This window comes from Bradyrhizobium sp. i1.15.2 (genome assembly GCF_040548425.1).
Taxonomy (GTDB): Bacteria; Pseudomonadota; Alphaproteobacteria; order Rhizobiales; family Xanthobacteraceae; genus Bradyrhizobium; species Bradyrhizobium canariense.
In genome coordinates this window covers 1-48,937 of record NZ_JBEPRQ010000037.1, presented here as the reverse complement: position 1 = coordinate 48,937, position 48,937 = coordinate 1, and the positions used below count along the sequence as shown (strand labels likewise).

Sequence of the window (48,937 nt, the reverse complement as noted above, 5' to 3'; positions counted from 1 at the left end):
CCGCGGTCAGTGCAGGAAGCTACCGGAAACAAGGTTATGATTGCGCATGGAAATACCCTCGATTGCACCGCAGAAGAGAGCAGCAACCGCTGCGTTGCGCCGTTTGACCGGTCAGCACCTAAATTGATATTCAAGACCAGCGCATTATTCCTGCTGTTGTTGGGGATAAGCATTTTTGCGTCGGGTTTACGGCTCGCTCCGCCGTCTCGCGGCGGAGATAAAGAAACCGCGCATGAGAACCGTAGGAGTGCTCAGCGCTTCCGCGTTGCAGCTCTAACAGACCCGGTCTCCTAGCATTTACCCGCCGATTCCGATAGCAGATGGAAGAAAGGTCAACTTTCAGGCGTGGAGAGCTTACGACGTTGACACGCCGATTCAAGCCGCTTGAACACTGCCCAGGTAGCTGTCTAGTTCGTGCTTCAGCCGAGAGCTTTCCTCCGATAGCAGTTCGGCAGACATCAGCACCTGCATCGAAGCCCCTCCGGTTTCCTTTGCGCGGTTGGTGACTTCACCGGCGCTCGCTGCCACCTGGGTTGCCCTGGCCGCCGCTTCCTGCAAATTGAACGCAATGTTCTTGCTGGTCGCCTCCTGTTCCCCGATTGAATCGACCACGGTGATGGCGATGTCCGAGATGCGGCCGATGATGACGCCAATTTCGGTAAGCGCGACGACCGACTCAGTCGTCGCGGCCTGAATGCCGCCAATGTGCTGGCTGATCTCAACGGTCGCGTGCGCGGTTTGCGTCGCGAGCGATTTTACTTCCTGGGCGACAACCGCGAAACCTCTGCCGCGATCGCCGGCGCGCGCGGCTTCAATCGTCGCATTCAGCGCGAGCAAATTGGTTTGCCGCGCGATCGCGGCGATCAGCTGGACCACGCTGCCGATTCGCTCCGCGGCGGCCGCTAAATTAACCATGCGCTGGTCGCTGAGTTCGGCCTTGCGAACCGCTACGCGCGCCATGTTGGCGACCTCTTCGACCTGCCGGCCCACACCGGCGATGGTTGCCGCCATTTCGCCCGTCGCGGCTGCGACACGTTGAACGTTTTCAGACGCATCCTCCGATGAGGAGGCGACCTCTATGGAGAGTTGCCGGCTGTGATCAGCGGAACTGGTAAGGCTGCGTGCGGAGACTTCAAGTTTTGTGGACGCGGACGAGACAGTGTCGATCACCTTGCCTACGGCGGCTTCGAATTCGCCGGCGAGCCGGGCGATATCGGCCTTACGCTGCTCGGCAGCGGTACGATCTTGTTCGACCTTTGCGTCGAGCTCGGCCTGCGCCCTCTCGCGAGCTCTCAGCTTGAACATTTCGACTGCCGCAGCCATCTCGCCAAGCTCATCCTTTCGGCCAAGGCCCGGGAGAACCACATCGAACCGGCCGTCGCCGAGTTGGCGCATGGCTGCCGTCATCGAAGCGACCGTTTTGGCGATGCGTTGGCCGAACAGTAAGGCGAGCAGGCCAACGACCATCGTTGCAAGCCCGATCACCCAGATCAGCTTCCGCCGATTTTCTTCAGCTCGCATTTCCGCAGCCCGCGAGCGCGCGTCAGCGGCAGCCATGATCTTCACGAGCGCCGGGCGGATACGGTCGAAGATCTGCGCGAGATCGTCGACCTGGTCGCTCAGCGCTTGCTGCGTCACCATGAACGACATAAAACTCGACTTGTATGCGCGAATCAGCCCGAGGATCTGGGATTTCATCTCAGCCGGTAGGCTTGACTGAGCGAGCGCGGTTTCGAATTCCGCCGCCCGGTCAACCAGTTGATCGCCATATTTGTCTTCGCCGCGCAAGATGAAGTCTTTCTCGTGCCGGCGCATCATCAGCATCAAGATGGTCAGCCGAGGCTGGTTCAGCTCTGCCAGACGTTGTTCGACGGTGTGCACGGCTTTGCGCAGCTTGTCCTGGAATCCGTCATCTTCATTGAAGCCGAGGTTGTGTTGCGCCGAGACTACGTTCTGAAAGCGCGTTGCATAGAGATTGATCGCCGGCCGCAGGAAGGTTGCTTGCTTCAGCGGGTCATCCTCGGGCAAAGCCGTCAAAAATGCTTCGAGGCGACTCAAGTCTGCGAGCTGCCGCTCATAATTGTCCGCATACTTCTTGATCGACACTTCACTGGGCTTGCGCAGGAAATCGCTCGCGATTTGTCGGGACTCGAGAAAGCTTTGCGACAATGATGCGACATTGGCGTTGAATTGGTTGCTGTGATTCGAATCGCGCTGGACCAGGCTCGCATAATTCAGGGCGGCGGCGCAGATTGCACCGGTGACGAGGACCCCGGAAATCCCGAGCAGGGCCATTTGGCCGCGCAATCCAATGCGTAAGCCACGGCAGCCCTTTGATTGCCCGAAACTTCTCGCAGCAATTTTACTCATTTTACCCCTTCAATAAGTTCATGCCCGCGCAGTGCTTGTTATTGCGAGTGCGACGGGCGCTTTTCTATATGAGCTAAACGGGAGAGGACTTCATTCGGTCGATGACAACCTGCCAGTTAAATTACATTGATTTCAAAATCCTGAACTCGCAGTGTAGGTGAAGCACTATTGCTCAGCGTCGTGGCGAGCGAAGATTTCGACGAGCTTTGCGCCGATGATACGGAGCCAAGCTCGCTGGGAAAAAGCGGTCCGAGGCGCGCTATATCGCCTTGAGGACACGTTGCAGATCTATCAACGTGAAATCAATTTACAGGCCGATGAGATGCGAACTGCCAGAACAGCCCGGTAGTAGCTCACAGCCTGCGACACGTTGATCATTTTCGCATAAAAGATGCGAAGCATGCGCGAAAAACGCCGCCAAGCGGCGCTGAATTCGGTTGTCCGATCACTCAAGCGCGGGATCAAAGATGATTGACGCGCTCGCAATGGTGATTCTCTGCCAAGCTTGGAGCTCTCGATGAGTGATCGATCTGCTCATCTCGATACCCCTTCAAGCGTTTTCCTCCCCGACTTGGCCGCACGTAATGTTCGCGCGGCCTTTTTCCGCATCCAACAAGGTGTCGGTCGATATGCAGGTTTCAGCCGGTTTTTAACGGAAAAAACGCGTGGAACGCTGTTAGGACGGCAAGGCCAGGCCGCGGTCGCCTCATCGAGGCTCCCTTTTTAAGTTCAGGCGACGAAGTCAAGTAAGCGTGAATCTCTACTCGTCCATCGCGCTCCCATTCTGTCGACGCTATGGCCCAGTTCGACTGTCTGGGAACATCACGGCGCCTCGCCCTGGACGCGCGGTCGCCCCCTCCCATAAGCCAAACCGATCGTTTCGATTGTCGCCCGCCACTGCCGACGCTCAGTGCTGACGTCTCATCCATGACGGGACCGGATCGAGTGGCGTGCGATAGATCTCAGCGTTCTCGGGGCTGGTGACCCGAACCGCACAGCCTTTGGCCTTCAGGTCCGGATGTACAATAGACAGTTCGGTCGCGAGCTGGTCCGCTCGGTCGGAGGCAACCTCGATATTTTCGAGAATGAGGCCGCCTTGATTTTTGTACTCCTCGTCAATCACGAGATCAAAAGAGTAGTACGGCATCCGAAGGTCTCCCATTTCATCGGTTTCGGTCCTTGGGGCGCATCCTCACCTCCACTCAGGCTTCGTCAGATGGTTCCAGTCGTTCGTATGGAGAGAGATAACTAGGAGCCGCATCGGCTCTACCGACAAGACAGTCAGTTCTCAGGATTCGACTTATCAGGATCCCTTGCAGTAACATTTATCGGCTTCCTAAAAGCGAAATTCGCTGATCTCGGCCCTCGCATCGACGAAAATCTGCGCCAGCTCGGCAGAATGCAAGTTTTCCGTGCGGTCATGGCGTCAACTTTTTGGGCCAACGCGGACAAGGCAGGAGACAGTCAAAATGGCCATGTCACGCTTAAGCTCAGCATCGGTGCGGCCTCGACTAGATAGCTCACCAGTATCTTCAGAAATGTGATCTGGAAATTCAACTGAGTGGCAACATCGTGTCTGTTGTCTACGCCTCCACCCACATGGTCGGTCTTTCGGAAAGGGCTTCGCGGCCGATCTGTTTGAGGCGGTCGGACGTCGTCTCACCTCTGATGGCGGCTTCCAGAAGCTTCGAGGCGACGTAAGTGCGGGCACCGGTATTATGCGGGGAACGGCTCTCGCAGACCTCGTCCAGGATCGCGCGCAGAAGCGCGGTGGTAGCGGCATCCAACGTTTGGAGATCTCCCCCGTCCCTAGTGAGAAAGATAATGCACATTTCGCGTTTCGCGGTTCAAGTCTGTTTGATCGGGTAAGAAATCTGCGACTGCCGCGCCCCCACCAAGCGGTCTCCACCTTCTCTTTCTGCTTCTCACATGACACGTTTTCTCGGCTTGTGCCGGTGTTCGGTTGCGGCGTGTCCAGCCGCGATCGCGCTTACGTTTCGATGGACTTCACCGCATCGATGGCGCGATTGTGCTGATCGGCGAAATCGCCGTGGCCGCCATCTTCATCGCCTGAGATGGGCGGCTAATACGTCTGTCATACCGTTCCGCGAGGTCCAGCACTCTCTTCTGATGAAAGGGTCTGCTTTGTCCGCTAGATCGCGAATAATCCGAGCCCGGTCCCTGTTCGTGGACGAAAACACCCATTGCAAGCATCAGTATCTCTGAGCTCATTCCGTCGTTTTGTTGTGAGTAACGCTAAGGAGTTGGCAACGGTAGTATTACGTTGTCGATTAGACGCGTCGAGCCGACGTAGGCTGCGGCGCATAGTGCAGCGGTACGCCGAAGAGGACTCTCGGCGGGCTTGAGCGTATCAGGGTCGACAAGCTCAAGGTACTGCAGTCGATCGACCGTATTCAACTGCTCCTTTGCGATCGCAATCAGCTGTCCCACGTCGCGCTCTCCTGAGCGAAACTTATCCGCTGCGGCGAACAGCCCACGGCTGATGGCAAGAGCGCGCCAACGTTCTTCCTCGCTTAGGTAGCGGTTGCGACTGCTCATCGCGAGTCCGTCCGGTTCCCGGACGGTTTGCACGGTGACGATCTCAATTGGAAAGTTGAGGTCAATTGCCATGCGGCGCACCACCGCGCATTGCTGAAAATCCTTTTGTCCAAAAAACGCGACATTCGGCTGCACCATGTTGAATAGCTTGCCAACGACAGTCGCGACCCCACGAAAATGCCCAGGCCTGAAAGCTCCGCACATTGGTTTTGCGAGCTCGCCCGGTTCGACGAAGGTCTCAAATTGAGCCGGATAAATCTCCTGTATATCCGGCGCAAAGACGATCGCAACGCCGGCATCGCGACACAGCTCTTGATCGCGCAGGAAGTCGCGCGGATAGGTGCTGAGATCCTCATTGGGCCCGAATTGAGTAGGATTGACGAAAATGCTAACTACGGCGACGTCGCATTGCGTCCGGCTGGCCTCGACCAGCGCCAGATGGCCGTCGTGTAGATAGCCCATCGTCGGCACAAGTCCTACGCGTTTATCGGCGCTGCGAACCTCTGCGAGCGCGCGACGAAGCTCTGCGACCGTCGTGAACGTTTGCATGTTGTACTTTACATCACGTTGGATTGGAGGGTGTCCAGTTCGCGACCGTGTCGCGAAGGCCTTCAGGAAGCCGACAGGACTCTTGCGGTGTCGGGAATGCACCGTTGCGGACATCGGCTGCCCAACGCGACAGGGCCTCTTGCAACAACTGGAAACCATTGGCATAAGCGCGAACAAATTTGGGGCGATGACCTTCAGTCAATCCCAGCACATCGTGAAAGACGAGCACCTGGCCTGAGCAGCCAGGACCCGCACCGATTCCAATGGTCGGTATCCTCAGGGATTCGGTCGCTCGCGCCGCGAGCTCAGCCGGAATACCCTCCAGGACGAGAGCGAAACAGCCGGCCTCCTGTAGATGGTGGGCGTCATCGAGCAGGCGCAAGGCGTCATCGGAGTTCCGGCCTTGCACCTTGACCCCCCAGGGGTGAGGCCGAGGTGGCCCATCACAGGAATCTCGCAATCGATCAGGGCGCGCACTATTTCGATACGCTTGGCCCCCCTCGAGCTTGACAGCGTCGGCCCCGCGCTGCAGGAAGCCTCCGGCATTACGAATCGTCTCCGCTGGACTGAGATGGAAGCTAAGAAAGGGCATATCGGCCACGAGCAAGACACGAGGCTTTGTGCGTACAACGGCTTCGAGGTGATGGTTCATCATCGCCATGCTGACCGGCAATGTATCATCGAATCCAAGACAGACGTTGCCGACGCTATCCCCGATAAAGATGACATCTACGATCGGATCGGAGATGCGTGCTGTAACCGCGTCGTACGCGGTGGTCATCGCGATACGACGGCCCTCCTCCTTCCATCGCTGCAGGAGTGGAATCGTGACGCGTTCAACAGGCAGCTCTGAAATGTGGCTCATCTTAGATCGCGATCCACCCCGCATCCTTGGTAGTCGGCGCTTCCTTGGGAAGGCGAGAGGAAGCTGTCAATGGGGAGACGGAAAAAGGAAACTACCTGTCAACGGTCACGGACAGACGCATCAAACCCTCCAATGATCGCGCGGTCATCAAATAAGAACTTCTCAGCCGTTCCTCCTCATGCGGAGCGGCTTTGGGTCGCGCTGGCGCACACCGCGCGACTCAGCCCAGCTCAAACCGAGGGAGGCCGCTCAGCCGCGGACGGCTCGTCGGCATGCGCGGCAGTGTTGATCCATGACATCGAGGCCGCCCCGAGCTGAAGCCAGAACGAAGCCGCACCAAGCAAGGCTGCGAGCCCAAGAGGAACGAGGTCTTTCGTGTCGGAATTAGAATCGGCACGCGCGGTAAGGTACGAGAAGGCGATATCCATTAAGTGGCAGCGTCAGTAGCAATCGTAGTTGCAATATTCTCTCCGCGTTACCACCTCTCGCAGCGTAACCCGGACCAAAGGACCGGGAACATTCGGTGCAGGTTCTGTCGCCGCGCAGGGTCCTTTGATTCACGAGTATAAATTTCATAGCGTGGCCCCGTTAAGCCATGTATTAAGCCGCTCGCAGCCAGCGAAACCATTGATGGTCGGCCTCCCGGCGCGCCTTGAAGCGGTCGACGCATTTCTTGGAGCAAAGGGCCGTACGCCAGCAGTAGTAGCGGATCAACCCGAATCTTCCACCGCATACCGCGCAGCACTTTACTGAACCGTGGTGCGAACCATGAGAACTGTTGCGCATTTCTCGCCTCTCTGGATTACGTGGATAGCCCCCTTTCCTTCGCTGCAACACCACGCCCGCACGGGAAGTGCGGCGCGGGCGATGCCTAGTCTCGCGGCTTGTACGGACACCGGGCGCAAGAGTTTGAGCTCTGACTTGCGCCTCCCTGGCGAGGCGACACGCTCCATCGGCGTGCTTCGTTAGCCAAGTATTGATTACCAGATCTAACGATATTTCGATCTTGATTTATGCAATGAGTTACGCGTTGACGGTTGAATCCCGCGTGCGGGCGGCTTTCCTCGACGGAATTCAGCTGGTGATGGTGGCGTGCCTACAGCAACTCGTCTGGAGTTATCAGAACCACCCTCTTTGCCTTTACGCGGTCAAAGCGTGGTAATCCGAAACCCGATGGCCGAACCTTGGATTCCCCCTCGCTGAACGCGCCAAGACCACCTTAAGCTAGCGCATCGGCGGCATCTGTGATGCCGAGATAGATTTCATCAAGATCTGCCCCTGTGACGCAATATGGTGGCATTACATAGATCGTATTGCCGAGCGGGCGCAGCAGCAAATTTCGGTCTTTGAAGAAAGCCTGAAGCTTCGGACCGACCCCCGCGAGATAGCCTGCATCCTTCGTTTTCACATCGAGCGCTGTGATCGTGCCGCTCCGACGGACGTTTGCAAAGCGCGGGTCGGCGCGGAATGACTCAATTGCCTGCTCTTGCATCGCCGCGACCGACGCCAGGCGGTGGCGAGATTCCGGATCTTGCCAGAGATCCAGGTTGGCCTTTGCGGCGGCGCAGGCAACTGGATTTGCCGTATATGAACTCGAATGAAAGAACGTACGTGTCCGATCTTTCGAATAGTGCGCGTCGAAAATATCCGCTCGACATAGTGTCACCGCGAGTGGAAGCGCCCCTCCCGTGAGGCCCTTCGAGTAGCAGGCGATATCGGGACTGACATTAGCTTGCTCGCAGGCGAATAGTGTTCCGGTGCGGCCCCAGCCCGTCATGACCTCGTCGGCAATGAACAGGACATCAGAGGCCTCGCAGATCCGCTTCATCTCTCTTAGCACCCACGCTGGGTATATCAGCATCCCACCTGCCCCCACAATCAGCGGCTCCACAATAAAAGCGGCGGGCATTTCGTTTCGACAAGTCGACTCCAGCGCGTCCAGCGTCGCCTGTTCACGACCGCTCGCAGGAAACGGGATTGAGGTCACGTCGAACAGGAGGGGAGCGTACGGCGCGTTGAACACCCCTCGGGCACCGACCGACATCGCACCAATTGTGTCCCCGTGGTAGGAATGTTGCATCACGACAATGCTTCTTCGCGGTTTTCCGATGCGGTGCCAGTAGCCGACTGCCATTTTTAGCGCCACTTCCACGCTGGTCGAGCCACTGTCCGAGAAGAAGACATGCTCGAGGCAATCGGGTGCGAGCTTCAAGAGTTGCGCAGCAATCTCCTCCGCCGGTTCGTGGGTGTAGCCTGCGAAGATGATCTGGTTGAGCTTGCCTGCCTGTTCCTGGATGGCGCTCACGATATGTGGATGGCAATGGCCGTGGGTCACCACCCACCAAGATGATATAGCATCGATGATTCGACGACCATCAGCGGTGTGGAGATAGGCGCCATCTCCACGTATAACTTTTGTCATCTCCGCTTGGAGAGCGTGTTGTGTGAACGGATGCCAGATCGGCGACTTCGGCTTCGTCCTCATTGCTTGAATTGATCGGCACGGAACGAGCTTCTAAAGGCGGCCTGCAGCGTGTCTGCTGCGAGGGGAGCCACCCAGGGCAATCGCCCTAACCAACGCGCCCGCCCAATCTCCCGAATTGCGATCTGGGTCTCAGCATTTGGTTCCCCAATGAAGGCAATGCCAAGAATAGGGATCTGGCGCTTTCGCAGAGCCTCTATCGACAGCAGCGAATGATTGATGGTGCCCAGTGCCGTGCTCGCGCAAAGCACGACCGGAAGCCGCCATCGCTCGAAGACATCAATGTAGAGTGTATCGCCCCTCAGCGGGACCATCAAGCCGCCAGCGCCCTCAATCACTAACGGTCGCTCCCCGGTGTCCGGCACATCGAGCAAATCTGGCTCAATGCAAATTCCATCAATTTCAGCGGAATGATGAGGCGAAACGGGCGTTTGAAGGCGATAACGCTCCGGCACGATGCGATCGGACGAGAGATTGCCCAGTCGCGCGACGAGCTCGGCATCAGTCTCTCCTTCGAGGCCGGCCTGAATCGGTTTCCAATAGTTCGCGCCGAGGAGATCGGCGAGCCCCGCGGAAAACACCGTCTTCCCGATTCCCGTATCTGTGCCTGTGACCACGATCTGCTGCCTCATCGCGCTTCACCTCTGGTCTCCTCGAACAGAGCATCGAGCATTGCACGCACGTCATCCTCCCCAACGTTGAGCGTCAGTGAAATTCGCAAACGCGCCGTGTCCGCCGGCACGGTTGGCGGCCGGATTCCTCGGATATCGAACCCGCGAGCCTGCAGTCTTGACGCGAGCCGCATCGCTCGTGCGTTGTCGCCAACGATATACGGCACGATTTGCGAGGCCGACGGATTTCGCCAACCGCGCAAACCCATCTCCCGATGCGTGAACGCGACCAGCTTGGCCAGACGCTGCTGCCGCTCAGGTTCATGTTGCAGGATGAAGAGTGCCTCCCGCACGGCGACAGCCATCAGCGGTGAGGGGGCGGTAGCGAAGATAAATGGACGGCAGCGATTGACCATAAAGTCGCGTAGCACGCCGGAGGCAGTGACAAGTGCACCTGCCGCACCGAGCGCTTTGCCGCAGGTATGAACGACCAGGAGATTGTCGCGTCCCTCATAAGGCGCGGTGAGCCCTCGTCCCTGCTCTCCGTAAACGCCTGTGGCATGAGCCTCATCCACCATCAGGAACGCGTCGTACCGGTCCGCGATCGCAACCAGGCCTTCGAGCGGGGCGAAATCGCCATCCATGCTGTAGAGACTTTCGGCCACGATCCAGACGCGACCCGTTCCGCCCTCGGCACGCCAGTCACGAATTGTGTCCTCGACCGACTGGGCGTCGTTATGGTCGCTTATCCGAAACTCGGCCCGGCCAGCTCGCGCGCCTTCATGAATACTTGCGTGCACCAGAGAATCGAGAACAAGCAAATCGCTCCGCTGTGGCAGCGTTGTTAGGACAGAAAAATTTGCGATATACCCGCCACCAAAGAAAAGCGCCGTCTCCGCCCCGAAGAACTGAGCCGATTCTGCTTCGAGAGTTTCGTGTTCGTCGCAATTGCCGCGCAGAAGCCGCGACCCGCCGGCTCCGATCGGTGTGCCGGCTTCTAGCGCGGCGTAAACAGCCTTTTTCATCCGCGGCGCGCTCGCGAGCGCCAAATAATCGTTCGACGCAAAATCGATGCCCGCGCGCGGCTTGAGGCCACGCAGCCGGTTGTCTACCTTCAGGGCATGCAAGGCCGCGACATAATCGCCAACTTTGGCTTTGTGGATTGAATTCATTCTGCACTCGCAAACTAGCGGTCGATCTCGCGAAAGTTCTGATGGCCGCTAATAATTTTGTCTGCGGGCATCGCGAGTCACGCAGCCGCTCCGTTCAAATCTATGGTGCCAGATCCGCGGGGGCTTCCTCCACATAGGCGGCGAAGCGCGCTCCGGTTTCGATGTTGTCGATTTCGACGCGTTCGTTGATCAGGAATCCTGCCGCATCCAGCAGTGCACGATCAATCGAAATCGAGCCATCACTGTGCAGATCGGCTTCAGTCACCGAAGCGCGAAGGATTTTGCCTTTCATCAACACAATCTGCATTTCTCACCTGAACCGGAGTCTGCGCACAGCGTGCTCCTTGAGCTGCTTCAATCAGGCAAGCCCGGACGTGACGCCGAGCCGGTCCAGTAAATTCGCGTCGCGGTCGCGCCGCGGGTTCTTGGTGGTCAACAGCACATCGCCGATGAAGATCGAATTCGCGCCGGCCAAAATGCACAGCGCCTGCTGTTCATCGGTCATATACTGCCGTCCAGCGGACAACCGCACGACACTCTTAGGCATCATTATCCGGGCGGTCGCGACCAGGCGCACCAGCGCGATCGGATCGGGACGCTCCGCGATGTCATTGACCGGCACGCCCTTGACCTCGTTCCACAGGTTAATCGGCACGCTTTCCGGATGGCTGGGAAGATTGGCGAGTAGCACGAGCATGCCGAGCCGGTCCTCGACGCGCTCACCCATGCCGACGATACCGCCACAACAGACCTTCATGCCGGCGTCGCGCACGTGTGCCAGTGTGTCGATGCGATCTTGCAGGGCGCGGGTGGTGATGATCTTGTCGTAGAACTCGGGCGAGGTATCGACGTTGTGATTGTAGAAATCGAGCCCGGCCTCGGAGAGCCGGGTGGCCTGCTTCGACGTCAGCATGCCGAGCGTGACGCAGGTTTCCATGCCAAGGTCTTGAACAGCGCTGATCATGTCGCAGACCTGATCGAGATCTCGGTCTTTTGGACTGCGCCAGGCCGCGGCCATGCAGAAGCGCGTCGCGCCAGCGTCCTTGGCGCCCTGGGCGATGGCGACCACTTCGGCGCGATCCATCAGGCGGGCGGCTTTCAGGCCGGTGTCGTAATGCGCGCTCTGCGAGCAGTAGCCGCAGTCTTCCGGACAGCCGCCGGTCTTGATGCTGAGCAGGCTTGCTGTTTCGACGTGGCTTGGATCGAAGTTCTTCCGATGAACGCTCTGCGCCTGGAACATCAGGTCGGCAAACCGCAGGCCATAGAGCGCTTCGGCCTCGGCGCGCTGCCAGTCATGGCGGACCGGCGCGCTGTTGCGCCCGTCATTCCGTTCCACTCCGACGGCAGCAACCATAAGTCTCGCCTTTCCTTAAGTATAGATAATCCTGGCTATTATCTATAATGTGGCCGCCCGTTGCCTGCTTTGCCTCTTCGACATGAAACATAAGCGTATGCCGACGACCAAAGACTGCCAAAGTCTGCAGGGATTGCAGAAACTCTGCAAAACGAGCGGGCTTATGCCGATTATCGACGGAGGGGTAATGATAGATAATCTATGATGACTGACGAGAACACGACGGTTGCGGTGCGCATTGCGGAGTCAATCGGTGAGCGCATCATCAGGGGCGCGCTGCAGCCAGACGCCCCACTTCGGCAGGATCATGTCGCGCGGGAATTCAATTCCAGTCACGTCCCGGTCCGCGAGGCTTTTTGGCAACTGGAGGCCCGACATCTTGTCGTCACAGTGCCCCGTCGCGGTGTGCGGGTTGCCCCGCTCGACACCAATTCAGTGAAGGAGATCGCCGAGATGCGTGCTGCGCTCGAAGTGGTCGCGTTGCGCAATGCAGCCCCAAAACTCACATCGGCCCATTTGGCACGGATTGAGCTCGCCCTGATTGAAGCAGACAATGCCCTGACCATTCAGGAGTTTGAGACGGCCAACCGCGCCTTTCACTACGCGCTGGTGGCGCCCTGCGCGATGCCGCGCCTACTGGCGAGCCTTGACGGACTACAACTCGCAAATTCACGATTAGTGTTCGCTATGGCGCGAAGTGTCGGCTGGCGACCACGATCCAACCAGGATCACCGCCTAATTCTGCAGGCACTTCGAGCGCGCGGCGTTGATCAAGCCTGTAACCTGCTGGCACGCCACATTCAAACGATTGAGCGCCTTGCCCTTCCCGCTTCCTGAGCATGAGCTTCGTAGAAAACTGCGGACTATCGCAAGGGCGTCACACTACCGCTTTGGCGAGCGTTGCGGCGGCCTCGATCCTAAGCTAGGTATGCGACCTACTTCCGAAATTACTAACGGCTATCCATGATTCGTCACATCGTCTTGTTCACCGCCAAGGATAAGGCCCATATTGACCAAATCGTCGAAGGCCTATCGGTACTCACCACAATCCCACATGCAAGCCGGCTCGAGGTTGCTCGCAATCGCAAGTCCGACCGGTTCGGCAACGATATTGACGTTGTGGTCTACGGTGAGTTCGACAACGAGACGGAACTCGCAGCTTACAAGGCGCATGATCTGTACCAGGAATCGATCAGGCGGGTACGACCGCTCCGGGAGCTACGGTTCGCGGCGGACTACAATGTATCAACAGATGCGCGTTTGGCGCCGACGGCAGCGAAGCGCCAAGTTACTCGGCGCACTGTGTCCACGGGCGGGGGTTAACCTGACAATCGATTTCAAGAGCCTGCGGGTCCCAGACGAGCGTCGCTCTCGTTGGGGTCGAGATCACAATCGGAGCACACCTCACAACACCGGTCGTTGGTGACTGACAGTCCCATGCACGTCCGCGAGCTGCAGTGGATTGAGCCGGTCACAGCGATGCGATGTCTCACGCATCGAGCACACCTCACGTTTTTCGATAGCGCAGCAAGGCATGAGTTGCTCGGGCGCTACTCATATCTGACTTGCGACCCGTTCAGCACCTACATCGTCGCGGACGGACAAGCGAGTTGCAACGGAGAGGCTCTCGAGGGCGATCCATGGGAAGTCCTTCGCACCCTGCTCGCCAAGTATCCGCAAGAGCATCGTCCTGATCTCCCGCCGTTCCAGGGAGGCGCGGCCGGCTTCCTTGCTTACGATCTGAACAGGACTCTGGAGCGATTGTCGGCGCCGACGATTCCCGGTCAGCGTTTGCCCCAATCCATCCTCCATTTCTATGACGTGGTCATCAGCTACGACCACCATGACAAGAGATGCTGGGTCGTTTCTACCGGATGGCCGGAGCAGGATCCCTCACGTCGCGCCGAGCGCGCACGGCGTCGAGCCGACGAGTTTGCCGCAGCATTGCTTGCGGGCCCAAAGACGTCGGGGAACGACTCACCCGGCCGAGCTGCTGCATGGCATTCGAACTTCAGCCCTGAGGGCTACATTGCGGCGATACAGCGCGTCGTCGAATTGATTCTGGCTGGAGAGGTCTTCCAGGCCAACATTGCGCAGCGCTTCAGCGCCCGCCTGTCGACCTCATTTGATCCTCTTGCCTTTTACTGCCAGCTGCGGTCATTGAACCCGGCACCCTTTGCAGCCCTCCTGCGCTACGGCAAGCTCACCATCGCATCGAGCTCGCCGGAACGTTTCCTGAGGCTCGAGGGACGACAGGTCGAAACGCGCCCCATCAAAGGCACGATCGCGCGTTCCGCGGATTCCAAGGAAGACCAGCGCCGCGCTGAAATTCTAGTCGCGTCCGAAAAGGACCGTGCCGAGAATACTATGATCGTCGACCTCATGCGCAACGATCTGTCGCGCGTTTGCACTCCACATTCGGTCGAGGTTCCAGCGCTGTGCGGCCTCGAATCCTATGCCTCAGTGCACCACCTCGTATCGATCGTTACGGGTGAACTTGCAGACGACCAAGACGCTATTACCCTACTTCGAGCCTGCTTTCCTGGCGGCTCCATTACCGGGGCGCCAAAGGTGCGGTCGATGGAAATTATCGCGCAAATAGAGCGGACGGCGCGAGACGTCTATTGCGGGGCGATTGGCTTTATCAGCTTCAGCGGGCACATGGACACGAATATCGCGATCCGCACTGTCACGATCGAGGACGACCTGGCTGTGTTTCATGCGGGTAGCGGGATCACGGCGATGTCAAACCCAGAGGCCGAATACGAGGAGACACTCGCGAAGGCACAGCGAATCTTTGACGCATTTCGTGTTGAAACATCCGGTGCATCTTGATTGTCATCATCGACAACTACGACTCCTTCGTCTTCAACATTGCCCGCTATTTCCGCAAGCTTGGTGAAGCAACGGAAGTGATCCGGAACGACGTGGTCGGCGTTAGCGATCTCGTTGGCCTCAAGCCGCGCGCAGTAGTTATCTCGCCCGGTCCCTGCGGTCCAGCTGAGGCCGGAATATCCACCGCCGTCGTCCGCGAACTTTCGGGTCAAGTCCCTATTTTAGGCATCTGTCTCGGTCACCAGTGCATTGGGAGCGTTTTCGGCGGTCAAGTGGCGCGTGCACGTCGCCCTATGCATGGTCGATCCTCCTACGTAACGCATGATCGCCGAGGGCTATTCAAGGAACTCCCGTCCCCACTTCGCGTCGGGCGCTACCATTCTCTCGTTGTCGAGGTCGATGAGTCATGCGCGCCGCATCTCAGGGTGACAGCGCGTTCGGAGGAAGGCGAGGTCATGGCCCTCGCACATCGATATCACCCAACTATTGGTGTGCAGTTCCATCCTGAATCGATACTTACCCAACAAGGGCACGTGCTTCTGCTCAACTTCTTGCGACTCATATAGTCTTCCAAGGGGTGAGGAGCTGAAGTTGCGTCACGCGCATGGGCTCTATCGGGCTGCTCAGAATCCCGCTCCGAACGGTTGATCTCTTCGATTGGAGTAGAGCGACGCCGCGGCGTTCGTTCGACGGCACAAAACGCGTTCAGCATGCCGAGTGTGCCGCCCATCAGGATGGCAAGGAAAGTTGCCGCCGCAGGATCCCGATTGAGAGTGCGCGCCGACAACGATGCGGCTGAGGACCGCGGCCGAAGCAATTACTGCCGAGCGGCAGCGCCGAGCACAGGCGCGCGAACGGGTCATCGTCGACCGGCGCGCCGAGGTCGTGAGGGGCGATGTACGGGACGTGTGAACGCCGTCAGTTGGCGACGATGCTAGGGCCGATCGTGCCTGCGAGCGGACAGCCGCAGGTGCGAGCGCGGCCGCGCTTCGACTGCAGCAATGGTCTGATCAGTGTTCAATGATGACCGCGCCCGGGTTAAATAGGATCCCGGCGATATCGACCAGGAACCCAAGGAACAGATAGACCGAGCGGAAGATCATGACGCAGACCTGGATGAGCGGCATGTCGCGTGCCGAGACCGCTATCGATCAGACGACGCGCAAGCCCTGGATACCCACAATCGACAGTTTGAGACCGCTCTTGCTCTAACACTTGGCCGCTGGTGGCCCAAGGTCTGGCTTCCTTCAGATGCGTGCGATACGGACCAGCGTTGGCCTCACGCGAAAGCGGCCAACGATTTGAAGGCGGATTGGCAGCCCACTGGTCGTTTGTGCCGAAGCCAGAGCGCTTCGTCCTCGACATGAGGGCTGCTGTACCTGGGGCGAACTCTCTGACGAAACTGCGAGCACTTCTTGAGCAGCAGCGCCACAACTGAAATTTTTTCTGCCACCGCGTGTCAAAAACCTGGTCCTCGTGGCCGCTTCCGCCCAAGGCCCGCTTTTTTTGCTCCTCGAACAGGTCATCGGACTATAAGCCGACGGCAGCGACCGGATGCAGATCTACTGGCGTCCGACGAAAACCTGCTGGCAAATAGTCGTCCGTTAGCAAGTGGGAATTAGGGCGACAGGGTTGCGAAGGCGCGCCAAAGGAGGATCAGGATGGAGCGCTAGAGCTTCCAGCACCAGGCGAGGATGCGGCGGAAGTTTATAGCCGACAGCCGAGAGGATGACGCTAGCCACAGCGGCCTTTGAAATAGCAGGGGCCGAGTAGCCACAGGCCTTTAGCTGTCCGATGATGGTTTTGATAGCGCTGCGGCGACGCAGCTCGCGCTTGATGACACCGAAGATGCCGCTTCTGGCCAGAGATGAAGGTTCGGTGGGATTTCGTGCGTCGACCGCTCGATCGCGCAGTCGTTGAGTGTCTCGGTTCGGACGATGAGCTCCCGCAAGGTGTGACCGTCGTACGGGTTATGGGGGCAGCGCCCTAACGTGCAGCACGAAACAGGACAGGACACGGTGGTTGTTGGTGATGATTGAGCCTTTGACTGCAAACTCACTCTTGGCGATGCGCCTCATCGACGGTGCAGACCTCGACCTCACTCTGGGGCGATGCCGACCGATGCCAGGTGCTCGTCATGGCGCGGATCGGGGCATCGACATGCATCGACCTCGGCATAGGTGATTGTCATCGGCGTCTCGCACCGTAGGTCTGCGCGAGCTTCGGCCCCAACACGGCGAGCGCCGCCTTGCAGTCGGCGACTTACATCGCCCGACCGCCGTGGAGGATGGTCTTCAGACCTGGCGCGGGGCAGCCGGCTCCCTCTGCCGCGACCGTCAGGCGCCACACAGCGCGGCGAAGAAAGAGATGCCGTTCGCGCTTTGCGGTCAGCTCAAGAATCTCGTCCGGCTCGAAGCAGCTGCTCACCCGAACAATCTGCGTGCCCATACCGAGCACATGGGCCCCCTTGTCGACGAGCGAGCCTTGCGAAATCGGCCGGAATGCAGCAGTGCCTCGCCACGGGCGATCGGGTTAATCTCGGCGAGGTAGTTCAGCGCGCGCTGGCAAGCAGTTTTCGATGGCTCAGCACCGCACTTGGGAGGCTCCGACGCGAGCACTTGTGAACAGGCGTCCAAGGTTTAACCCTTCGCCGTTTGCTGGATCAACATCTTAGTTCGCCGATCGGCGTCGGAATCCCACGCTGATTTACAGGCGCTCAAGCAACGTCCGAAGCGATATGGCCGATTTCTGCCATGTCAGGGTGCCAAGCGGGCGCTTGAAAGTTCCACGCGTTGGCTGAACCAGCCAGCCAGCCGAAACGTACTGGCTGCGCAGACCTGTCGAATAGCGATGCTTCGTCATCCACTCGGGATCGAGCAACCATGGGTGATACGCGGCAGGGTCAGCACGCTTGCCGAGCCGGTGAGCAAGCAACCCTCGCCAACCGTCTTCTGTATCGCCAGCAGCAGGTCCGGCGCACGCTGGATCTCGTCGATGATGGTGGCTCGGTCCAGGCCCGATCAAACCAGCCGGGTTGCACTCTGCGGCTCGAGGACCGTCTGATCGCCGAATGTAATATAGGTTCGGCTGGCCCGGCGCGGTGACGCAATCAGGATCACCGGGATATCCGAAAGGGCTTCTTCCGCCTAACGTTCTACGAACCGCTCAAACATGCGAACTCCGAATCCCGGTCGATCGGAACTATTGATATCGGTTGATTGGAAATCCATGAGAAGGGCGATCTAGACCCACTCCGGCACTTCCGACAGTTCACGCAGAGCGAACGCGGCCAATCGAGGCGCCGGAAGGGAAGCGCGGCCAAAAGAGCCGCATCGGAATCTTGGCTACATTTTCCAACCCAAATTTGCTCTGTTGAGAATTCTAGCACTTCCTGAAGACTGCGTCGTCTACATCGAGCGAAACGACGACGTTGGCTTCCTCAAGCGCAAAGCGCAGGGCGACCATCTCTCGGATCTTTCGACTGATTCTGGAAATCGGTGTGTATCTGTTTGGTTCATTACAAGTCCACGGGAAAAGCTGGATCCAACGCATACTTTCTGCTCGTTACTACCGCAGTTATTGCGACAGGCTCTTTCTTGGAGCAGTTCGCCGACACAGATGCCGATGGCGACGCGAGGGCTAAGGTGCGTCTCACGCACTGGCAGCCAGTCGGTCGAAAGAGATCGCCAAGGTGAAGGCTGACCTCGCGGACCTAAGCGCCGAGGAGGCTAGCGACTTCTATGCTCGCATCACCATCTTCCCGGATACACCGCGTATCGACGAGATTCGGCAACTCATCAAGCGGCGCCTGATCACGAGCTATCGCCAAAGTTTGGTGACGGCCGGGCCGGTCAGGCGGCGGCGGTTTTGGGCTGACGGTCGGTCGGCTTGGTGATGACCTCGATCCCGTTGTTGAATGTCACACCGAGAATGAGTTTTGGCAGCTGGTTGTGGCCATCGAGACGACGCCAATTTTTTTCTGGGCGGCCTCGACCAGTTTGAAGACCATCGCGAGCGCGGTCTTGTTGGATAGACAGCCCTTTGATCGGAGCGTGCGGTGGCGCACGGTGGCGAAGGTGCTTTCGATGGGTCGCAGGTGTTTCCAATGCTCGGCCGCGAAGTCGTAGAATGCGAGCAGCGTGTCTCGATCCTTGCTCAGGCAGTCGGCCGCCTTCTCGTATTTCAGCGCGTAGCTCTCGATGAAGGCGTCGAACGCCAGCTCGGCGGCGACCTTCGTTTCAGCCATCCAGATCTCCTGCAACGCGCGCTTGGCTTTCTGCTGCTGGCTCTTCGGCAGCTTGGCGAGCACGTTTGCAGTCTTGTGTACCCAGCAGCGCTGCTCGCGCGTTTTCGGCCAGATCTCGCCGGCGGCTTTCCAGAAGCCGAGTGCGCCATCGGCGATGACGAGCCGCGGAGGCACGTCGAGCCCGCGCCGCTTCAGATCGAGCAGCAGATCGCGCCAATCGCGCGCGCTCTCCCGGGCACCATCGGTGAAGCCGACCAGTTCCTTGCGGCCTTCCGGCGTCGCGTCGATCAGCACGAGGATGCATTGCTTTTCGTCGTCAAGGCGGGCTTCGAGATGGATGCTATCAGCCCAGATGTAGACGAAACGCTTGGCCGACAGATCGCACTTCTGCCACGCGGCATGCTCGGCGAGCCAGCCGTCCTTCAAGCGGCCGATCGCGGAGGCCGACAACCCGGCAGCATGCTTGCCAAGCAGCGCCGCCAGCGCCTCGGAAAAGTCGCCGGTCGAGATCCCCTTCAGATAGAGGACCGGCAGCAGCGTCTCGATCGACTTCGAGCGGCGCATGTAGGGCGGCAGGATCGACGGCGAGAACGGGATGCGGCCAGGATCGGCAGCGCCGGCCTTGCGATCGCGTACGCGCGGCTGGCGGACGGCGACCGGACCGATACCGGTCGTCACCTCGCGCTCCGGCAGGTGGCCGTGGCGGACGACGCGCTGGTGGCCGTCCGCGGTCTTCAAATCGGCATGCTGGCCGAGAAATTCTGGAACCTCGGCTTCGACCGCCTTGGCGAGAAGGGCACGTGCCCCGTTGCTCAAGATTTCCGTGAGTTGATCGTCGAAGATTCCTGGCTGAATCAGTTGGATGCGTTATCGTTGAACACGGCATATCGCTCCTTCGGTGGAGAAGTGGAGGCGTCTAGCACCCCCACGATATGCCGCCTTCCCGATTCTCGCCGTCACCAACTTTGGGCGATAGCTCCCTGATCACCGTGAGGCGCCAGTCACGACAGAGCCTCTTCGAGCGGCTTGAGGGATGGTGGCTGAATCAAATTGTAGAGTTTCTGACCGGCCACGTACCGAGCCGATCAGGGTTCAGAAGGTGACGGATAGTCGCGCACCGCATCGACAGGATAAAGTGGGCGGCAGCCGACGTAACGCCATTTCAGCGCGTGGTTCGGATCCCGCCGCCACTGCTCCAGCGCGCCGGGCGTGCGCCGGATAACCGCCGCGGCCTCTAATGCCGTCGAATTAGAGCTGCCCGGCAGCGTATTGATATCCAACGTCGCCGACGGCGGCATGCCACGGTTCTTGCGACGGCGCTTCGTGGTACGCGGAATTATCCGATTACTTGGACGGCCCTAATGCCTGGATCGGAGTCTTTTCGCCCTTGCCGCTCATGCCTCCGCCCCGAACGATAGTCGGTATGAGGCTATGAGATTGTAGGCTTCTCCGGCAAGAAACAAATATAGAGCGCAGGTATGACCGCTGGATAGCTGTGGCGTACAAATAGGACGGATCGCAACCCTTTCTGACGCCCTCCGACATCACGCGATGCAAGTGATCGGTGCGGATCACGAGTGGATCAAGCATCGCGCGGCGACATTCGAGTCAATAGTGTCGCCCCGCACCGTGCTCCGCATAGCGTGAATGACTTTGATTTTGTTCGATGTCCGTTATCAACTCATCCAGTGTCAATGAGCCGTCGGGCGATTTACGCGAACAGAAGCGGTCCTCCACGCCATTATCGGCCATGCCCACAACCTCTGGCTTGGAGCCGCGACGATGTCGTTGGGTCCGCTCCGCCTCTTCCATTGGGTCATGCAGAAAGCCGCGCTGGAGCAAGCGCGGGACATAATGCTGGCGCTTACCAGCCATGAGGAGACCTATCCCAGGCCTAGGTCAGGTCCCGGACGTCAAGTGTGCCGTTGTTGCAACCACTGCTGTCGCGTTTACGACGTATGTCGCAATCGCTTCGATAGCCGATGGTGCTGCAGTTGGATCGGCAGCTTGCCAGGCTGATCGGTGCTCCTCAAGGCTTGTCTTGGCAGGAGCGTTTGCGATCTCCGTCGCGTGGTACGGCATTTGCTAATCTCGTTCCAGTCGTCCCGGCTCCAGGAGAAACACATGGTCGATGTGCAAGACGTTGTGCTGTCCGCACGAGAAAAACAGTGCTTGCAGTGGGTAGAGGAGGGCAAGTCATCCTGGGAAATAGGGGTGATATTGAGAGTCAGCGAGAACACCGTCAATTTTCATCTCAAGAACGCGATGCGAAAGCTGGAAGTGACCACCCGAATCCAGTGTGCTATCAAGGCGCGCCGCCTCGGGCTTATTTGAACTATTGGAGTGCTGCTGTTGTCAACTTGCGCCGACGGCGACTATAAACATCCGGTGATAGGACTACTCCATGAGATGGGATCCCATCTGCCGAGAGTAGCGGGCCGTTGTGAGCGCAGCGGTATAGCTAGTCGGCCGTGAGAGATCCTGATTTTCAGGCTGATCGTCCCGTGGTTTTGGCGAGAGTGCCGATGATTTGCCACAACAAACGCCCGAGCCAGCAGATCAGGCGGCGGAAGTTACAGCCAACGTGGATCTTCCTTTCCGGGCCTGTTTCTTATGCGGTGCGGCCCAAGAGGTTGGCGTCGTAGTCACGGCCCTTTGCGAGCATGCTCCAGGCCATGCGCGCGAGTTTTGCGGCCAGGGCAACAACCAAGACATTGGAGTGGAGCCGCTTGGACGCTGCCTCCAACCAGGCTCCGAAGCCATGCCGAGGCCAACTCTGACGCTGCAGAAGTACGGCTCTGGCGCCTTGAATGAACAGCGTTCGCAGGTACCGATTACCGCGCCTCGATATGCGCCCGAGAATGGTTCGATCCCCGGTCGAGATTTGCTTCGGTACCAGACCAAGCCATGCTGCAAAGTCCCGGCCCTTATGGAAGGCATCACCGGTTCCGATGGCGGCGACCATCGCGCTTGAGATGATCGGCCCGACGCCGGGCGCACTCATTAGGCGGCGACAGTGTGGATCTTGATCAGCGAGTTCGTTGATTTCTTTCGTCATTAACGCGACCCGTCGGTCGAGATGGCGCCAGTCCTCGGCCAAGTCTTGAATGAGCTGGATCACTCGAGGCGATAAGTTGTCTTTTGGCGCTGAGAGAATTTGAGGAAGTGCCAGTCGGAGCGCTGCCGCTCCTTGCCGGACTGGCAGCCCTCGCTCGAGCAAAAAGCCTCGGATCTGATTGAAGACCGCGGTTCTTTGCGTCACCAATCGACTGCGAACTCTGTGCAGTGCCTGCAAGTCAAGTTGCTCGGCCGACTTCAATGGGACAAAGCGCATGGTCGGGCGCTGCGTCGCCTCTGCGATGGCTTCGGCATCACGGAAGTCATTCTTGTGGCCCCTTGAGGTATGGCTTCACATACTGTGCCGGCAAGAGCCGTACTTGATGGCCTAATTTCTCCAGCTTGCGCCCCAGGTGGTGTGCTCCTGAACAAGCCTCCATTCCGATCAGGCAGGCTGGAACATTAGCCAGCGACTGCTCAAGCTGATTTCTCGATCGCTTCTTGCGTAGGATGATTGCACCCGTGGCATCGAATCCCACCACATGGAATGTGTTCTTGCCTAGGTCGATACCGATCGTGACAATGTTCGTATGGGACATGGCTCGTGCTCCTTCTCTTGCCGGGGCTTAACGTTGCCGCTGAGAGCGGGCGTGGTCCATGCCATTAACTCGTAAGGACGATGCGCCCTTGCCCTTGCCCTTGCCCTTGCCCTTGCCCTTGCCCTTGCCCTTGCCCTTGCCCTTGCCGATGCACTCCGTCTCCGGCGCGTGCAGCGAGTAGAGCTTCGGGCCACGCTGGTGCCGCTTCTGCTCAAGCCCTTGTCGCGCCCGCGCCGTAAGCGCTCAGCCGGGGCCCTATTGAGCCTGGCTTGACGCCTTGCGGAAGCGCCACGGCATGAGGTCGCCGATTCTGCTATGGGGATGGCCGTCGATGATCGCCTCGAGTGTTTCGGCGATGTAGGCGGCCGGATTGACGTCGTTGAGCTTGCAGGTGGCGACGATCGACGCCAGCAAGGCCCAGTTTTCTGCCCCGATTTCATGACCGGCAAAGAGAGCATTTTTTCTGGCCAAGCAGACTGGCCGGATGGCGTTCTCGACCGGGTTGGTGTCGAGCTCGAGACGTCCGTCTTCGAGGAAGCGGGTCAGCCCCTGCCAATGATTGAGGGCATAGCGGATGTCCTCGGCGAGCGTCGAACCGCTGGAGATCATTGACAGCTGTTTCCCGAACCACGGCTTTAACGCGGCTACCATGGGCAGCAAGTGCTCCTTGCGCGCGACCAACCGGATGTCTGGCGACGAGCCGCGCACCATGGCTTCGATGGCGTAAAGCTGTGCGATGTGCCGAACGGCGGCATGTGCGATCGGCGATTTGCTGTTCCGGGCCAACTTGACAAAGCGTCGGCGCAAGTGACTCCAGCAATGCACGAGCGTCCATGGCCCTTGCCGTCGAGCGACTTCGGTCAGTCGGTCATAACCCTCATAGGCATCGCATTGCAGGAAGCGTCCGCTGAAGCCATCCAGGAACTTCTCAGCGAAGGCACCGCTGCGACCGGGGGCATATCGGAACAGCACGATCGGTGGACATGGGCCGCTGTGGCCGCGGTCGTCGGAGACGATCGCCCAGAAGTAGCCCTTGTTCGTTTGGCCCCGCCCGGGATCGAGTACTGGGGCCGTGGTTTCGTCCATGAACAGACGATCCGCGATGGCCAGGCGGCGGCACATGTGGTCTGCGATGGGCTGAAGATGGAAGCAGGCGCGGCCGGACCAGTTGCCCATTGTCGCCCGATCAAGGCGGATGCCCTGGCGCGCATAGATCTCGGCCTGACGGTAAAACGGCGTATGGTCGCCAAACTTGGAGACGATCACGTGCGCGATGGCCGCTTCGGTCGGCAGCCCGCCGGGCACGACGTGCTCCGGTGCGTGCGCCTGCACGACGGCGCCCGAGCAGCGGCGACAGATATATTTCGCGCGGCGCGTGACCAACACCCGCCATTGCACTGGGATCACATCGAGGCGTTTGCTGACGTTCTCGCCAATCTTCGTCTTGGCGCCGCAACCCCACGGACAGAGCGTGCTCGCAGGTTCGATGATCCGTTCCACTCGCGGCAAATGGGCAGGCAAGCAGCCGGGACTGCGATGAGAACCTTGATCCGGCGCGCTCCGCGACCGACCCTGGATCACCGCCTCGGCTCTTTCCTGCGCGGCGTCCAGGATGCCTTGTGCGGTCTCCACGTCTTCGAGCGGCAAATGATATTGATCTGATCGTAGCTTCTCGGAGTTTGCGCCGAACTTGTCGCGTCGCAATTCGCCGAGAATGTGAAACGCCATCCGGAACTGCCCCCTCAGTTTTCCATGGCGCGCGACACCGAGAATGACCTCCAGCCGACGCCGCGCTTCCTCCGACGCCGCCAATGCCCCCTGATGCTCGCTCTAGGTCGCTTGCGTTTGCGCCACAAGCGCTTTCAGTTTTTCATTTTCGTCGCGCAGCGCCGCGATGCTCATGGGCTATTTCGAGCACATCGTCGCCGCGCATGCCACGTTCAAAATAGCTTCCGAGTCATTCTGCCGCAGTCATCCCGCCGCTTGCGGGCGTCGCGCTTCCTCCGGGCGGACCAGCCTCCATCCAGACCCTCGAATAAGGCCGCGAACATCGCCGGCGACATGCGCATCGCGCCGTCCGCGATCGCTGGCTAAACGAACTTGCAACCTTCGAGGCGTTTGTGCACCAACACCAGGCCCGTTTGGTCCCAGACCACAATCTTGATCCGGTCCGCTCGTTTCGATCGGAACACGAAGGCTGCGCCACTGAATGGGTCGAGACGACACATCTCCTGCACCTTCGCCGCAAGCCCATCATGGCCACAGCGGAAGTCGATCGGCCGCGTTGCAGATCTTCAGATCAGCACCGGCCGCAATCATCGTGACGCTCGCAGCGCGCGGATCACCCGGGACAGCTGTTCGGCATCAATGGCCGTATCCGTTCCGCAGCACGACATCACCGATCGCGATCTCAAGCTTGATCGCCCGAGTCTGACGCTCCTCCAACGCAGCTTCCACGACCAGCGGCGCGAATGTCGGCGGGGACGCCTCGCACGGCGGCAACATGCCTCGCTGTCGAAACCGCCGTCGCCAATCGTAGATCTGCCAGCGCGTCGCTCCGTGCTTGCGCGCAACGTCGGACACCTGGGCACCGGGCAACAGACTCTCCGCGACGATCCGAGCTCTCTCAGCTTCCGAACGCACGCGGCGCCCCGACGGTCCTTCAAGAACTTCCAGCCGACTCACCAACCGCGCCGATGGGCCGTCCGAATGGACGTCCTTTTTGCTGTCCAATCCCATCACAAACCTCCGTCCAAGCCGGAGGCTTCTTCGCATAGTTATCCATATCCCGAAGCAAGGGTTCCGGCTAAGCGCTTACCCCGCGCCAGCATGCGCTCCAACACGACCACACCGAGCAAGTCGGTTTTGCGGCCTATGTCGCGGATGATGCGGCCGAGATAGGTCTTGAGTTTCTTCAAGGGCCTGTCGTCGCGCTTGAACTGATTGGCGTGGGCATAGCGCTGGTGCTTGATCAGCGCGAACTTGCCCACCCTGGCATAGGACTGGCGCAGCTTGACACCATGTCGCTACGCCAGCCGGACCAATCGCGGGTGTGGTTCAGCAGCTTGGCATCGGCATCACATTCTTGGGTTGCACCGTCGTATCGTTCCCTGGTTGCGTCGCTCCCTCCGATGCAATCAGGGAATCTCGCCTTGCGATTCGACGGAATCCTCAAAGATGAAATTGCAAGCTATCGTGCAGTCAAAGCCCGAAAGCGTGCAATCTCAAAGCCAATCTCGCCCGGAAAATCGATTCTTGATCAACCGCTTAGATAGTTCTCCATGAACGACTAACTAGACACCCAGCAAAGAAGGACCGCAGGGCGTCGCATCGCTTGTTATGGCTAGGCTTTCCTTGTGACTTGCGTGTCGCAATCGCCCTGAATGATTCTACTGGTCGCGACTTCGAAGGCGCTTACATAGCCCCGATCGTGCATCTCCGATTAACATCGCCCTTCATGTCTCCTCCTGCGGCTTCACTTTGGGAGCTCCAGCCGACTCTTCCTGCGAAATCAACAAACCTTCTCGCCCCTGTAGTTGGCCAGGGTTTGGAGCAACTGCGGCATATAATCCTTTTTCTTAGCGTCCGGCACTTTCGGATCAGCTAGCCATGTCATTTCCCGCTCGATTACCTCGATCGCGCGTTGCTTGTCACCACTCTCGTAGTAATACTGAGCGAGCGCCCCATGAGAATAGAAGCTGAGGCCATCGCTGGGTTGCCCTGGATTGCGGATATGTTCCGACACATCCCTGCCGATCGCAAAGCGTTCCGCACGCGGAAGGTGGGCCATATCGTTCTCCGGATCAAAGAGTTGTTCCATCACGGCGATCAGCCCACGCACAGCATCTGACTGTTTCTCAAGCGCATCTCGAACCTGTTGGCGTAAGACCTGGAAGCCGTTCGCCGTGTCGCGCATTTTGTGAAGCAACAGATCTGCATGAATCTCGCGGAACAGGAGACTGTCCGGCACGGCGGCAATGCCCTTCTCGACCGCCGAGAGCGCTGCCTGCCAATCCTTCGCTTCCATTGCCGGTTGAATTGTCTCGAGGATTGGGAGTTCGCGCGCAAAGCGCTGATCTGCCGCGATCCGTTTCGCATCCGCAGCTTTAGCTTGATAGCTGCTGCGCCAAGTGCCGTTGATAATTTTCGGCAAGGCGGCGTCGATATCGATCGCTGGATGACCGATAGCGGCAATGTGGCGGTCGCGGTCGACGACGAACGATGTCGGAATCCCAACAGAAGAACTGGCATCCATCCAAAGCTTGTTCATTTCGCCTGTACTATCGAACGCGATTCGATAGTTCAGATTTGGGAATTTTTCAGTCAACCATGCGTCCAACTTGGTGCGAGCCTCATCCGGCGTTGGTGCTATTTCACCAGCTGCGACTCCGACGACCTCAAGCCCCTCGTCTTTGTATTTTTCTTGCAGCTCTATCTGACGAGGGATCGCCTTCACACACGGGCCGCACCAAGTTGCCCAAAATTCGATGATGTACACTTTCCCTGCCTGGAAATTCGTGAGGGGCTCGCCACGAAGCCAGTTCTCGACCTTGAGCGAAGGAGCCGGGGAATCCATGCATAGCGCCATGATTGTTTCCAAAGTTACCTGTTACGCGACCTTGTCGTCGCTTCGCCCGAATAGCAATCACCGTTCCAGCTGTCCACGCACGTTAAGCTACATGACAAAACTTTGAAGAACATCCACACGCCCAGTAGCATCCACTGTGTGTAACCTGACGTGGTTTGCGTCGGCGTCGGATTTCAGGCACGCATCGCGACCTTGGTGCCGCCTGAGGATCGTCTTGCGAATGCGCATCAGCGAGCCGCGCTGCGCCACTAGGAGGCGCGCGAGAAGCCGGATGGTGCCCGCTGACCGACAAATTCCAAGGTCAGCGCGACGACGAACTCGCCTCCCTTTAAGATCGGCCGGCCCGTTTGAGATGCGCCCTCTTTCCAAGCCATTCGCAAGCTGGAATCGAACGGCGGGGCCGCAGTAGTTGAATCCCCCGCCGATTTCACGTCGGTAAGGTCGGCAACTGCGATCTCGCTCGTCTGGCATGTCGCCGCATTTTGCGACGAAGTCGCTAAGATACGTAAGCTTGAAGAGCTAGCCGCCTGCTAATCCTTGTAGGGTCCCTAAAGGCAACCGGCCAGATTCATCACCCTAAATTCGGCACGTCCATGCTTATGGCGATGGCCTTGCTGGCGAGCACGCTAGCGGGGCGCGCCACTCGATCGGTTGAGATCTTCAACCAGCAGTCATTCCGCTTGGCGGCCTAACCCGGCAGAAGCTCCACTTATCAACCCGGAGAATCTGTTCAGGCAGCCGGGACTAGCTCTGGTTGCGCTGCTGATCGAGACCTTGCCATTCGGTGCGGCGTTAAACGATTTTGCTCCAAGGCGGGACTGCGATCAATCTATTCGTGCGCGATCTGCCGCGTTTTTGTCGGTCGATATCGACCTGCGCCCGTCGCCGGCCGCTCGCTGGCCGCGATCGATGCGGGCATGAAAAGAATGGCTGTCGCCATGGCAAGGCAATTCCGGGCGCTTAAGGTGATTGAGGAGGTGAACCGCGCGGAAAGCATCGTTGCCAAGATCCGTGCTTCCAAACGTCGAGGGAGGCTCTGATTTTACGGAGACACAAGTCGTCTCGTTTTCCGACCTCTACGCGGGAAAACTCGTCGTCACCCTTGACCGCAACATCCTTGAGATTATTTGATACCCGCGATCTTCTGGCGAATGAGGGCATTATAGATTGCCCCATCCCCACAAGCGCACCAACACTGCCAAACACGAGTCGCCCGGAGCGATCGAGGCGAAATGAAGAGAGGACTCTCGCCGCGGAATGCTGAACACGACGCGCAGGAATGTTGTATCGATGGCAGCAGTCTGCACCAGCGTGCTCATCTTATGAAGCGGCCGATAATCAGGATTTGCGCGCCGGCCTGTGACTCCGCGCGCAGCCGATCGCGCAACGCCGGTCCCTTGGTCGGACAATCTGGTGGCGGCACGAGCTCAAAACGGCAGTCCGTCGTGACATCGTCCCGCAGCCCGGTCATGAAAGCCCGCAATCGCTTTTCATGAACGGCCAGATACGTGTCGATCCTGGTGAGTGATCGACCAAATAGCGGCGGATCACAGCTACGGCCGGGGACTTCTCGTGAGCGGAGCGTGTGGCCGAGACAGTGATCGCTAGCGGAAATCTGCGCCTGTCAGCACAAAGAGCCAATCACCACTGAATGGGTTGGGCCGGCTTCTCGGCGCTATCGCCGCGGTTTCGTTGATGTCAGCTCTGTTCGGATCGAGCGCACCGAACGGCGACTTCGATGGAAGTGTGCGTCAAAGAGAGGACGGCGAGCGCTCCGGGTCCGTGATCCAGTCATCCTCACTCGATGTGACGTTATCAGCCCATCGGCAAACCTTCCTCCGCGGGTCCGGGCGCGGTCACTCTCCCGGCTCTGCATCGACAAATCCGGCCACAGCGTGGCCGCTCAGACAATGGCAGCGGCCGGGCAGGCGATCATCTTGCCGAAACAGGCAATTTCCTGTGGCCTGCGCCACGTGCGCATTCTGTCAGAATACAAGCGCGCTTCATGTCTGAAACCCGCCTCCGACTCTCTCGGAAAGCCACGTTGCGCAAAGAAAGACGCGAGCGCGCCCCTTCTACAGTGCTGGCCCAAATCCTGCAACGGCTCTCCGCGCCAGAAAGTTTAGCGGCGGCAACAGGATGGGAGTCGTGTTTGGGCCTCGATCTGTCAATCGACAATGCGGTTGCCGCACCGGAGGTCGCCTGTTTGCACCCCGCTGGGACAACGGAAGACGCCACCGCTTGCCGCCCCCTCGCGCGGCATCGGTCATGTCATCGAAAAGCTGTTTGCAGAAGAGCGCCGGCGCATCCTTATTTGCACGGGGCAACCCTTTGGTGGCGGGCGATGTCCGTCGGATTCGGAGACAGACAACCATGTCCACGTCGATCTAGGCAGTCGACGGACGGTGCCGCACGCCACTGCCGAGGTCGCGGAACGGCTTGCTGGCGCACCGCTACACGCATTGATTCACAATGCCGGCATTTCGCCATAGACACCGGACCGTACCCGACAGACGTCGTTGACGGCGTTAGTCGAAGCCTGGATGAGGCTGTTCCGCCTCAATCTGCTCGGCCTGATCCTGCTCCCGCAAGACCTCTTCCCGAATCTGAAGGCGGCCTCGGCATCGATCGTCGACATGACTTGATCGGCGCCTTGCCGCGCGCACCGTTTTCCAGCACCGCCAATGCCTCTCGCGTCAAGGCTGACGGTTGCTTGCTCAATCTGAAGCGAGGCGTGAATAGATGATCGATGAACTTGATCTGCGAACCTTCAAGCCGCATCCGCAACGCGCCGCCGTGCTCGGCGAAGTGCACGCGCGCCCTTTCACGCAGCTTGTTTCGCCATTCAGCGTGATCCACTTCGCTGTTCTTGCGCAAGGCGAGGCGGCCGCAAGCGATCGCTGCCGATTTGTCGATTTCTGCCTGGAGCGCAATCTTCCGCCGCCTGAGCAATTGGCGAAACATCATCAGATTGTCATCGGGCCCGCTATGCTACGTTGGGAGCAGCATTCGGAATTTACAACATTCACCTGGATCTGGACTAACGGAAATGGTCCTGCCGCTCACCCATTCGAGAAAGTTGATGATACCGTCCGATCGCTGATCCGCGCGTTGCGGCAGACGGGTCAATTGCTGGTCGCGATCAGGTTAGAAGTGGAGCAAGGCGCCTCGCCGACCAAGCGCGCCGAACAGATTTTTGACAAGAATAGCCTGGCCATGGTTGCCACAAAGAGCGGTGCGGGCGTTGCCGCCTCAGACTTCCACGTGGACGAAAAAGGCTTCACGAAAATCCTCGTCTGCGACCTCGGATTGACGTCGCACGATCTCGGAGCGCTGGTGCAACGGCTCCTGGAAATCGAGACCTACCGTCCGTTGGCGCTGCTTGGCCTGTCGGCGGCCCTCGAGCTTGCACCGTCTGTTGATCGCATCGACCGCCGTCTTGTTGAAGCTCTCGAAAAAATGCAGAGCGGTGAGGGGCTGCAATTCAACAACCATCTGCTTGCCGAGCTGACCGCGTTGGCCGCCTCCTTCGAAAGAGGCGCGACCGGTAGCCTGTTTCGCTTCGGCGCCAGCAGGGCCTATAACGAGCTGGTCCAATCGCGACTATCCATCATTGAAGGCACTGATGTGTCGGGCTATCCGAGCTGGTCGTCGTTTCTGGCGCGCCGCATGGCGCCGGCGATGCGAACCTGCGCGACCGTGGAGGATCGCCAGGCAGCTCTGTCGGTGAAGCTAGCGCGTGCCGCCGATCTGTTGCGAACCCGTGTCGACGTCGAGATCGAACAACAGAATCATGACCTGTTGCAGGCTATAAACGAACGCACGAGGCAGCAACTTCGGCTGCAATACACGGTCGAAGGATTGTCGGTCGGGGCGATTGGATATTACGTGGTCAGTCTGTTTAACTATCTTGCCGAGGGCGCGCACGATATCGGACTGCGAGTAAAGCCCTCGCTCCTAACCGCAGTCTTCGTGCCGATCGCGGTCGGCGTGATCTGGTTGGTGAGTTACAAGATCCGAAAGCGACACTTCAAGCACGACGAGGCGCCCTCGGTATCTCGTAACTAATGCCCGTTGGGGAATCAGTGCGTCCCTCCTACGAAGTTCGCATAGTCGTGGTGCGACGCTGCCGCCAGAGCCCCGACGGGTTAGCCCGTAATTGCGCTTTAATTGATCGGGATAGCGGGACGTCTCGCGACGCGACCCTTCCCACACTACCTGGCATACACGGGTCCGTACCGAGGCGGTTCGACTGAACAAGTTGGCCGAGAAACCAGTATTCGGAGAGACCGCGAGCGTCAAAGAAGTGGTTGCGCAGGGCGTGCTGGACCGCCGGTGCCCGGACATTCGCCAGAGCCCCGCCGGCGACCGGCGGCAATCGATGCGGGAACTTCGCGATGCCGAGGCGGCGAAGCTCCATGAATCGCTTGCGCCGGTTCTGCCATTGTCGCTGCGATGACTGCGAACATAGATGTTGCAGTTGCCTGCATAGCAGGGAGAACCGATGGCCTCGACGTGTCAACTTCTTGTCGAGATCGTCGAGCACGAAATTACCGAGGACGGGCGAGAGCGGCCCACCCTGAGCGGTCCCTCTTCCACCGGTCTGATCAGACCGTCCTCCAGTACGCCGGCGTTCAGGATTGCCCGGATGAGGAGCACAAAATCGCCCTCTGCCGTCAACTCCCTTCCTAAAATGCGAGATCCCCGTCTGCTGAAATTGCGGCGACACCATGCGATGCATCGCGCCCGGCTCCTGAGCAAGGTCATGCCCCGCCCGGACCAGCCGGGCGAGGCATTGTGGATCGGGTCAGTCGCCGTTGCGACGGCGGGGCGGGACCCGATCAGGCTGAAGCCATCACCTTCCTCGTCGGCGAAGAGGTTGACGAAAATCGGAGCGGTGCAGCTCGGATCGTCGAGCTTGAGACCCAGATAATCGCGACCCTCGTTGGAGCGCTTGGACCAGGCGGCCCCGATCACACGGCCAACATAGACCCGGTGGCTGGGGCGTTGTCGCCCGAGCGGCTGTTTTGGGGACGACCCGGACATTCCTGGCTTGACGCGAGAGGGTGACGATTTCGCCGTTGACGGGGCACAACATACCCGCCGGCATTGATCCACTCCTGGGGACAGTAAGCGAGCGAGCTAGCATGTCTTATCGCCTCGCGCGTGCCAGTCGGCCGGCCTCATTCCGTCTCTCCGATCGGATCACGACGCATTGCGTCGAACACGGCTGTGTCGTTCTTCGGAATGGCAATCTCCTAAGGTGCTGAAATCAGGCTGTGCGAAATGAGTTTAGATTGCCGCTCGTGCTCTCGGCGAGAAGTGGCAATCGTTTTGCAGTGCTCACTGACCCCTATGATCGGTTGGACCGTCTTCCTTGTCGCTCCGCGAGCGGACGCCAGCACCTTCGCATCGCCGCAAGTCCGCGCATCCAGTCGCCCCCATTCCTCGCATACGCAAAGGATCACTTGATCGTCTCGGGATGGATCAGCTCGACCACTCCGGTTCGGCTCTCGTCCGCAGTCCGTTCCTGTTTTTGGAAACAAGTTGCCCTTCTTCGGAAGTCTTTTCCCGACGTTCTGGCTTGACGAAACGGGATTGGGGCCGTGTGCTGCCATTTGGGCGAGCAAGCTTTGGCTTCATTCCACGGCGCATCCACACGTCGCGTTCCTCGGCAGCCGTTAGAACCAGCGGCATCGCGTGGATCGGCTCGACCACACCGTTTGCGCGCGGTGGTCAGCAAGCTTTAAGGCTGGCGGGCTCGTCGGGCTGGATGATCTCCGCACCCCAAAAGGATTGCTGCACTATCTTGGGCTGGAACTACTCGGGAACCTTCCTAGTGAACGTAGCTGTTCCGAAATTTGCATTCCCTAAGCCAAGGGCCCTGACGCTTATCTGGTAGCGATGGCTGCCTTACGAGGGCTCCGGGCCGGGGGGTTGTACGTTTGTAGCGTGCCGCAGGGAGCACTGGTTTGACGATGTCGCAACAGAAGCCAATGACCTGATTACATTGGGGCGCTGGAAGGAAAAGCGTAAACGAGGCAGCAGATTCATCGAAGCCTTTCCATAGCGAGCTGCAGCGACTTCGGAATGCGCTGCGCCTTTCCGGCTGAGTCGAACGCCACGCGTACGCGCGCCGCGACGAAGGAGATCGTCGCCGCGCCTGCATTCCTGCAGCAAGGCAATCGACGCGCCCCTCACCTCTTGCGGAACTGTGACGAGTCAAGAAGGTCCCAGACCGCCGGTGGTACAAAATCGATTGTCATGGAGCTCACAACGAAGGCAAAGCCGGGCGCATCATTCTTGGTTTCTTTAAGTAGCGCTCGCTGATTCGAGCCGAGCAGGCGCAAGTAGTTCGTTCTGCCGCGTTCCATGAAGCGCAAGACATTTGCGTGATAAACAATCTGCCCGGAGTCGGATCATCGAAATAGACCCGAACCTGCATATGATGGCGGCCGTCGCGAATTTCGCCATCAAGAGAGGCTGTCACTGTGCGGTTCCCTTACTGCCGTTTCGGCACCCATTGTCTCGCACAGAGGCCGAGATCAGCGCCGTCGACGATGACGCGCACGCCCTGCCCGGCTTCCTCAACCATACCGATAATCGGCGGTTTGAGGCCGGCGGCCGGCACTACTGCGGTGGCCACCGGATGATGGCTCGATAGCGCCAGGCGTCCGGCGAGCGCAAATACGCCAGCGGGAATATCGGCTGCATTCGTCACGTCGAGATCCGGCAGCGTGAGCGTGCCGATCTTGTTCAAGATCAGATGATCGACTTCGGTGAGGCGCTCGATCACGTCGCCCGAATTGAGCAGCACTCTGGACATGAATATCGTGCCGAGGCCACTGCCTGCACGAGGAGCACGGTCGCATGCACCACTGGCGCGTAGAGCCGCGCCGGTGATCAGGCTCTGGTCGATCTCAGAGCGCCCGTCGATCACGGTGCCGTCGACGGAGCAGCGCTCGCCGGGCGGCCGCAGCACGATGTCGCCGGGATGGATCGCCGCCGGCACCTGCGAGATCTCAACGGGCCCGACGAATTTGGCTACTGTCTCCGCTTTCAGCACGGCGAGATTGCCGCGACCGCGCGCCTCCGCCGCCGCATGTTCTGCTCCAAGACGCGGCCGACCAGTAGCAAGGTAAGCAGCATGATCCCCGCCTCGAAAGAAGCGTGCGGCATGATGAATGGTGTCCACCACGGAGATGCCGAGCGCCAGGATCACCCCGATCGCAAGCGCCAGCGCCTGCACAATCTCAACGCCTGATCGCTTTCACCCGGCCGACGTTTCTCCTCCGCGACTTGGCCCGCCGAACGCATTTCGGCCGGCCTTTTTTGTCCCAATCAAAGCCACGGGCCCCGTTTCCGGCCAAGAGGATCAGAGCTGCCAAAACGGGCCGCCAACTACTGCGGGCGGAGTTGAGGCCCAAAACGAGCAAAGGATTGCGCCAGCGCAACGTGCCTCCTCAGCGAAGTCGTTAGACCATCCGGCAGTTGAAGGAGAAACAGATGAGATCGGATCTGGCGCAATCGTACGGTCTCGAGAGGCTTCCCCGCTACACAAGCTATCCGACCGCGCCGCACTTTTCGCCAGCGATCGGCGAACCTGATTACCGGATGTGGCTCGGATCCCTGCCGCCCCGCCAGCCGGCCTCGATCTATGTGCACGTTCCGTTCTGCCGGTCTATGTGCTGGTATTGCGGTTGGCACACCTCGGTCACCAAGAAAGACAACCCCATCGCAGTCTATACATCCGGTCTGCGAGCGGAGGCGCACCTAATCGCGGAAACTATCGGCCACCGCCTTCCTATCTCGCACATAAATTTCGGCGGCGGCACGCCGACGATCATGACGCCCGAAACCTTCGCCGATCTCATCGGCGCGCTCCGCTTCTCGTATTTCGTGTTGCCCGATGCCGAAATCGCCGTGGAGATCGATCCGCGTACCCTGACCGAGCCGATCGCGGCGGGTTTGGGCTACAGCGGAGTCAATCGCGCGAGCCTGGGGGTACAGAGCTTCGATCCTGCTGTGCAGCGCGCCATCAACCGCGTGCAGACATTCGAGCAGACCGCCACGTGCGTTGAGCGCCTGCGGCGAGCCGGCGTGGGCCGGCTCAACTTCAATCTTATCTGCGGTCTGCCGCTTCAGACCATGCAATCGTGCCTAGACACGGTCGCCAAATGCATCGAACTCCGGCCGGATCGCTTGTGGGTGTTCGGTTACGTGCATATGCCCTCCTTCAAGAAGCATCAGCGCAAGATCGACGAACACGCCCTCCCCCAAACAGTCGAGCGCCATCTTCAGTCGGAATTGATTGCAGAAGCCCTGGTCGACGCGGGCTACGTGCGCATTGGTTTCGACCACTTCGCCCTCCCCCGCGACAATCTTGCCACGGCGAAGCGCGAAGGGCGGCTGCGTCGGAACTTCCAGGGTTACACCGACGACACCCCCGAAACGATCATCGGGCTAGGGGCAAGCGCGATCGGCAGGATGCCGCAAGGATTTGCACAGAATGTCGTGGTAACCCGTGATTACCTGGCGCGCATCGCCGAGGACCGGCCCGCCACCCTCAAGGGGTATGCCTTCACGGGTGACGATCGCTTCCGAGCCGATCTGATCGAGCGACTGATGTGTGACATGGCCCTCGACCTGTCGAAGATCGCTCGATCGCATGGCCGTGATCCGAAGTCGGCCGTTGTCGATCGCTCGCGGCTCGATCGCCTCATTGCAGACGGCGCAGTGACGATGGACGGCGGCGAGCGACTGTTCGTCAGGAAAGGCGCCGAGTTTCTCGTCAGGACCGTAGCGTCCGCATTCGATGCTCATCTGGCGCGGCCAGTGGCGACTCATAGCCGCACAGTATGAGGCTCCTGGAGCGCCCACACTAAAGCGTGATCAGATTAGGTTAGATTGCCGCTGTTGCGACGGTTGTTGAGCAAGCTGCGAAGTCGATCGGCTACCGTCGGTCGCGACTAACCGGTCCAGTTTCTTGCGCGTCTCGGAACGATCACGGAGCCTGGCGGATATGTCCTTCCGTCTCACGACCTCTATTGGAGCCGCTTACGCGGCGTAGGCTTCCTTAGAAGACAAGCTCGAGGAGGCTAATTTGCGGCTCGATACCCGCAAAAGCTACCATCTCGCCTTCGAGTCGGGCGTCGTGTCCCCTTTCGCACTTGCGGATACCGCATCGCAAACAACATGGTCCCAGCCGGCGATTTCGAAACCGATCGAGAGATACAGATCAAGGATCGTCCGTTCGATGCCCGCTTGGAGAACCAACTCAGCCAGGAGCAGCTGTCCATACGCTATCGCTGACTTGTCCCAACTTTCATCCAGTTCTGAGTTCACCTCGGGCGCTCCATGAACCGGCAGGCAAAAGACTGGGTGTCGATACCAGCCGCCACCAGGGGCAGCAGCTCAGTCAGGTCATCCATCGCAATGCAACTTGACCAACGCATCGTCAGCGGCATCATTCACAAGCTGCAATCGGGTGCACGATGGCGTGATTGTCCACTTGAATACGGCCCTGACACGACGACTACAATCGCTTCAATCGCTGGGCCAAGCGAGGACGATGGTGCGCAATCTTCGAAGCGCTGGCCAAGCCTGGCGAAGACGGCTTCGTGCTGTCGCTCGACTAGACCAAGATTAATACTCACCGGTGTGCCTCCGGCGGAAAAGGGGGAGCATAATCAAGCAATCGGCCGCTCGCGCGGAGGCCGTACGACAACAATCCGTGCGCTGAGCGATCCGGTCTGCCGGCCGGTCGTCCTGCATCTGACTCCAGGCCAGGAGGCCGATATCGCTGCGGCTCCCGATCTCGTGGCACTCGCGCTACCCATGAGCGCGCTCCTCGCCGACAAAGGGTATGACGGCGACAAGCTTCGCGGCGAAATCATTCGGCGCGTCGCCAAGCCCGTAATCCCCAATAAATCCAACCGTGTCGTCATCCATCGCTTCAACAAACGCGCCTACAAAGGCCGAAATGTCATCGAACGCTGCTTTTGCAGGCTCAAGGACTTCCGGCGCATCGCCACGCGATATGACAAGCTCGCCCGTAATTTTTTGGCCGCTGTTCATCTCGCTGCTCTCGTCGTATATTGGCTCAATTGAGTCTGGACCCTAGCTAGGCTAGTTGCGGAGATCCAGGAAGATAGAAAAGAACCGACGAATTCAGGGGCCCCGAAGCTGCTGTTTCCTGCGCCCAAAGGGTACACGCGATTCTTTACCCTGAGGACGGGCAACCGGCTGCCAGGCTGCGAAACAGTACCTGCGCTGAGCCTGTCCTTGATACAGTCACGCTCTTAGAGCCTTGACCTAGTGAACCTCCTCGAATTGTTGCACAGCTGTAGTGGGCTCGGAGCCACGAGGTGTCAGATGGAAGCACGTCAACTCCGCTCGTTTCCGGACGACTACAACCGGCAAGCCATCCATCTGGTCGCATCGGGCGGCCACTCGATCGCATCGTGGAGGGAACTTGGCCTGCGCGACTCCGTGTTATAGCGCTGGGTGAGAACGACGTGGGCCGGATCGCGGCGGCGCGGCGCCCCACGACGCAGGCGACGCTGCCCTTGACGGACCGCGCGGCGGAGATTGCTCGTTTGCACGAGCGGTTGCGCATGGAGCGCGATATTTAACAGGTCATTGGGTTGGGCGCCGAGCATTGACGACGATGGCGAGCGAGTTACGATGAGAAGGTTCACCTTGTCGAAGTCGCAAGGTCTGCGGCGTCGCGCGCGCCGGCACGGGCTGGCTCACAGCCTGCTGTTCACTTGAAGTCGACAAGCGCGCCAGGGTCGGCTGGGCGGCGGTTCCATGCCAGCTCTCGTTCCCGTCGAGATCACGTCCGATCTCAAGCGACGCGCCACAATCGTCCTGTTCCCCACCGGCGCAGCGTGCAAGGGCTGGAGTCATGGAAATCGAGCTTGGCGGCCGCTGTCGCGTTCAACTTGACCGTAACGGGGACGTTGAGGCGCTGCAGTGAGTTCTTGAGCTGCTGCGGCGACGATGATCCCGATTCCGAGCGGCGTCACGGTTTGGATCGCCGCTGGCCACACCGACATGCGTCTCGCCAGACGAAGCCTGGCTCTTACAGTTTAGGAGATTCTGAACCGCGATCCGCACGTTGGCGATCTCTACATCTTCTGAAAACGCCGCGGCGATCCGGGCAAGATCCTCGGCACGAGGCAATAGGCATATCGCGGCAGGTTAATCGGCCGTCGGCGTCAACCGGCGCGGTATCGAGCTCAGCGGCGGTCTCCTGCAATCCGCGAGCTCGCGACTTCGCGCACGAGACTATACGGGTCATTGACGAGACTATAGATCTGAGCCGCTGGCGCACGGCTTGCGACCTCGAGGCGGATGCGCCAGTCAGGATCATGCAGCAGCAGCGACACAAGCTGCATAGGTAGTCGTCGGGCTATCTCCAGTCTTACCGACGCCTCACGATCGTCGATCATGCGGAGCAACCATTCGTTAGGAATGCGCTGCGCCACAACACGGCGGACCTCGGCTTCTTCGTCGTCCACCATTCGGAGGAGCAGCATAGGCTCGATCCGACTCGCGACGACAAGGCGAACATAGTAATATTCGTCTGAGGCCATGGGCAGCAATTCTTCACCCTCGAGCAGGCTCGCCACCCGCTTCCTCAGCTCGGGATTCGGATGCTTCCGTAGTTGCAACACGCAGCGTCTAGGCAGGCGAAGCATCGCATTCCATTGCACCTTTTCATTGGGATCATCGATCAGCGACTGCAGCAGAAAGACACTCGCAAACTTCGCCGCGATTGCCCTTACCTCAAAATGCGGATGGCTGAGATGGCCGTCGGCGAGATCCGGATTGCACTCGAAGAACCTCTCGATACCGCGGGGACAACGGTCGTTGACGCAGGCGTGCTTGAGCCGGCATCCGCCGATTCCGCTCAGTGCAAGATGCTCGCATGATGCGCAGTCAAGCCGGTTGCCCTCCCAGTCAAGAGCCTTGTCGATGTCATCAACCATTGTCCTGCCCACATAGGTCAGGCACGCGCAGCAACGACTTGGGTCCAAATTTTGTCGGAGGTAGCGAGCTCCAGAGGTTTTCCGAGTGCCGGCCCTGCGCCTGCATCTGAATGGCGTGATCGTAGAAGCCGATCGTCCCGTCCATCGAGCTGCCGACCAGCGCCTGCAGAGTCTTTGAGCCAACGGCTTGGAAGCTCTCGACGGTAACGTCAAGGCCATCGCCCCGAGACGACCCAAGCTTTACGCCAAGCTCGAGAGGCATACAGTTGAGGATCTGTGACCCCACGGCGATCCTCAATTTGGCCGTCTCGGGCTCGGCGGCTTGCGCCGAAATGACCCAGCAAGCGGTTAGTGCCATGACCAGCATCATTCGTGCCAAAACGTGCATGCGAACCTCCGTGGCTGTTGGGAGAGCGTTACCAGGGTTCGTGGGCAGGCGAGGGCCGCCAGACCACGAGCCGGTTTTCGGCGCGGTCGACGATGGCATCGAGGACAACAACAAGGGCGGAGAGAACGATGATTCCAGCAGATACCCTGGCGGCATCGAGGACGGCCTGGCCTGCGCAGCCGGATTGACCGCGCGCGCCCTGAAAAGGGTTGAAGAATGCGACGAAGAGAACCCGCGTCCCACCAGCCAGGAAAGACAAGACTGTCTCCTGCCGAATGGACTGCACTGCTTGGGAGGAGCGAAATTGTTGTGGCCCCCAAAAAAGAGCTCCTAGATCGCATCGAAGACTGCCTTACAATCGAGTGTTCCTTGTCGCCACACAGCAACCGTCAGGACCGACCAGACGCCAGCTTGCAACTCATCAACCTTACAGTTGTTGTCGCATGGACTTCTTGATCTCGATCAGCATCAAATAAGAAACCGGACTTGCGTTGAACAGATGCATCGACACAGATCGTCTGAAGACATTGCGCGCAGGAATGAATTATCCGTTCTAAGCACGAGCTGCGGCCGCAAGCCCTTCTACCGCTCTCGGCATGTTGTGCCGTACTGATCTGATTTTGATCCCACGGACCTAAACGTTTGTGACGCCGGTATTGGGCGGCGAGTTGTCGCGGCCCTCGCCAGTATCTACGGCAGGAATTTCAGCCAGCATCGCAGGCCCCCTAATCGCTATGGCCCGGCGCTCGTGGCACGCGTATTTCTGGAAGAGGCGCGACCTTGTACGGGAATTTCTCTCCGAGAGATGAAACTGACGTGGAACCAGGGGGGCAACAGCTATACTGTCTACGCCGCCGCGATATTTCTGTCGGCGAATATCACCGGAACGAGCTCACAAACACGGGAATCGGCCATGGCGCCGATCTGGGCGTAAGCCGGGGACCGGCGTCCAAAATTTGATCCTCTGCAGGTTTGGCCGTTGAGCTGTCTGCTTTGAGCTGAAGGTCTTTTGATTGTTAGGCCTTGTCCGCGCCACCGGCCCGATCGTGCTGGATGCGTTGAACAGCGGCCGTCAAGTCGAGATAGTTGAAACGTCATTTGCAGGTATTCGGCATGCAACATCAACCAGAATCTGTTCTCGGCAGCAGCTCCGATCGTTGGCTGACGTTCCACAGTGGTCTGGGAGAGCCGCTCCGGGCGCGCTGCGCAACAGCGGCGATGTGTCAGGTCTGCGATCTCCTCATCACTGAGGAGAATTGAGTCACACGCCAGACGAGGTCTTCGCACTGTTTTGGTAGGACGAACTTGCCCATGCGCAAGCGCTATGTTCATCCTCTTGACCTAGGCAATAACTTCCCGTCCACCCTGCAACAGACTCATTTCGAAAGACACCGCCATGCAACCGGCTGCGTTACTATCACGCTCCGCGGCACTGCTCACCGAAGCACAGGTTTTCCTCCCTGAAATTGGACGTACCGTCGAATGGCGCGAACATGTTACGCGGACGACTTGTACATTGCTGCACTATATCAACCCCGACCCCTTGCTCAACTCAATGACTGTCCAGTTACTGGCAAACAGCGACTAGCTAGATTGGTCAAGATTGAAGCGCCAAGGCGAATGATGATCTGTCCTTGTTGAGATGTGCGTTCGCGGCATTTGGATCTGCAAGGCCGGTGCGAGCGCTTTGCCGAAGACATCTTCGAAGATCGGCCCCGGATCTTGACAGCCGAACATCGGGTGCAGTGGATGATGGGCTGGAACGAAATCCTCCAACCGCTTCATCGTGAACAGCTGCTCCATGAACAGTCGCTCCCGCGCATCGAACCGTTTCGCCAAGGTGGATTAGCAGTCTATCTTTAGCGTAGATATTTCAGCAGCCTGCTAGGCGCCTGCCGCCACGTGCGGGCGACGTCGGCATCAACCGGCGGGCAGATGCGCCAAGGGCAACAACCGCGCCTGACGCAAGGCCGCCAGATCAGCCGAGCCGGTGCAGAAGCAGGCGACGGCCAAGTGGCCGATGACGATCTCGAAATGCGCGACAACCGCGCGGTGAACACCGTCGCCGCGCAGCACGCCGGCCGCCTTGCCCGGCAATGTCCGCGGCCAGGCGGATGGCCTTGGCGAGGTCGACGCCGTCGCAGATCCCGCCCGCCGCGATCAGCTTCACCGTTGGCAGCGCTCGACTTACCCGCTCTCCAGTAACAACGATGCGACAAGCGGCGGCGTGACGTATCGGAACGGCCGGCCAGGGTCTTGGACCGGATAATGACGCTTGGCCCTGTCCGCACTCTTCGAAAAAACCACAAGCCAGTAACGCAACGCCGGGCAACTTACCCAGACAACTGGTCTCCACCAGGCCGTGATCCTAACCGCCGGTTCCGCACGACCAGTGTTGAATGTCGCTGGCAACCGAGACTAACCTGGAATCCGCACCGGCAGTGCGGAATAACCGTGCACAAAATTAGATTCAACTCGCTCCGGTTCGCCGACCACCTTTACCTCCAGAGATCGGTTCAGCATCTCCTCCCACAGGATTTTCAGCTGCAGCTCTGCGAGATGCCTACCCACGCAACGGTGAATCCCAAATCCAAATGAGAGATGTTGTCGTACATTTTCTCGATCAATGATGAAGCTGTTGGGGTTCGCAATGACTTCGTCGTCTCGGTTGCCAGAGATATACCACATCACAACTTTATCGCCTCGCCTAATTTGCTTGTGGCCTATCGCCAAATCGTCCACAGCCGTCCGGCGCATGTGCGCGATAGGCGTTTGGTATCGTATAATCTCGGATACCGCACCGGGCAGTAGCGAAGCATCATCTCGGAGTTTTCGCAGTTCGGACGGATTTTGGCTCATGAACAAGACGCCACCACTGATTGAGTTGCGCGTAGTATCGTTGCCTCCAACGATCAGCAGAATGAGGTTCCCCAGGAACTCGCGCGGCTCCATGTTTCGCGTCGCCGGCGAATGCGCCATCATCGAGATCAGGTCAGCGCGCGGCTCGCAATTGACCCGTTCGCTCCAGAGTCGTGTGAAATAGTCCAGGCACTCCGACAGCACCACCTTTCGCTTTTCCCAGCTGTCGATCTGGTCGCCCATTTGTGGCGTCAAGGCAGCTACGTCCGACCAGTAGGTCAGCAACCGTCGATCCTGAAATGGAAAATCGAACAGCGTGGCCAGCATTTGGGTCGTCAACTCGATCGAGACCCTGTCGACCCAGTTGAAGGTATCATTGCGCGGCAAACCGTCCAAGATCTTCTGAACCCGCGAGCGGATCAAGCCTTCAAGTTTCGCCAGGTTCTCCGATGCCGCTATCGGACTGATAGTCTTACGCTGCTGAGCATGGAGAGGAGGACTCATTTTGATGAAACTGGGGGTCCAATACTTCTCCGGCGGGTCGACAATTGTGACGCTTCGCTCTGATGAGAATGTTGTGTGATTTGAGTCCACGGCTATGATGTCGCGGTATTTTGTTATCGACCAATATGGTCCGTATGGGCTGTCTTCGCAATAATGGACGGGATCTTCCCTTCGCAGCCGCTCGAAACAAGGCCAAACGGTATCATCCTTAAAGCGCTTGGGCTCGCTTACATCAAGGCGCCTCAGCGGGATATCAGCCCTCTCGCAAGCGTTCTCTGCCGACAATGGTATCATGGTTGTCTCGCGGACATTGGCCTGCAATTTTGCTTGCTCAGCTGAGTGCGTTCTCTAGAGTTCGCTGGGAAGCTCGCTCGAAACACAACGAGCTTGGGCGGCGCACTAACAATGTATGTCGCAAGTCCATGGCTCGGGTTCGAGAGCGCTGAAATCATGTTGCTCGAAGTTGGGTCGACCTTGGTTCGGCTCCTGTCGATGAAGAATAATGGCAAAGCGAGCGAAGCTCCCCTATCAGGCTTGGGAGGTGTACGAACGCGTGTTTTTGTGGTAGTCAATACCAGGACGCAAGCACTCGCAGCTTCGCAGCTATGGCACGTAGCCGCTCATCCTCATTCTCTCGGGCACGCACGCCCTTTGCAGCGAAGGTGGCGTCGAGAGCTGGGCGGCCCTGGAGTCGATCGTGAACACAGCAAAGCTCTATGAGCTCGACCCGCAGGTCTACCTGACTGACGTGCTGGAGCCCATCGCCTCCGCGGGAACCAAGAACCATCGGCTGCACGGGCTGCTCGCCTGGAACTGGAAGGCGGCCCGCCAGCGCGCTGCGCAGGCCGCTGCGTAAGCCCACTCGCCATAAAGCATCGTCGATGACCGCCGTCGCGATGTCGATTGCGTTGCTCGAACGATGGCTCCGGGCTCGCGTCGATCAGCATCCTGCCGCCACAAGTCTTCCCATGCTCGACGGTCACGTCGCCGCGATCGTGGCCGGACCGATGTCATGAGCCCGCTCGATTGGATCTGGCCGCTGCTCCATTGATGCCGATGCTTTCAACCACGGCGGCACCCCGGAGTTCGCCGCGATCTCCGCCGTTGCGCTGCGCCATAACCAGATCAGCCAAATCCTTTCGACCACGCATCGCCAGTTCAAGCCGATGCACCGCCGCAAAGCCAATGGCAACGTCGATCCGCGTCCTTGTGGTCAGGATTTCTATGCCGCGATGCGGCTCAAACTATCGGCGTTGGCGCCATTGCTGGACGCCAGCAACTGTCAATCACGGCCTGCTTCTGCCTATTCTGCTGCACTGTGCCGACGATCAGGGACAGCCGCTGCTCGGAGCACCACAAAGCGGCCGCGAGACGCGGCGCGCCTACGCCGATATCCCGCCGCCCGTCGAGGCCATCCGCCAGTACTAGATGCCGATCCGCTACGCGCGCCCGCTGATCACCGCAAACGTTGGACCTCACACCGGTTACATCCTAGATGCCTGCTCGAGGATCGCCCTCGCCTGATCGAGGACGTCGCTCCACCGGCAAGCCTTGATCTCCGCTTCGCAGGCCATGATTGGCATGGCCGCATACTGCGGTTTGTTCAGCAAGCGGTCGTATTCCGCGGAATCCTTCCATTATACCGGTTGAATTCCTGCCGGGCAGCCATCGCCGCTGGCGGGGTCGATGAAACCGGGCAGAATGATGCTCGACACCTTGACCGGAGACGTTGTTGGCCGCGCCGACGCGCTAGCACCACCGCTCAAACACGGTGGCGTCAAGCTCGCGCAGCCAACCTTCGAGACCATCGAGCCGCTTCGCTCGGGCACTTGAACGCCTTTACCCCGCCGGCCACCACGTCGTCCTTCACCGTGTGATGGCGCGGCAGCCCAGCTGCCGCGCAATCCGCTTCAGGATCAATCCGCGACGAGCCTTCCGTGATTCATTCCTCGTTCATTCACTCTCTCCTCGGCTATCCGAGGAGGAGCAATTCCTCGTGACGCTGAGGGGGCAGTTTTCCACGGCCCGTGACAAATCCGGCGACCGGGGCGACGAACCGATGCCCCGTTTCGCCTCGGAGTAAGCGCATTGCATGCTTTCGATGGAAGCCCGTCACAACCACAAACTCGTCAAGAATGCGCGCGTTCTCCGCGGGGCTCGCCTCACTTTAGCGCAGCCCCACAGCGGCTGTCTCTTCGAGTCACATACCCAGTTGCTCGTTATCGCCCCGCAGTCCCATCCCACCGGGGGAGAAAATTTCGTGAGGCAACGGCCTAGCATTCAGGAACATTTCAGGTGGCGCAATGCGCCCCTCACCACCACGATGTGCCGCCGTTGCGATTCCCGCCGTCCCCAATTTCCGGCGATAGCTCCCGTCAGCTTATCGAAAACTAAGCGTCTTAAACACGATAACGTCTCATCGCAGACTGAGTGATCTGGTCGGTCCCATAAGGAGTATGGATCTCTTTGAGGGGACAGATTCAGCGCGGCGATGGCTCCCTCCCGCATCTTCCGAGCGAGAGGACCGGGAAAACGAGCGCGGCGCAGTGGGACGGAGTCGTGACAGGCTGTTCAGCAAACCTGGCGGATTCGGGAGGGCGACAGGGCCAAACCCTTGAGGACTAGCCTTGACTCATCCATCGGTGAAGCCGACCAGTTCCTTGCGGCCTTCCGGCCGTCGCGCCGATCAGCACCAGGATGCACTACTTTTCGTCCTCGAGGCGGGTTCGAGATGGATGCCGTCGGCCCAGATGTAGACGTAGCGCTTCGCCGACAGATCGCGCTTCTGCCACGCGGTGTGTTCATCGAGCCAACCGTCCTTCAGGCGACCGATGGCGGAGGCCCACAACCCGGCAGCATCCTTGCCGAGCAGCGCAGCCAGCGCTTCCGAGAAGTCGCCGGTCGAGATACCCTTCAGGTACAGGATCGGCAGCAGCTTCTCAATCGATTTCGAGCGGCGCATGTATGGCGGCAGGATCGACGGAGAGAACCGGATTCGGCCCGGATTGGTGGCGGCGGTTTCGCGATCACGCACACGCGGCTGGCGGACGGCGACCGGACCGATACGGGTCATCACTTCGGGCTGCGGCAGGTGCCGTGGCGGACCACCCGCTGCTCGCCGTCCCCAGTCTTCAGATCTGCATGCCTGTCGAGGAAGTCCGCGACCTCGGCCTCGACCACCTTGGCAAGCAGCGCACGCGCTCCATTGCGTAGGATTTCGGTGAGTTGGTCGTCGAAGATTCCTGGCTGAATCAGCTGGATAACGTTATCCTGTGGCACGGCATATCGCTCCTTTGGTGGAGAAGTGGAGGCGTTAAGCACCCCCACGATATGCCGCCTTCCCGATTCCCGCCGTCACCAACTTTCGGCGATAGCTCTTTCCCGGCTTCCTCGCTACTATGACCCCGTCCGACTCCCGAGGCCACCGCCTTTCGCGACGTTGAGCGGCTATCCTCGCCTAAACGGGTTGACCCCGTTGTTTGCATCACCCTGCCAGCGTGCCATGCCCATTACCCCGGCGGATCAGGTGGGTGCCCACCCGTGCTGCCTTCCCCGCTACGCTGGCGGGTCGGCATCCGCATCTTCACTTTCGAGGCCTGCTCAGGCTTCACTCATGTTATGGCCCGCTGGCTTGCTCAGCTGCCCAAGGCGACCTTTGTCACGAGGCTTCAGTGCAACCAGTTACCCAGCCACCCTGCTCGTCAGCTACCAGACCTATCTACAATTATCCGCGTGGATTCTTCCTCCACTGGTGACACACGCCCTTTCGGGGCACACAGCGTAAGCTTGGAAAGGCCAGCCGCGGGGAAATGAGTTGCACCTCGCCTTGCAAAGCGTGAGCACCGTGGGGCGAGGGTGAGGGCCCCCTGTGCGTCAGCCTTTTGTCAGCTCTCGCGCCTATCACCGTCCGCAGGTCTCGCGTAGGCCAGTACGGTCCAACTTTTACGATAGGAGAGCTACCGCATGTATAGCAGAATCACTGGTTCATCCAGCCAATTTCTAAGCGCGAGCGAGGTCGATGAATCGGAGTTATCAGCAGATGCCGGCAGTTTTACGCAACCGCTTGCAGACGCGGCGGCTGGTTCGTCCTCGGGGGCGACAAGGCCGTACTCCCTCGTTTCCGAACCTCCCATCGATGAGATTGACAGGGGGGCATTCAGGCGAGAACTCAGGAATTTCTATGGTCGCGACCTCAAGCACGTAGTCGATAGTCCGCAAGAGTACTCGGATTGCGTGTCCGAAAAAAGCTGGGCGCACAGCGATGGTCGCCAGACTCGCATCCAACGTAGAGGATTCGGACCAGGCGCGATATTTCAGCTATCAGTTGGGTGACAAGAGTGTCGGGCTTCTAAAAACCGAAGGGCGACGTCGCATGGGAGGAGAGGCGTGGAACCAGCACTTTCCTGGGCGAAAACACATTTCGCCCGTTGTCGGTCTCCGGGTTACTCATCCGCTCGTCGAGAACGCAGGCGATATTCTGCTGGAACATCAACTTCGGCTTGATGGCAAACGGACGTTGGTCATGTCGCGTCCTGCCTCGGATGAGGCGAAGGCCCGTCTACAGCAGATGGGTTTTGTTCACGTGGGTGACAATCAATATGTGCTTGACCCCACGCAGCACCCCGACAAGTGGACGCTGAACGAGCAGGGAAAATGGCAGCGGGCGGACAAGCCTCGGCTATATCTCTCCAAAGCTGAGAGTAGCGATGACGAAAACGAAGGAAGCTTCGAGGAAAATTCGGGCGAAGAATACATCGAAACGGATTCGTCTCCGGATGAGTTTGGTTGGTACTTCGACCGGCTAAAATTAGGCCCGGGGACCGACTAGCGGGAGTCGCACCGGGTGCGGCTTGGCCCGAAAGTGGCCAACTTCTTAGCCGCATGCACCGGGGCGAAAGTAGCAGTGCAATGGGAGCGCCCGCCACACGCGGGCGTGCTCCTGATGTCACACGCGAGCGATATAGATTCGGAATTGGCATAGGCTCGAGTCAGGTTGCAGCTCCGGCTCAATGGAAGCATCGCATGTGCTGCGCGATGAATGTGCCGGCGACGAGCCTGTGGAGCACGGTCCGCTTTTCGAATGCGTGTGAAACCAGGATTGGAGATCGATCAGCTCTTGCGCGCGCTGTTCGGCATCGTGGCGCGCTTGCGCGCTGGTCGCTCGCAGTCCTGCGGGAAATGTCCTTCCGACCAGAGTTGATCTTATGAAAGTGAAGATTGCCGCTAGCCCGAAGCTGGCCTGTCGACTTACGTGCCGAAGAAGGATCTCGAAGAGTCGGCGGTCGGATCGGGGCACGACACGCTGTGGCGCGGGTGGATAAGAATTGCCAATGGCTGGGTGCTCGATCTGCTTGAGATGGCGGGTGACACGCCGTTGTCGATCACGTAATGCCAGGAACGTGGTGAGGCCGGAGATGACCGATGAAGACGACCCCGCTCAATGCGAACGACGCGGAGACGATCCTCATTGGCCTCGGCCTTAGGTAGCGTGCCCGCAGCCTTATTCCCTATCTCGTCCTTGCCTCACCGAGTTGTCCAAAGCGATGTGCCGATGACGCCGGAGGCATTGGCTACCTTCTTCGCCAGCAACGTTGCGCTGCCCCGCCGGACCAAGGGCAATGTCTGCGCGTCGGCGCAGTACATCGAGACCAACAAACATCGCTCAGCCTCGACGGCACTGATGGCGCAGGCTTTTGCCCCACCGGTCGAGCTGACAGCACTTTATCATTATCTCGCGGAGCTGTTTCTGATAAATGCGACCGTCAGGAATGATGATTAGGGCAATTCCACCACCCGTCGTGTCGACATTGCGGATTCCGATCGATGTCGCCCAGGATTCCGAGATGATCTCGCCCACCATTCCGATTTGAAGTCGCCCACCCGTTCCGAAATGATGTCGCCCA

The 48,937-nt window shown here is 59.2% G+C and carries 37 protein-coding genes and 12 pseudogenes; 16 read left to right on the top strand and 33 right to left on the bottom strand.

Translation table 11 applies throughout. The annotated features are described in order from the left end of the window. The coding region (locus ABIB80_RS36005; protein ID WP_354129293.1) for a hypothetical protein at positions 1-294 on the top strand (294 nt) is incomplete at its 5' end. Between the two features lie 81 nt (positions 295-375). Here ABIB80_RS36005 and ABIB80_RS36000 read toward each other — a convergent pair. The 10 genes and pseudogenes from ABIB80_RS36000 to bioB all read right to left on the bottom strand — a co-directional run bounded on the left by ABIB80_RS36000 (position 376) and on the right by bioB (position 11,962). Next, on the bottom strand, positions 376-2,295 hold the full coding sequence (locus ABIB80_RS36000) for a methyl-accepting chemotaxis protein (protein WP_354129292.1): 1,920 nt from the start codon (positions 2,293-2,295) through the stop codon (positions 376-378). 982 nt (positions 2,296-3,277) lie between these two features. Beyond that, on the bottom strand, positions 3,278-3,517 hold the full coding sequence (locus ABIB80_RS35995) for a hypothetical protein (protein ID WP_279686294.1): 240 nt from the start codon (positions 3,515-3,517) through the stop codon (positions 3,278-3,280). A 436-nt stretch (positions 3,518-3,953) separates the two neighbouring features. Next, positions 3,954-4,157, bottom strand: coding sequence for a hypothetical protein (locus ABIB80_RS35990; RefSeq protein ID WP_354129291.1), 204 nt, complete (start codon positions 4,155-4,157; stop codon positions 3,954-3,956). 469 nt (positions 4,158-4,626) lie between these two features. Next, a complete protein-coding gene (panC, locus tag ABIB80_RS35985) occupies positions 4,627-5,478 on the bottom strand; it encodes a pantoate--beta-alanine ligase (protein WP_354129290.1) in 852 nt (283 codons plus the stop codon). 13 nt (positions 5,479-5,491) lie between these two features. After that, the gene (locus ABIB80_RS35980; RefSeq protein ID WP_354129289.1) at positions 5,492-6,343 is read right to left on the bottom strand and encodes a 3-methyl-2-oxobutanoate hydroxymethyltransferase; all 852 of its coding nucleotides are present in this window, start codon (positions 6,341-6,343) and stop codon (positions 5,492-5,494) included. A 1,219-nt stretch (positions 6,344-7,562) separates the two neighbouring features. Beyond that, the gene (locus ABIB80_RS35975) at positions 7,563-8,828 is read right to left on the bottom strand and encodes an adenosylmethionine--8-amino-7-oxononanoate transaminase (protein WP_354129288.1); all 1,266 of its coding nucleotides are present in this window, start codon (positions 8,826-8,828) and stop codon (positions 7,563-7,565) included. Next, positions 8,825-9,457, bottom strand: a complete 633-nt coding sequence (gene bioD / locus ABIB80_RS35970; RefSeq protein WP_354129287.1) for a dethiobiotin synthase — start codon at positions 9,455-9,457, stop codon at positions 8,825-8,827. Before bioD ends, ABIB80_RS35975 begins: the two co-directional genes overlap by 4 nt. Further along, positions 9,454-10,608 (bottom strand): 8-amino-7-oxononanoate synthase, encoded by a 1,155-nt coding sequence (locus ABIB80_RS35965; protein ID WP_354129286.1) that lies wholly within the window; start codon positions 10,606-10,608, stop codon positions 9,454-9,456. The genes bioD and ABIB80_RS35965 overlap by 4 nt, the downstream gene beginning before the upstream one ends. Positions 10,609-10,688: 80 nt before the next feature. Then, positions 10,689-10,915 (bottom strand): annotated as a pseudogene (locus ABIB80_RS35960) (aspartate 1-decarboxylase); the annotation flags it as partial. A 51-nt stretch (positions 10,916-10,966) separates the two neighbouring features. Then, positions 10,967-11,962: a biotin synthase BioB gene (gene bioB / locus ABIB80_RS35955; protein ID WP_354129285.1), complete on the bottom strand. Its 996-nt coding sequence runs from the start codon at positions 11,960-11,962 to the stop codon at positions 10,967-10,969. Positions 11,963-12,163: 201 nt separating this feature from the next. On the opposite strand from bioB, the gene ABIB80_RS35950 reads away from it, so the two are divergent. The 4 genes from ABIB80_RS35950 to ABIB80_RS35935 all read left to right on the top strand — a co-directional run bounded on the left by ABIB80_RS35950 (position 12,164) and on the right by ABIB80_RS35935 (position 15,363). Then, complete coding sequence (locus tag ABIB80_RS35950; RefSeq protein ID WP_354129284.1) at positions 12,164-12,799, top strand: GntR family transcriptional regulator; 636 nt, start codon at positions 12,164-12,166, stop codon at positions 12,797-12,799. Positions 12,800-12,925: 126 nt separating this feature from the next. Further along, positions 12,926-13,285 carry a Dabb family protein gene (locus tag ABIB80_RS35945; protein ID WP_354129283.1) on the top strand — a complete coding sequence of 120 codons (360 nt, stop codon included), beginning with the start codon at positions 12,926-12,928 and terminating at the stop codon, positions 13,283-13,285. 114 nt (positions 13,286-13,399) lie between these two features. Beyond that, positions 13,400-14,797, top strand: coding sequence for an aminodeoxychorismate synthase component I (pabB, locus tag ABIB80_RS35940; protein WP_354129282.1), 1,398 nt, complete (start codon positions 13,400-13,402; stop codon positions 14,795-14,797). Continuing rightward, the gene (locus ABIB80_RS35935) at positions 14,794-15,363 is read left to right on the top strand and encodes an anthranilate synthase component II (protein ID WP_354129281.1); all 570 of its coding nucleotides are present in this window, start codon (positions 14,794-14,796) and stop codon (positions 15,361-15,363) included. Before pabB ends, ABIB80_RS35935 begins: the two co-directional genes overlap by 4 nt. Before the next feature lie 1,118 nt (positions 15,364-16,481). Here the strand turns inward: ABIB80_RS35935 and ABIB80_RS35930 are convergent. The 6 genes and pseudogenes from ABIB80_RS35930 to ABIB80_RS35905 all read right to left on the bottom strand — a co-directional run. Further along, positions 16,482-16,902, bottom strand: a pseudogene (locus tag ABIB80_RS35930) (IS5/IS1182 family transposase); the annotation flags it as partial. Positions 16,903-17,503: 601 nt separating this feature from the next. Then, on the bottom strand, positions 17,504-17,677 hold the full coding sequence (locus ABIB80_RS35925) for an AbiEi antitoxin N-terminal domain-containing protein (protein ID WP_354129280.1): 174 nt from the start codon (positions 17,675-17,677) through the stop codon (positions 17,504-17,506). An 8-nt stretch (positions 17,678-17,685) separates the two neighbouring features. Further along, positions 17,686-17,922 (bottom strand): annotated as a pseudogene (locus tag ABIB80_RS35920) (ATP-binding protein); the annotation flags it as partial. Positions 17,923-18,648: 726 nt separating this feature from the next. Further along, positions 18,649-19,907, bottom strand: a pseudogene (locus ABIB80_RS35915) (IS256 family transposase). A gap of 221 nt (positions 19,908-20,128) precedes the next feature. Continuing rightward, positions 20,129-20,341: a hypothetical protein gene (locus ABIB80_RS35910; protein WP_354129279.1), complete on the bottom strand. Its 213-nt coding sequence runs from the start codon at positions 20,339-20,341 to the stop codon at positions 20,129-20,131. A gap of 310 nt (positions 20,342-20,651) precedes the next feature. Then, the gene (locus tag ABIB80_RS35905) at positions 20,652-20,918 is read right to left on the bottom strand and encodes a hypothetical protein (RefSeq protein ID WP_354129278.1); all 267 of its coding nucleotides are present in this window, start codon (positions 20,916-20,918) and stop codon (positions 20,652-20,654) included. 249 nt (positions 20,919-21,167) lie between these two features. On the opposite strand from ABIB80_RS35905, the gene ABIB80_RS35900 reads away from it, so the two are divergent. Next, entirely contained in the window at positions 21,168-21,377 is a 210-nt protein-coding gene (locus tag ABIB80_RS35900) for a response regulator transcription factor (RefSeq protein ID WP_354129277.1), read from the top strand. Positions 21,378-21,654: 277 nt separating this feature from the next. Here the strand turns inward: ABIB80_RS35900 and ABIB80_RS35895 are convergent. The 6 genes and pseudogenes from ABIB80_RS35895 to ABIB80_RS35870 form a co-directional block, all read right to left on the bottom strand. Next, positions 21,655-22,699: pseudogene (locus tag ABIB80_RS35895) on the bottom strand (IS110 family RNA-guided transposase). Positions 22,700-22,954: 255 nt separating this feature from the next. Further along, complete coding sequence (gene tnpC / locus ABIB80_RS35890) at positions 22,955-24,511, bottom strand: IS66 family transposase (protein ID WP_354129276.1); 1,557 nt, start codon at positions 24,509-24,511, stop codon at positions 22,955-22,957. 278 nt (positions 24,512-24,789) lie between these two features. Continuing rightward, the gene (gene tnpB / locus ABIB80_RS39510) at positions 24,790-24,975 is read right to left on the bottom strand and encodes an IS66 family insertion sequence element accessory protein TnpB (protein WP_502918767.1); all 186 of its coding nucleotides are present in this window, start codon (positions 24,973-24,975) and stop codon (positions 24,790-24,792) included. 88 nt (positions 24,976-25,063) lie between these two features. After that, positions 25,064-25,438: a transposase gene (locus ABIB80_RS35880; RefSeq protein ID WP_354129275.1), complete on the bottom strand. Its 375-nt coding sequence runs from the start codon at positions 25,436-25,438 to the stop codon at positions 25,064-25,066. Between the two features lie 125 nt (positions 25,439-25,563). Then, positions 25,564-25,825, bottom strand: a pseudogene (locus ABIB80_RS35875) (IS5/IS1182 family transposase); the annotation flags it as partial. Between the two features lie 385 nt (positions 25,826-26,210). Further along, a complete protein-coding gene (locus ABIB80_RS35870) occupies positions 26,211-27,287 on the bottom strand; it encodes a TlpA disulfide reductase family protein (protein WP_354129274.1) in 1,077 nt (358 codons plus the stop codon). A 2,742-nt stretch (positions 27,288-30,029) separates the two neighbouring features. Here ABIB80_RS35870 and ABIB80_RS35860 point away from each other — a divergent pair. Further along, positions 30,030-31,355 (top strand): DUF3422 family protein, encoded by a 1,326-nt coding sequence (locus ABIB80_RS35860; RefSeq protein WP_354129273.1) that lies wholly within the window; start codon positions 30,030-30,032, stop codon positions 31,353-31,355. Between the two features lie 193 nt (positions 31,356-31,548). Beyond that, the gene (locus ABIB80_RS35855) at positions 31,549-31,746 is read left to right on the top strand and encodes a hypothetical protein (protein ID WP_354129272.1); all 198 of its coding nucleotides are present in this window, start codon (positions 31,549-31,551) and stop codon (positions 31,744-31,746) included. Between the two features lie 368 nt (positions 31,747-32,114). Here the strand turns inward: ABIB80_RS35855 and ABIB80_RS35850 are convergent. From ABIB80_RS35850 to ABIB80_RS35840, 3 pseudogenes are all read right to left on the bottom strand, one after another. Then, positions 32,115-32,397, bottom strand: a pseudogene (locus ABIB80_RS35850) (DUF736 domain-containing protein); the annotation flags it as partial. A gap of 940 nt (positions 32,398-33,337) precedes the next feature. Next, positions 33,338-33,777: pseudogene (locus tag ABIB80_RS35845) on the bottom strand (hotdog domain-containing protein). Positions 33,778-33,822: 45 nt separating this feature from the next. Next, positions 33,823-34,521: pseudogene (locus tag ABIB80_RS35840) on the bottom strand (P-type ATPase actuator domain-containing protein); the annotation flags it as partial. A gap of 272 nt (positions 34,522-34,793) precedes the next feature. On the opposite strand from ABIB80_RS35840, the gene hemN reads away from it, so the two are divergent. After that, positions 34,794-36,149, top strand: coding sequence for an oxygen-independent coproporphyrinogen III oxidase (gene hemN / locus ABIB80_RS35835; RefSeq protein WP_354129271.1), 1,356 nt, complete (start codon positions 34,794-34,796; stop codon positions 36,147-36,149). Positions 36,150-36,413: 264 nt separating this feature from the next. On the opposite strand, the gene ABIB80_RS35830 is transcribed toward hemN, so the two are convergent. Then, positions 36,414-36,632 carry a hypothetical protein gene (locus ABIB80_RS35830; RefSeq protein WP_354129270.1) on the bottom strand — a complete coding sequence of 73 codons (219 nt, stop codon included), beginning with the start codon at positions 36,630-36,632 and terminating at the stop codon, positions 36,414-36,416. Positions 36,633-36,644: 12 nt separating this feature from the next. On the opposite strand from ABIB80_RS35830, the pseudogene ABIB80_RS35825 reads away from it, so the two are divergent. Beyond that, positions 36,645-37,397 (top strand): annotated as a pseudogene (locus ABIB80_RS35825) (IS5 family transposase). A gap of 1,133 nt (positions 37,398-38,530) precedes the next feature. Here ABIB80_RS35825 and ABIB80_RS35820 read toward each other — a convergent pair. From ABIB80_RS35820 to ABIB80_RS35795, 6 genes and pseudogenes are all read right to left on the bottom strand, one after another. Further along, positions 38,531-39,283 (bottom strand): 4Fe4S-binding leucine-rich repeat protein, encoded by a 753-nt coding sequence (locus ABIB80_RS35820; protein WP_279686276.1) that lies wholly within the window; start codon positions 39,281-39,283, stop codon positions 38,531-38,533. Continuing rightward, complete coding sequence (locus ABIB80_RS35815; protein WP_354129269.1) at positions 39,276-39,671, bottom strand: type 2 periplasmic-binding domain-containing protein; 396 nt, start codon at positions 39,669-39,671, stop codon at positions 39,276-39,278. The genes ABIB80_RS35820 and ABIB80_RS35815 overlap by 8 nt, the downstream gene beginning before the upstream one ends. 28 nt (positions 39,672-39,699) lie before the next feature. After that, a complete protein-coding gene (locus ABIB80_RS35810) occupies positions 39,700-39,930 on the bottom strand; it encodes a hypothetical protein (RefSeq protein WP_354129268.1) in 231 nt (76 codons plus the stop codon). A 1,325-nt stretch (positions 39,931-41,255) separates the two neighbouring features. Further along, complete coding sequence (locus ABIB80_RS35805; protein ID WP_354129295.1) at positions 41,256-41,474, bottom strand: hypothetical protein; 219 nt, start codon at positions 41,472-41,474, stop codon at positions 41,256-41,258. Between the two features lie 117 nt (positions 41,475-41,591). Beyond that, positions 41,592-41,868: pseudogene (locus tag ABIB80_RS35800) on the bottom strand (type 2 isopentenyl-diphosphate Delta-isomerase); the annotation flags it as partial. A gap of 221 nt (positions 41,869-42,089) precedes the next feature. Continuing rightward, positions 42,090-43,328: a cytochrome P450 gene (locus ABIB80_RS35795; protein WP_354129267.1), complete on the bottom strand. Its 1,239-nt coding sequence runs from the start codon at positions 43,326-43,328 to the stop codon at positions 42,090-42,092. 403 nt (positions 43,329-43,731) lie between these two features. On the opposite strand from ABIB80_RS35795, the gene ABIB80_RS35790 reads away from it, so the two are divergent. Together ABIB80_RS35790 and ABIB80_RS35785 are read left to right on the top strand one after the other, a co-directional pair. Then, positions 43,732-43,890 carry a transposase domain-containing protein gene (locus ABIB80_RS35790; protein ID WP_280097083.1) on the top strand — a complete coding sequence of 53 codons (159 nt, stop codon included), beginning with the start codon at positions 43,732-43,734 and terminating at the stop codon, positions 43,888-43,890. Between the two features lie 845 nt (positions 43,891-44,735). Further along, positions 44,736-44,867 carry a hypothetical protein gene (locus ABIB80_RS35785; RefSeq protein ID WP_354129266.1) on the top strand — a complete coding sequence of 44 codons (132 nt, stop codon included), beginning with the start codon at positions 44,736-44,738 and terminating at the stop codon, positions 44,865-44,867. Between the two features lie 802 nt (positions 44,868-45,669). Here ABIB80_RS35785 and ABIB80_RS35780 read toward each other — a convergent pair. Next, positions 45,670-46,313 (bottom strand): annotated as a pseudogene (locus ABIB80_RS35780) (transposase); the annotation flags it as partial. Positions 46,314-46,997: 684 nt separating this feature from the next. Here ABIB80_RS35780 and ABIB80_RS39505 point away from each other — a divergent pair. The 4 genes from ABIB80_RS39505 (at position 46,998) to ABIB80_RS35765 (ending at position 48,813) form a co-directional block, all read left to right on the top strand. Further along, entirely contained in the window at positions 46,998-47,366 is a 369-nt protein-coding gene (locus ABIB80_RS39505; RefSeq protein ID WP_502918766.1) for a hypothetical protein, read from the top strand. Next, positions 47,296-47,862, top strand: coding sequence for a host specificity protein (locus ABIB80_RS35775; protein WP_354129265.1), 567 nt, complete (start codon positions 47,296-47,298; stop codon positions 47,860-47,862). The genes ABIB80_RS39505 and ABIB80_RS35775 overlap by 71 nt, the downstream gene beginning before the upstream one ends. A 411-nt stretch (positions 47,863-48,273) precedes the next feature. Beyond that, a complete protein-coding gene (gene nifT / locus ABIB80_RS35770) occupies positions 48,274-48,423 on the top strand; it encodes a putative nitrogen fixation protein NifT (RefSeq protein ID WP_354129294.1) in 150 nt (49 codons plus the stop codon). A 162-nt stretch (positions 48,424-48,585) separates the two neighbouring features. After that, positions 48,586-48,813, top strand: coding sequence for a hypothetical protein (locus tag ABIB80_RS35765; RefSeq protein WP_354129264.1), 228 nt, complete (start codon positions 48,586-48,588; stop codon positions 48,811-48,813). Positions 48,814-48,937: the final 124 nt, after the last annotated feature.

What these genes read in the sequence shown, in the direction of transcription:
- ABIB80_RS36000 (WP_354129292.1), bottom strand. Translation starts at nt 2,295, where the DNA reads ATGGCCCTGCTCGGGATTTCCGGGGTCCTCGTCACCGGTGCAATCTGC.
- ABIB80_RS35995 (WP_279686294.1), bottom strand. Translation starts at nt 3,517, where the DNA reads ATGCCGTACTACTCTTTTGATCTCGTGATTGACGAGGAGTACAAAAAT.
- panC (WP_354129290.1), bottom strand. Translation starts at nt 5,478, where the DNA reads ATGCAAACGTTCACGACGGTCGCAGAGCTTCGTCGCGCGCTCGCAGAG.
- ABIB80_RS35980 (WP_354129289.1), bottom strand. Translation starts at nt 6,343, where the DNA reads ATGAGCCACATTTCAGAGCTGCCTGTTGAACGCGTCACGATTCCACTC.
- ABIB80_RS35975 (WP_354129288.1), bottom strand. Translation starts at nt 8,828, where the DNA reads ATGAGGACGAAGCCGAAGTCGCCGATCTGGCATCCGTTCACACAACAC.
- bioD (WP_354129287.1), bottom strand. Translation starts at nt 9,457, where the DNA reads ATGAGGCAGCAGATCGTGGTCACAGGCACAGATACGGGAATCGGGAAG.
- ABIB80_RS35965 (WP_354129286.1), bottom strand. Translation starts at nt 10,608, where the DNA reads ATGAATTCAATCCACAAAGCCAAAGTTGGCGATTATGTCGCGGCCTTG.
- bioB (WP_354129285.1), bottom strand. Translation starts at nt 11,962, where the DNA reads ATGGTTGCTGCCGTCGGAGTGGAACGGAATGACGGGCGCAACAGCGCG.
- ABIB80_RS35950 (WP_354129284.1), top strand. Translation starts at nt 12,164, where the DNA reads ATGATGACTGACGAGAACACGACGGTTGCGGTGCGCATTGCGGAGTCA.
- ABIB80_RS35945 (WP_354129283.1), top strand. Translation starts at nt 12,926, where the DNA reads ATGATTCGTCACATCGTCTTGTTCACCGCCAAGGATAAGGCCCATATT.
- pabB (WP_354129282.1), top strand. Translation starts at nt 13,400, where the DNA reads ATGCACGTCCGCGAGCTGCAGTGGATTGAGCCGGTCACAGCGATGCGA.
- ABIB80_RS35910 (WP_354129279.1), bottom strand. Translation starts at nt 20,341, where the DNA reads ATGCCGCCGTCGGCGACGTTGGATATCAATACGCTGCCGGGCAGCTCT.
- ABIB80_RS35905 (WP_354129278.1), bottom strand. Translation starts at nt 20,918, where the DNA reads ATGGCTGGTAAGCGCCAGCATTATGTCCCGCGCTTGCTCCAGCGCGGC.
- ABIB80_RS35900 (WP_354129277.1), top strand. Translation starts at nt 21,168, where the DNA reads ATGGTCGATGTGCAAGACGTTGTGCTGTCCGCACGAGAAAAACAGTGC.
- ABIB80_RS35880 (WP_354129275.1), bottom strand. Translation starts at nt 25,438, where the DNA reads ATGGGATTGGACAGCAAAAAGGACGTCCATTCGGACGGCCCATCGGCG.
- ABIB80_RS35870 (WP_354129274.1), bottom strand. Translation starts at nt 27,287, where the DNA reads ATGGCGCTATGCATGGATTCCCCGGCTCCTTCGCTCAAGGTCGAGAAC.
- ABIB80_RS35860 (WP_354129273.1), top strand. Translation starts at nt 30,030, where the DNA reads ATGATCGATGAACTTGATCTGCGAACCTTCAAGCCGCATCCGCAACGC.
- hemN (WP_354129271.1), top strand. Translation starts at nt 34,794, where the DNA reads ATGAGATCGGATCTGGCGCAATCGTACGGTCTCGAGAGGCTTCCCCGC.
- ABIB80_RS35820 (WP_279686276.1), bottom strand. Translation starts at nt 39,283, where the DNA reads ATGGTTGATGACATCGACAAGGCTCTTGACTGGGAGGGCAACCGGCTT.
- ABIB80_RS35815 (WP_354129269.1), bottom strand. Translation starts at nt 39,671, where the DNA reads ATGCACGTTTTGGCACGAATGATGCTGGTCATGGCACTAACCGCTTGC.
- ABIB80_RS35805 (WP_354129295.1), bottom strand. Translation starts at nt 41,474, where the DNA reads ATGGAGCAGCTGTTCACGATGAAGCGGTTGGAGGATTTCGTTCCAGCC.
- ABIB80_RS35795 (WP_354129267.1), bottom strand. Translation starts at nt 43,328, where the DNA reads ATGATACCATTGTCGGCAGAGAACGCTTGCGAGAGGGCTGATATCCCG.
- ABIB80_RS35785 (WP_354129266.1), top strand. Translation starts at nt 44,736, where the DNA reads ATGATGCTCGACACCTTGACCGGAGACGTTGTTGGCCGCGCCGACGCG.
- ABIB80_RS39505 (WP_502918766.1), top strand. Translation starts at nt 46,998, where the DNA reads ATGTATAGCAGAATCACTGGTTCATCCAGCCAATTTCTAAGCGCGAGC.
- ABIB80_RS35775 (WP_354129265.1), top strand. Translation starts at nt 47,296, where the DNA reads ATGGTCGCCAGACTCGCATCCAACGTAGAGGATTCGGACCAGGCGCGA.
- ABIB80_RS35765 (WP_354129264.1), top strand. Translation starts at nt 48,586, where the DNA reads ATGACGCCGGAGGCATTGGCTACCTTCTTCGCCAGCAACGTTGCGCTG.